Genomic DNA, 40592 nt, shown 5'->3' with positions numbered 1-40592 from the left:
CTGGGTGTCTTTAAGCTGCATGACGTTTCCTTTTCTGAATGGGGGTTGGCGAGCGTTGGCTTAAACCAGAGCGCTACGTCTTTTAAGCTCATGGTTCAGAATGAAATCGTTCTCGGAATAATCCACCGGGCAATCGATAACGTGCACACCCGGCTCACTGATGCAGCGCTGCAGTAGCGGCAAGAATTCTTCGGCGCTTTCCACCCGGTGGCCCTTGGCGCCATAGCTTTGCGCATACATGACGAAATCCGGGTTGCCGTAGTCCAGACCAAAATCAGTGAACCCCATGTTGGACTGCTTCCAACGGATCATGCCGTAGCCATCATCGCGTAGGATGATGACCGTCAGGTTCATCTTCAAACGTACGGCGGTTTCCAGCTCCTGGCTGTTCATCATGAAGCCGCCGTCACCGCACACAGCTACCACAGGACGATCCGGATAGACCAAATGTGAAGCCATCGCCGAAGGCAGGCCCGCACCCATCGTTGCCAAGGCATTGTCTAACAGTACGGTGTTGGGTTTATGTGCCTTGTAGTTGCGCGCGAACCAGATTTTGTAGATGCCGTTATCCAGAGCCACGATGCCTTCGGAGGGCATGGCACGACGCACGTCGGCGACAAAGCGCTGCGGGTAGATCGGGAAACGGTTGTCGTCCGCGCCCTCGATCACTTGGGCCTCGTTGGATTCACGGATCGTCATAAGGCGGGTGAAGTCCCAGTGTGAAGTGTCATTCAAGGATTCGCCGATCTGCCAAACAGCATTGGCGATATCGCCGATCACTTCGACCTGCGGGAAGTACACCGGATCGACCTCGGCGGAGCGGAAGTTGATGTGGATGACTTCGGTGCCGCCACGGACCATGAAAAATGGCGGTTTCTCAATCACATCGTGGCCAATGTTTACGATCAGATCAGCCGCCTCGACAGCACGGTGCACGAAGTCGTCGGAAGACAGTGCGGCATTGCCAAGGAAGCGTGGATGACGCTCATCTACCACACCTTTGCCCATCTGAGTGGTGACAAAAGGAATGCCGGTCTTGTCGATCAGTTGCTTGAGTACCTTGGCAGTCATCTTGCGATTGGCGCCGGCACCAATCACCAGGATCGGGCTACGGGCTGTCTGCAATTTCTCGACTGCGGCCTCGATGGCCTTGTGTTCGGCCAGCGGGCGACGATGCAGGCTCGGAGGAATTGGCCGGCTTTCGGTCTGCTCCGCGGCGATGTCCTCGGGAAGTTCAAGATGAACCGCTCCGGGCTTCTCTTCCTCAGCAAGGCGGAAGGCTTCACGCACACGCGAGGGAATGTTGTCAGCGGACGCCAACTGGTGGGTGTACTTGGTCAGCGGTTGCATCATCCCAACAACATCAAGAATCTGGAAACGGCCCTGCTTGGACTTTTTGATTGGCTTCTGCCCGGTAATCATGAGCATTGGCATTCCACCCAAGTAGGCATAGGCGCCAGCAGTGACCAGGTTCGTAGCGCCAGGGCCAAGGGTCGATAAGCTGACTCCCGTTTTGCCGGTTAACCGGCCATAGGTTGCCGCCATGAAACCAGCCGATTGCTCATGTCGAGTGAGAACGAGCCGGATGTTGGAGCGCCTGAGTGATTCAAGTAAATCCAGGTTCTCTTCACCAGGAATCCCGAACACGAACTCTACGCCCTCATTTTCGAGGCACTGCACTACGACGTCTGAAGCCTTGAGCATTTCACTCTCCTCTAAAATCATGTATCCGCGCTTGAGGTGCAACCTTGGACAATTCGCTTACGATGGCGGGGAACCTAACGACTTCGCCAACGTTTCGGACCAAACACCGGCATTTGGCTTCCAGCCTCCCTGACCATCGCAAGGGAGGCCAACAGTCGCGGCGCGATGTGGACACAAAACGGTGTGGTTTCCATTCGGCGACCTACCAGAGTAAACAACCTGTCACCTTAGTCGTTTCGTAACCGCTTGGGCGCCCCGCTGACGGCTGCCTGCGTAACACCCAGATTCTGCGCCGCTATTGAAGCGGAGTGGTCTCGCCACAACGCTTCAAAGGTATAGAGCAGATTTAGATCTTTCATCACAGCGCCCTGACTGACATTCAGAAACCAAAACACTGCACTTGCCAGCAAAGCGTCGTGGGCTTCGACCGGCAAGTGCAGTAAAGCTGGAGTTCTTGAGTGTTATGCGGACGCGTGGATAACTCAACGTCGTGTCAGGTCCAGCGCCACATCGACGATCATGTCCTCTTGCCCACCGACCATTTTTCGCCGTCCCAATTCGACCAGGATGTCGACGGTACGCAAGCCATAGCGCTGGGCCGCCGCTTCGGCATGACGAAGGAAGCTTGAGTAAACGCCTGCATAACCCAGCGCCAGCGTCTCGCGATCTACCCGCACCGGACGGTCCTGCAGCGGACGGATGATGTCATCGGCGGCATCCATCAAGGTGTAGAGGTCGGTGCCATGATTCCAGCCCAGTCGCTCGGCGGCAGCGATGAACACCTCCAATGGCGCGTTGCCCGCCCCCGCCCCCATGCCAGCCAGGCTGGCGTCAATGCGGTCACAGCCCTCTTCCACCGCGACGATGGAGTTAGCCACGCCCAGGCTTAAGTTGTGGTGGGCGTGCATGCCGGTTTCGGTTTCCGGCTTGAGCACCGCCTTGAACGCACGGAAACGCTCGCGGACGTCCTGCATGTTCATCGCCCCACCGGAGTCGGCCATGTACACGCAGGTCGCGCCGTAGCTCTCCATCAACTTGGCTTGGGCGGCCAACTGCTCGGCCGGAATCATGTGGCTCATCATCAGGAAACCGACGGTGTCCATACCCAGCTCGCGGGCATATTCGATGTGCTGTTTCGACACATCGGCCTCGGTGCAATGAGTGGCGATGCGCACCACCCGGGCACCGGCGTTGTAGGCTGCTTTCAGGTCATGCACGGTGCCGATGCCGGGCAACAACAAGGTAGTGATCTTGGCGTGGTTGATCACGTCGGCGGCGGCTTCGATCCATTCCAGGTCGGTGTGGGCGGCGAAGCCGTAGTTGAAGCTCGACCCTTGCAGGCCATCACCGTGCGCCACTTCGATCGAGTCGACCTTGGCTTTGTCCAAGGCGCGGGCGATGTCCTGCACGTTTTGCAGCGAATACTGGTGACGAATCGCGTGGCTGCCGTCGCGCAGGGTTACGTCGGAGATATAAATTTTTTTGCCGGGATTGAAAGTCATGACGGTCTCCTCAGGCGTTGAGCATCGACTGCGCCATGCGCTCGGCGGTGGCCAAGGCAGCGGAAGTCATGATGTCGAGGTTGCCGGCATAGGCTGGCAGGTAGTGGGCGGCGCCTTCGACTTCAAGGAACACTGAGGTCTTAAGGCCGGAGAACTTGCCAAGACCCGGTATGTTCAGTGGTGCGTCTTCAGGGATGACGTCGAACTGGACTTTTTGCTTGAGGCGATAGCCCGGCACATAGGCCTGTACGGCGGCCGCCATCTCTTCGATGGAGGCCTCGACCAGTGTCTGATCAGCGGCTTCGGACAGCACAAACACCGTGTCACGCATCATCAGCGGCGGTTCGGCCGGGTTCATTACGATGATCGCTTTGCCCTTGGCTGCGCCGCCGATCGCTTCGATAGCCTTGGAGGTGGTTTCGGTGAATTCGTCGATGTTGGCACGAGTGCCGGGACCCGCGGACTTGCTGGCGATCGAGGCGACGATTTCGGCGTAGTGCACCTTGGCCACGCGTGATACCGCTGCGACCATGGGGATGGTCGCCTGGCCACCGCAGGTGACCATGTTGACGTTGAGTTGGCCGAGATTCTGTTCCAGATTGACCACCGGCACGCAATACGGGCCGATGGCTGCTGGTGTCAGGTCGATCAGACGGATTCCGGGTTTGATCGAGCGCAGGAAGGCGTCGTTCTTCACGTGGGCGCCGGCTGAGGTGGCATCGAAGACGAAATCGATGTCCTTGAATTCGTCCATGCGGGTCAGGCCTTCAACACCTTCATGGGTCACCGCCACGCCCAAGCGTTGGGCGCGGGCCAAACCATCAGAGGTCGGGTCGATGCCGACCATGGCGGCCATTTTCAGGTGCTTGCCGTGACGCAAAATCTTGATCATCAGGTCAGTGCCGATGTTGCCCGAGCCGATGATTGCGACGCTGATTGGATTGCTCATTGTTATTGTGTCCTGTCGTTGCATACAGCCTGGGATCAGGCGTTACCACGCCGGCGTTCGGCAAGGGTCTTGCCACCCGCAGCCCACTGGGTTTCGGGAATCTCTTGAAGCAGCACGCGTACGCTATCTACGGGCACATCGAGGCTTTGCGCGATGGCCTGGGTGACATTGAGCAACAGCGCATGCTTCTTCTCTTCACTGCGTCCTTCGGCGAGGTGGATCATGGCGATAGGCATGGTCGATAGCTCCGGATCAACGCTGGCTGGACGAAGTGAAGCGCATGGAGACGCTGCCCAGATGCTGGTAGCGGACGGTGATGTTGTCCCCGGCAGCAACGGCAATGGCCTCGGTGATGCCGCCGGTCATGATGAAGCAGCCCGCCGGCAGTTCACGCCCCTTGGCACCGAGCATGTTGGCCAGCATGGCGACGCTCTGCGCCGGGTGCCCGAGCACCGCGGCGCCGGCACCGGTGGCGACTACTTCGCCGTTCTTTTCCAGCACCACACCCAGGCATTTAAGGTCAATGCCCTGCACGCCACTCATTTGTCCGCCGGTGACGAAGCGTGCCGAAGAGGTGTTGTCGGCAATGACGCTCTTGAGATCGAAGCGGAAGTTCTCGTAGCGCGAGTCGATCACTTCAACTGCCGGCAAAATAAAATCGGTAGCCGCCAATACATCGCCAACATGCACGCCCGGTCCCTTGAGCGGATGCTTGAGGACAAAGGCGATCTCGGCCTCGACCTTGGGATGGATCAACCCGTCAACATCGATAGCCGCGCCGTCCAGGCAAGAGCCGTAGTCCGTAAGGAAGCCGTGGATCGGGTCAGTGACCCCCATTTGCTTCATTTTTGCGAAAGAGGTCAGGCCCATTTTCAGGCCAGCGATACGTACACCGCGGGACTCCTTGCGTTGGCGAATGGTGTCCTGGATGGCGTAGGCGTCTTCCCAGTCCATGTCGGGGTGAGCGTCGGTAATCTTGGCCACCGCCTCTCGGTTGAGCTCGGCATTTTCCAGGTGTTCGGCTAGTTGGGCGATAGTTGCTGCAGAGAGGTTCATAAGGATTTCCTTCAAACGAAACGAACGGAGGCCGAGCCGATGCCGCCCAAGTTGATGCGCAATTGATCACCGGCCTTGACCGGCACCATGGCCGCCAGTGAACCGGAGAGGATGACTTCGCCCTTATTCAGGCCAATGCCAAGCTGACCGAGTTTGTTGGCCAGCCAAGCCACGGCATTCGCCGGGTGGCCGAGGGCCGCAGCGCCGGCGCCAGTGGCAACCACTTCACCGTTCTTTTCCAGTGTCATGCCGACACAAGCCAGGTCCACGTCACGCGGGGCCACGCCCTGCCCGCCCAAGACGAAAGCCCCGGCGGAGGCGTTGTCGGCGACGGTGTCCTGGATGCGGATCTTCCAGTCACGGATGCGCGAATCGACGATCTCGAAGCACGGCATCACATAGGCGGTGGCGCGCAGCACATCGGCGACGGTAATGCCCGGGCCACGCAGGTCTTCCTTGAGCACGAACGCGATTTCGCCTTCGGCCTTGGGTGCGATCAAGCCGTCGATGGCGATTGCGGCGCCATCGGCGTAAAGCATGTCCGAGAGCAGATGACCGAAGTCCGGTTGATCGACGCCGAGCATGTCCATCACCACTTTGCTGGTGACCCCGATCTTTTTTCCAATGATCCTTTGGCCATCGTCAAGACGTCGCTGAATCATCGACAGCTGCACCTGATAGGCCTGCTCCAGGGTCATATCCGGATAAGTGTCAGTCAACGGTGCCAGAGCCTCGCAATTGCAGAGGGCCTGGTGCAGTTGGTGGCCGAGAACGTTAATCTCTTGCTTATTCATGAATAGCTCCTTACAGCCGCACGCAGACGTTGCGCAGCTCGGTGTAGAACTCAAGCGAATGTACGCCCCCCTCACGACCGATACCCGACTGCTTGGCACCGCCGAAAGCGGTACGCAGGTCGCGCAGAAACCACGAGTTGATCCAGCAAACACCCACGTCCAGTGCACTACCCAGACGATGGGCGACCTGCAGGTTGCTAGTCCACACACTGGCGGCCAAGCCGTAGGGAGTGTCGTTAGCCAGGCGGACGACTTCTTCTTCGGTATCAAAAGGTGCGATGTGGCAAACCGGACCGAAGATTTCCTCGCGCACCACGGCCGAGGTTTCCGCAAGGCCGGTCCAGATCGTCGGCTCGAACCAAGCGCCTTCGGCCAAATGATCCGGCACCTGGGCGATGCCGCCGCCGTGGACCACGGTGGCACCGTCGGCGACAGCCTGACGGCAGTAAGAGAGAATTTTTTCGCGGTGACCGAGCGAGATCACCGGTCCCATGGTGCTGTCGTGCTGGTTCGGGTCACCCACCTTGATGCCTTCGGCGTGGGCCTTGAACGCAGCGACAAAACGCTCGAACAGCGGACGTTGCACGTAGATGCGCTCGGTACCCAGGCAGACCTGGCCACTGTTCTCGAACACGGCGCGCCCCAGTCCTTTGACGGCTTTTTCCAGGTCCGCATCGGCAAAAACGATGCCTGCGTTCTTGCCGCCCAGTTCCAGCGATACCGGGCGGATACCCTTGGCTGCGGCCTTCATGATGATCTCGCCCGTGCCGGTTTCACCGGTGAAGGTGACACCATTGACCTCTGGGTGAGCGGTGAGGAAGGCACCGGCCGAGTCACCGCCGAAACCATGCACCACGTTGTACACACCCGGTGGCACACCGGCTTCATTCATGACTTCGGCGAGCAGCGTGGCGGTGGCCGGGGTCTCTTCGGAGGGTTTGACCACGACAGTATTGCCACAGGCCAAGGCTGGCCCGACCTTCCAGGTCATCAGCAACAGCGGCAGATTCCATGGGCAAACAACGGCGATGACTCCACGCGGTGCTCGCACGCTGTAGTTCACCGCCTTGCCACCGTCAGGGGTGTCCATCACGAAGCTTTCAGTCGGCACATTCTTGATCAGGTCGGCGAACACCTTGAAGTTGGCCGCACCACGGGGAATGTCCAGATGTCCGGCTAGCGCGCGTGGTTTACCTGTATCGGCCACTTCGGCGGCTACAAACTCTTCATGGCGACGTTCGATGCCATCCGCCACCTTGTGCAACAGGGTCGTTCTCTGGGCAACGGTCATGCTGCCCCAGGGGCCTTTCAACGCATCGCGCGCAGCTCGCACGGCGGCGTCGACCTCAGCCTTGCCGGCTTCATGCACCAAGCCGATCAGGCTGTTGTCGGCTGGGTTTCGGTTCTCGAACGTACGGGCGCTACTCACCCATTCACCATTGATAAAATGGCGGAATTCTTTCGCAGGCATACAGTGTTCCTTCTTGTTTTAGAGTGTTTGAACGCTGGCTTCAGGGTCGCCCGCTGTCAGGTATTCCCACATGCGTTCGTAAATTCGGCCGCTGGTGACAGCCCGTCGCGCGCAGGCCTGTGGGTCGAGTACCGGCCCTTGGGTGGCAAGACCTGCGCTGTGCAGTTGCAACTCAATCCGCGCGGCGTCTTCCAGATACCAGGTCAGCGTCAACGCTTCGATCAGTGACGCGCCAACGACGATGGCGCCGTTGCCACGCATGACCAGCGCATTCCCCTGCCCTAATTGATTGGCCAAGGCGCTGGCTTGCTCGTCGCTGCGCAGCAGTTGCGGGTCGTCCCACAGCGGGATTGGCTGCTGAAAGTAGCTGCCCATGCCATGGCGCGGTTGAGGTGTGAGCCTTGCGCACGACAGGGTCATGACCTGGGCAGGCATGCTTCGGATCACGGCGTGGACGTCCGGGCGACGACGGTATATTTGCTGGTGGATACGAACCTCACCCAGCACGCCGTCGGGCAACTCACCATTGACCGGTACCACGACTCCTGACTCGCCCGGCTGGATCAAACCCATCGGTTGTGCGGCGCATACCAGAAAGTGCTCCTCATCCAGGCGCAGGCTGCAGTGCCCGTAGGCATGCACTAAACCAGCGCGGGCCAAGGCCCGCGCGGCCACGCGCACTTGCGATTGCTGATCGCGGCTGGGAGTTGGAAATTGACTCACGATTTGAACTCCGGAATGTCGGGCTTCGCACCCCACGCGCAGAATCCCGCACCCTCCGCCGGAAACTGCCGAGGTTGGTGGGTTGCATCATTTTCTGGAGAGATCAGGCTGACCCCTGTCGAGTATTCGTAGGTCATGCCGTCAGGTCCCTCGAAGTAGAGGAACATCGCGCCCGAGGTGGGGTGGCGGCCCGGACCAAAGAGGATGCGTATGCCCCGCTCAACCAGGAAGTAATAGGCACGCATCAAGTCATCGACGGACTCGACCTGGTGGTTGATGTGTTGCACACCGGGGTGGGACGAAGGGAACAAGGCGATCTTGTGATGGACCTCATCGATGCGCAGCAGCGGCGCCTCGCCAATTCGGTCACTGACCCTGGCGTTTGCCAGCTGAGTCCAGAACAGTTCATCACGCCGGGCATTCATGGTGCGCAAGCCAATGTGGCTGAAACCGGTGATACCGGCATCACGACTCGGAAAATAGCGTCGCCCGCTTGCCTGGGGACGCAAGACCAGCTCAATGTTGTTGCCGCTGGGATCTTTGAAGCGAATGAAGTCGTCGACATAGCGCACTTCAGCGTCTGCACGTGAGCCATGCTGTACGTTGAATTCATTACGCTCCAGCAAGACCGCTGCGTCTTCCAGGTCCTGTGCTGTTCTGACTTCGAACGCTGTTGTGGTTTCTTGCGGATCGCCCTCGTAATAGCAGAGCGTATGGTCTCGGCTGTCCGATCGGAAGTACACCGCGCCGTTGGCTTCTCGGGCAATCTGCAACCCAAGGATCTGAGTGGCATAACGACGTGCCTCGTCCAGATTTGCGGTGCCCAGCCGTATATACCGAATGTCATGCAGGTTGATCATGAGGGATGTCCTCTTATTTATTGTTGTCTGGGACTCATCTTCCCGTCGCCATATAAATAAAAGAAGCAAATATTAGTTATTCGCACTATCTGAAAAATTTATAGGCGTATAACCCTCTGCAGACAGTTTTTTGGGGCAAAAAAAATGCCCCGTATCCGTGGATACGAGGCATTGGAACCAACGAATCAGATCAACCGATGGCCTGCTTTCCAATGTCTGCAGTGCCTGCCTGCGTACTCACCTCGCAAACTGTTTTATTCCTTGGCATGGAGATCACAAACAATGCGGAGATGACGTAGAACCCGGCGCACACCATCAGTCCCGCCGCCAGACTATAAAAGCTGGCAATGCCACTGAGCAGCACGGGGGCAAAAGCCGCCAACCCTCGGCCCATGTTGAAACAGAAGCCCGCCCCCAGCGTTCGCACCCGAATGGGATACATCTCGCTGAAGTAAGAACCGAACAACCCTGCGAACACCATGAAAAATGCGTACCCCGCCCCTATCCAGATCAGCGATTGGGTCTGGGTGGTATAGACATAGACCAGCGCCATCATGGATGTCAGCAACAGCGATATGACAATCGTAAGCCGCTTGCCAATGCGATCGGCGATGAAGCCGAATACGTTCAGGCCAAAGAAATTCCCGAGATGGAGTACCGCCATAAAGCTGGTCATCGACGCCAGACTCAAGCCACGGTCTTGTATCAGGTAGGTGGGCAGCCACGTGCTGACGCCCCAGGAACCAAGCAACGCAAAGCTGGCTGCAAGAGACCCCAGCAGGGTGTAACGAAGTAGCTCAGGCGAAAAAATCTCGCTGACGGATATCCGCTGCGCAGTGGTGCCATGAGTATCGCGTTGAGCCTTCCAGGCCGGAGATTCCGGAATCAGGAAATACACATAAATAATCGGCAGTATCACCGAGGCGCCGGACACGAAAAACATCAAACGCCATTCCGGCAGCATGAACTTTGCCGCCAGGGCCGCGGCGATGGCGCCAACCGGGAAGGCACTGATCACGAAGGATATGGCTCTGGCGCGCTGCTTGGGCGGCCACGTTTCAACGATATAAGCCGAGAGGATCGTCCATACCCCGCCAAGCCCAAGGCCAGAGAGAAACCTCAGGCCCGCCATTACGTAGAGGTCATGAGCGAATGCAAATACACAGGTCAGCGCACCGAAGATCGCCAGCGATGCAATCAGTGCGTTGCGCCGGCCAAAGTTGTCGGAGTACCAGCCTGTGGCAACACCGCTCACACCAATCCCCAGCAATGTAGCGCTAGCCAGCGCCCCCACCTCATGGAGGCTGAAACCCAGATCCTGGCGGATAACGGGCAGCGCAAGCGTTAACAGAATGATCTCCATTGCATCAAAAAGGTAGGCGATAAATCCACCGATCAGTACGTGCCACTTGGATATTCCAGTCACGATTTCACCTGTTTCTATTTATTGGATAGTGATGTTCGTTCCAGGGACGCCACGTTGTTTATGGCTCCCCATGAAGGACGCAACGTTCAGAATCGGTAAACGGCCTGCAGCCAGATGCGATCACCTTCGGCTCGGTTCTCGACCAGCGTTTCGTGCTGCCATTTCATGACAAACCCGATTGCCGGGGTCTGGTATTTGATCGCGGGGCCGATTGCGGCGACTTGGCCACGGTTACCGTCCAGGTAGGTCTGGCCATTTTTCTCATCATCGGTGAGCTGCTTGTACAGGTAGCCGTTCACGCCCACTTGCCATTCGCGAGTGATGTTGTAGCCGATGTTGTAGTCGGCGTTGAACTCACGGCCGGAGCGATAGTGAGTATCGGAGTTCTCGCCATTGATCATGTAGATGAGCTTGGCGCTCACCTCAAGGTTCTCCAGCGGATAGGCGGTAAAGGAATACCAAGGCCCGTAGGCCCATGTGTTTCGACCCGGGTTGAAAAGATGATCCTTGTCGTAGTCCCCGACGGGCACAAACACATCCAGACCGAGTAGCTGGTGGTACCGTGGCGAACTCCACCCCAATACAAAAGGAACCACCGTCAGATCGCCGATGCCTTCTTGGTGGTCGCTGCGATGAACGCGCCCTGCTGGTGTATCGACATCAAAGCTGATGTCGCCCTTGACCAAGGGCAACGCAATGCGACTGGCCAGCTTGGCACCCAGTATCGAGAAGTCCTGATAGACGTAATCCACCCGGATCGACAGTGCCTGTATATCAAGGTCAAAGTTGTGAATACCTGGTTTTTTATCGCCATCGCCGTCCAGCGTCTTGTTCGCACTGTAGTCGGACAAGTAGAAGAACTCGGTAAAGCCTGGCGGTGGCATCTTTCCCGCGCCGACCGTATTCACACCGAGTGGGTATGAACTGCCGCCGCCCTCAGTTGCCTGGGCAAGCGGAACGCACAGAAGGCCGATACAGAGGGTACTGATCCAGGCGCTTGTCGCGCACTGGCTATGTGATCTTGGTGTGCTCATCTCATGTTCCATTGTTATTTTTGTATGACGGAGGAGAGTTTTTTTGCAGCTTTCAGTGCTGGCGTTAGTTAAAAGCGACTGGCAAATTTCAGGCGCAACGATGCACACCGTCATTTGTCCGGACGCTGCAAACAGTTGAGTTATTCAACGGCCGGACATTGATTGCCCGGCCTTCAGCAAGGTGTTACCGAATAGTGGTTTCCAGCTCGCCGAGCCCTTCGATGCAGACTTTCAATACATCGCCGCGGTCCAGGAATGTGTGGCTTTCCATGCCCACGCCTGCCGGTGTTCCCGTCAACAGAACATCACCGGGAAACAGATCAATGGTCTGGCTCAGATAGGAAATCTGCTCTGCAACGCCGTACATATGGTTGCGGGTATTGGAATCCTGTACCCACGCGCCGTTCCTCGACAGCTTGATATCCAGGTTCTCGGGATCTTTGACAAATTGTGCCGGCGTCAGGTACGGGCCCAGCGGGCAAGAACCCGTGAAGCATTTGTGGCCAATCCAGTCGAAGCGAAACGGCGAGCTGGGATCGACTTGCTCGCGACGCAGTCGATCACGCGCCGACAGGTCATTGGCGCAGGTGTAACCCGCCACGTAGTCGAGCGCCTCTTCAATGGAGACACGCGACGCTCGCTTGCCAATCACCACCGCCAACTCGGCTTCCCAATCGAGCATGCGGACACCTTCCGGAAAGTCCACCGCTTGCTTGTGGGCGACCAGACTGCCGCGGCCGGGCTTGATGAAATGCCAGGGAGCAATGCCCTCGCTGCGCGGATCCAGCGACAGTTTCATGTTGAACGCACGGGCCATGGCTTCGACATGGTCACGATAGTTTGCTCCCGCGCAATAGATCGTGCCTGGACGTTCCAGGAACGGAGCAAAGTGCAAAGTGGCAAGATCAAGCCGCTGCGACTCATAGAGCGCTGGCGCTTCAAACACTGCCACTGCAAGCTTTTGAAGCTGCGGATTGGTCGTCTCCCAACTCTCGAGCAATGTATCGATGGAAGCTGTCGGCAACTCAAGGCCGGCCTTGGCCACAAGCTGACCAAGGTCATAGGCGTATTCGCCAACCAGGAGGCCGGTAGTGTTTGACTGGACATCCGTCCGATAGGTGAAAAGCTGATACTTCATGGGACCACCATCACAGGAGCGAAAAGCGTTGGTTGGAAAAACTGACGTGAAGCGTGAGGCCGCCTTCCATGAGCAGCCACTTGCGTACGTCTACGTCATAAACACCGTGGGCAATAAAAGGATCTGACTGGACGATACGCAGCGCTTCGGCCTGATCCGCCGCCCGCAGAATGCTCATGCCCCCTAGCTCACCAGGGAAAGTCTGATCCGAGACAAAGGGCCCGGAAGCGAATAACTCGCCGCGTTGTTGCGCCAGAATCGCCCACTTCAAGTGGGCGTCCAGCAGCTCTGGTACGCGGGTCAGATCCCGTGGCGTACGCATGACCACGAACAGCGGCTTGTTCAACATCCCTGCCAGCAGTTCCTTGGTCGTAGAGCTATCACTCATCACGTGCCGCCTCGAAGTTTTGAATGAAAGCCTCAGGCGGCGGATTGGTTGCCCACACGGCGATCAGGTCTGGTGGTGCCCCGTCGATAGCCAGCCATTCGCTGTCATCTTCGGGAATGACATCGATGTCCCAGAAGTATTCGACCATGCTGTCCCAAGGGTCGCGGATGTAATGAAAGTAATTGGAGCCGGCCACATGTCGTCCAAGGCCAAAAGCGCTTTCGTAGCCCAGGCTCATCAGGTGTTGAGCGCCCAATTCGATCTCATCAATACCCATCACCTCAAAACTGAGATGATGCAGACCGCTATGGCTGCTCTTGGCCAGGCCCAATACATGGTGATCACCGCCACAGCCACACCGTAGGAAGGCAATCTTGTCCCCCGCGCGATCAGAGACTTTCATCCCTAGCACCTGGGTATAGAAATCAATCGAACGATCCACATCGGGGGTGAATTTGATTAAGTGACCCAAGCGCAACGGTGTCACTCGACGCAACTTCGAGGACGGTGTGCATCCGCGCTGACCGATGCGGCGGTAACGACCCGGGGTGTTCGACTCTGGTGTCGGCAAAGGAGCTAACGGCATGGAGTCGGCGTCGGTTACGTGAATCCAATCGCCGGACGGATCACGAAACCACAATCCGTCTTGCCCGATATCAAACGGTGCCGGATGGATGACCACACCGTGGTAGCTCAGGTTTTCTCGAATAGTCTGCAGGCCCTCTGCATCGGTACCAAACGAGATATAACTCAGGCGCTTAGTGGTGCCGGGCATCAGTCGCACTTGATCCTGGGCGCGCCCCTTACAGCGCAACACCAAATGATCACCGGCCATGCGGGCTTCGAGCCCGACAGCTTCGTAGAAGGAGCGACCCACTTCCAGATCCGGAACAGTCACGCCTACGTGTTGTAGAGAACGAATCATCTTGGATGCTCCTACTTAACGAATAGGGGAAAAGGGTGCGGCGCTCAACAGCTCAACCTGCTGGGCAACCACCAGATGACCGTTCTTACCAAGGAACGTACGCCATCTTGGATCGCTGGACAGCGCCGCGCGGCGTTGGGCTCGGTCCTCGTAGCTGGAATATCCCCACAACTGAATGACCCGATTGATGTCCCCCGTTTCCGGCTTGAAATACCCGATCAAATTGCCCAGTGCCTCGCCCTGAAGTGGCAGCCCCTCCTCCTCGTAAGCACGCAGGAATTCGTGCAGCGCGCCAGGCTTGAGTTGATAGGTACGTTGTTCAATCAGCATGTTGTTTTCTCTTTTTTGGAAGGTGCCTGGGAGTCGGCCTGGGAGTCGGCTTCGATCAACTTGATCACTGCCGAGATATCTTCTTCACCAATGCCTTCTTCGATAGCCCTTAGAAAGTAGGGCTTGGCGGCATTGAACAAAGGCGCGGCGCTACCGAGTTCCTCGGACAGCTCACTGGCCATGTCGATGTACTTTTCCAGCGTGGCGAAAGGTCCTGGCGCCGGTAGGAAATGACGATCAGCCATAATCGGTGCTCTTGCGCTGAACATCGTTGAGCCACCCGCACTTTGGCGTATCACCTCAACCACCTGCTGTGCGCTGAACCCTGCTTTAACACCAAGGTTCAGCGCCTCGGCTGCGGCCAGGGTGTGAATAGTCACCAGATAGTTGGCGATCAATTTCATCGCGACCGCGCACCCAAACCCACCGATGTGGAACTGGATGTCGGCGATCGCATCGAGCACAGGCTTGCAGTGCTCCACCAGGTCAGGGTCACCGCCCAGAAACAAGGAAGCCTTGCGTAGGGAAACCATGGATGGAGTACCACTGACCTCCGCTTCCAACACCCGTGCACCACGTTGTTCGATACGCTGAGCCATTCGTTGCTTGAAGGCTTTGTGATAGGTGCCGATCTCGATGAGCGTGTGCTGCGGCCCTATGGACTGAAGCAGGCCATCAGGCCCCTCCATGATTTCCATGTGGGCCACTTCGCTGGGCAGGCAAGTGAGGATGAAGTTTGATTGCGCCGCTACGGCGGCTGGGCTTTCGAGCGCGATGCCACCCTGACGGATGAAGGCCTCGCGATCTCGACGTCGGTAACCGACAACGGGAAATCCGGCCGCAAGCAGGTTGGTTGCGATAGGAAGGCCAAGCTGGCCGATTCCCACCATACCGATGGTTATCACAGGCATTATTCGCCTCTCTTGTTGTTGTTCTTTTACGCAAAGCTTGAAGCTCGGCTAGGCGCTAACCTAGGCGCAGCCGGGTTTGGGAGCAAACAGCCCAGGTTATGAATAAGTAGAAGCAAGCGTTATACAAAGGGGGGGATGAAGTGGACTCGATGCCTCAGCCAGGAGACTGGAAAGCAATGACGCACATGAGGAGGCAGCAATCGACCAAGAGCGACCGGTTAGGACGCGTGGTTTTGTTGGCGAGCGTGGTTGCTGTGCAGCTCACGCTGGTTCAGGTTTTACGTCCAGCGCAAGATCGGTTATGGCGCCCCTATAGCAGCCGCGAACCGCGGTATTCAGGGCAAATTCATCCAGGTCAATGCCTTCCTCATGAACAGTTAATCGTGAACTTGCAAAAACCTAGCATCTTGAAAAAACTTTATCTTTCAATGATCTAAATTGATCGTGAACATCTGACATGGCCCACTTGTTAAATCAGATGTTATTTTGAAATGGTCAACGTAGACCTTACATTTCACCACATCACAAGAGCCGACACCCGGCGGCATAAATTGACGTGGATCAACCGTGACACTTCGATGTGCTGTATGTTGAAAAATCAAACCCGCTAATCAGTACCGGAGATTCTCCATGTTCTGGTTTCGCCATCGTCAACCAACGTTCATATGCCTCGCCATCGTGCTGTGGTTGTTAGCGTTTGGTGTGGCAGCGACCCAGGGATGTCTGGCACAGCCAAGCCATAATCCGGCTACAACACATATCTCGCTGAACACTGCGCAAGATCACGAGAGCCACGACGCCCATGCCCTGGGCTGCCTTCAGCACTGCGCCGATGCGGCGATAGCTGTAAGTCCTTCGCTCCATCTTCAAACATTTGATCTGTTCAGTTGGACGTTTCTGTTACTGATCCCTGCGTTGCTGATTTTGTTTCCCGCCAATCCCTCCGCTTTTGCCTTTCTTGCATTACGGCGCCCTGTACCGGCCAGACCACCTGCCCGCCTGATTTTCATCCGTTTCAACGATTAATCCGACCTTCTGCGCGCCGATCTTCGGCGCATTGTCTGACTGCGCCAACCTGGTGCGGCCTGGTGTTACCTGAGTTGTCCTCACCCTTTGGAGATTGCCATGCATGCCTCACTGAAAATTATCCTCGCCACCCTGCTGATCAGCAGCCCACTCATCGCCTCGGCAGTCGACGAGCATCACCCTGAGCAAGGGCAGACCGCGCCCGGCCAGACGAGCGAAACAGCTACGCCGATGCCAAACAATGTCATGACCGAGCAAATGCAAAAAATGCAGGCTGCACACGACAAGGCAGCCGCAGCCAAGACCCCTGCCGAGCGACACGCCGCCATGCAGGAAAGCATGAAGACGATGAAGGACAGCATGGCCATGATGCATAAGAACTGTCATGGCATGGGCATGGCCGGCAATAAAGACGGCATGGAGATGGGAATGATGAACATGATGATGAAAATGATGGATCAGCAAACGAGCATGATGAACATGCCGATGAGCAAGTGATGCGCACAAGTCTGTAGACAATGTAGCGACGGTTTACGATAGGTGGTCGCCATGATCGATCTGAACCATTTCACACCGCTGAGCGCTCTGATTGGCGGCCTGTTGATAGGCACTGCCGCTACCCTGTTCGTGCTGTTTAATGGGCGCATCGCCGGCATCAGTGGCATTGTCGGCGGTTTACTGCGCCCGTTGGCTGGTGATGTCGCGTGGCGCATAGCTTTTGTACTGGGGCTGCTCATGGCTCCGCTGCTTTACCGCCTGAATGCACCACTGCCTACGTTGCAGATCGATGCCGGTTATCCGCTATTGATCGTCGCCGGCATATTGGTCGGCATTGGCACACGCTATGGGGCTGGCTGCACCAGCGGTCACGGCGTCTGCGGCCTGTCGCGCTTGTCGCCGCGTTCAGGGGTGGCGACTGCAGTGTTCATGAGTGCCGGGTTTGCCACCGTCTTTGTGGTTCGCCACCTTCTGGGATGGAATTGATCATGGCACTCTTCTTCGCCTGGATTTGCGGGCTCATATTTGGGGTCGGCTTGCTGGTTTCAGGCATGACAAATCCCGCCAAAGTGCTGGGGTTCCTGGATTTGACCGGGGCGTGGGACCCCTCGCTGGCATTCGTCATGGCCGGTGCCATTGCCGTGGCTACCCTGGGCTTTTGGGTGGCAAGAAAGCGAACGCGATCACTGCTTGGCTTGCCGATGAATCTGCCAACAGCTCGACACTTCGACCGACGCCTGATCATCGGCAGCCTGCTATTTGGGGTCGGTTGGGGATTGGCCGGGATTTGCCCGGGCCCCGCTCTGGTGCTGTTGGGCTCGGGCATTTTCAAGGGCGCGGTGTTTGTCGTGGCCATGCTGGCCGGCATGGCGCTATTCGAATGGTTTGAGCGACAAAACCGTCGTGGGTCGTCGGCTCTAATTTCCGTGGGTAAAGCCACCTGAATTTTACCTGGGAGGACGCACTGACCACGGCGAGAGTCAAAATAAAGTTGTTTCCATAAAAGATCGTTCAGACCACTGATCAGTAATATCTGTTTTTTGACGTGCTTCCGATATTCGGTCACAACTTTCGCGCGCCTCCGAGTCCTAACAAGCTGTTCGTCGATGGAATATTGGCGTGCGCCGCGATTTAGACTGATACGGAGTTAAGTTAATGATTTTCAACGTACAAAGTTTTGGCGCTAAAGGCGATGGGGTTACTGACGACACGGCCGCAATACAGAGTGCGATTGATGCCGCGGCTGTCGCTGGCGGTGGCCAGGTGTACATGCCGACCGGGACCTATATCGTTTCCGCAGGCGCGGAACCCTCTGACGGATGCCTGATGCTCAAGAGCAACGTCTACCTGTACGGCGACGGCATGGGCGTCACCAACGTCAAAGTGGCTGACGGTTCGGATACCAAGATCACGGGGGTTATTCGCTCCGCTTATGGCGAAGAAACCCACGACTTTGGTGTCAGCAACCTCACCATTGATGGCAATCGTGACAACACAACGGGCAAGATCGACGGTTGGTTCAACGGCTTCATTCCCGGCGTAGAAGGCTACGACTCCAACGTCACCCTCGACAGTGTCGAAATCAAGGATTGCTCCGGGTACGGTTTCGACCCCCACGAGCAGACCGTCAACATGGTCATCAAGAACAGCGTGTCCCACGGCAATGGCCTGGACGGCTTCGTCGCTGATTTTCTGAGCGACAGTACCTTTGAAAACAACATCGCCTACGACAACGACCGGCACGGTTTCAACGTCGTTACCAGTACCCACGACTTCACCCTGACCAATAACATTGCCTACAACAACGGTGGTAATGGCATCGTGGTGCAGCGCGGCAGCGAGGACATCCCCTCCCCCAGCAACATAACCATCACCGGTGGCGAGGTGTACGGCAACGGCGCCGAAGGGGTGCTGATCAAGATGTCCAGCGAGGTGACTGTCAGCGGCGTCGATATTCACGACAATGCCAGCGCCGGGGTTCGCATCTACGGCAGTAACCACGTTGAAATCATCGACAACACGCTCCATAACAATTCACTGGGCAGCCCCGTAGCGGAAATCATCATCCAGTCCTACGACGACACCCTGGGCGTATCAGGCAAGTACTTCAACGGCAGCGACAACACCCTCCAGGGCAACATCATCAGCGGCAGCAATCTCTCGACCTACGGTGTTGCAGAACGCAATGAAGACGGCACGGATCGCAATGCCATCATCGGCAATACCATCAGTCACACCAGCAAGGGTGCCACGTTGATCTACGGTGAAGGCAGCTACGTCAGCGACACGGTGCCGATGACCACTGTGCAAGGTACGGCTGGCAACGACACCCTTTTGGGCAGCGCCGAAAGCGAGATTTTCTACGGCGGGGCCGGCAACGATACGATCAATGGCGGGGCCGGTGGCGACATTCTGGTGGGCGGTGCGGGCATCGACAAACTCACCGGTGGTACCGGCGCCGATACGTTCCGTTTCGCCGCTCAGTCCGACAGCTACCGCAATGCAAGCGCAAGCTTCGATGACACCGTGACCGACTTCGACGTCACCCAGGACAAGATCGACCTGGCCGGCCTGGGCTTCACCGGCCTGGGTAATGGCCGTGGTGGCACCCTGCAGGTCAGCTACAGCGCCAGCAACGACCGCACCTACATCAAGGACTACGATGCCGACGCCAGCGGCAATCGCTTCGAGTTGATTCTCTCGGGCAACCTTGCCAGCACCCTGACCGCCAGCAACTTCATTTTCAATCGGGTGGTCACCGGCACCAGCGCCAGCGACGCATTGCTGGGCAGCGATTCGGCCGACACTCTGCTCGGCCTCGCAGGAAACGACAATCTCAGTGGCGGCGCGGGCGACGACAAGCTCGACGGCGGCGCCGGGATGGACAGCCTCACCGGTGGCGCCGGGGCGGACACTTTTGTGTTCTCCAATCGCCTGGACAGTTACCGCAACTACAACACCGGCGGAGCCAACCTTAGCGACCTGATCACCGACTTCGATGTCAGCAACGACAAGATCGACCTGTCGGCCATCGGATTTACCGGCCTGGGGGATGGCAAGAACAACACCGTGTACCTTGTGCTCAACAGCACCGGCACCAAGACTTACATCAAGTCCTTGACCGCCGACGCCAATGGCAATCGTTTTGAGGTGACGCTGGCCGGCAACTACCTCGACAAACTGACCAGCGCCAACTTCGTCTTCGCCACGTCGTCACCAACCAACCAGGCGCCGGTGCTGGCCACACCGCTGCCGGATCAGAACGCGACCGAAAGTACAGCGTTCAGTTACGTGGTCCCGGCCACCAGCTTCACCGATCCGGATAACGACAGCCTCAGCTACACCGCCAAGCTGGCCAATGGCAGCGCCCTGCCCGGTTGGCTGACATTCGATGCCGCCACTCGTACGTTCAGTGGCACACCCAGCGACACCGCGTCGGGCACCTACTCCATCCAGGTCACCGCCACCGATGGCAGCAACGCCACCGTCAGCGACAGCTTCACCCTCGCCGTGCAGGACGTACCCGCGGGCCCCACGGTGATCAATGGCACCCCGAACAACGACACGCTCACTGGCACCGCTGCCAACGAGCAACTGCAAGGTGGCGCAGGTAACGACACGCTCAATGGTGGCGCGGGCAACGACATCCTGATCGGAGGCACCGGGGTGGACAAGCTCACCGGCGGCGCGGGTGCCGATGTGTTCCGCTATACCTCGAAACTCGACAGTTACCGAACCAGTTCCACGAGCGTCAGCGACCAAATCCTCGATTTCGACGTGACCGCCGACAAGATCGATGTCTCGGCACTCGGCTACACGGCGCTGGGCAATGGTTTGAACGGTACGCTGCAACTGACCTACAGTGCGTCGACCAACCGTACTTACCTCAAGGATCTCACCGTCGACGCCAACGGCAATCGCTTTGAGTTGTCGATCGCAGGCAATCTGGTGAGCAGTCTGACGGCGAGTCATTTTGTCTTCGCCGACCAGAACACCCCAAGCAATGCGGCGCCAGTGGTGGCCATTCCCCTGCTCGACCAGAACGCCACCGAAAGCACGCCGTTCAATTACACCGTGACCCAGGACAGTTTCACCGATGCCGACCAGGATGCGTTGGTCTATACCGCGACCCTCGCCGACGGAAGCGCTCTGCCCACATGGCTGAGCTTCAATGCCACCAGCCTGACGTTCAGCGGCACGCCGATCAGCACTGCGGCCGGAAACTACAGCGTACTGGTCAAGGCCACCGATCCTTCAGGTGCCTCGGTCAGCGACAGCTTCGCCCTGACGGTGGCTGATGCGCCAGCCAGTACCCTCGCCGGCACCGATAATGCCGATACGCTCAACGGCACGGCAGGTGCTGACCTGATCCTGGGCAAAGGTGGCAATGACACGATCAAGGCTGGCACCGGAGCAGACATCATCGACGGTGGTGCCGGACGCGACTCGCTGTATGGCGGCGATGGGGCGGACACCTTCCGCTACACCAACGCGCTCGACAGTTACCGCGATTACGACGTCGGCGGCATCACTGCCACCGACACGATTTATGACTTCACTGCTGGCGTCGACAAGATCGATGTGTCGGGCCTGGGCTTTCTCGGTCTCGGCGATGGCAGCAATCACACGCTGTACATGACCCTCAACGCGGCCGGCGACAAGACCTACATCAAATCCGCCGACGCGGATGCCAATGGCAACCGTTTTGAAATCGCTCTCAACGGCAACTACCTCAACACCCTCACCGCCAGCGACTTCGTGTTTGGCGAGCGCGCCCAACAGGACATTCTCTACCTGCCCACGCTCGGTCAATCCAATGCGCGCCTGCTGCGCATGACAGAGGATGACGATCAGTCTGGCACCTCGATGCTGGTCAAAGACCTGGACCGCTACACCCCCTATGACGTACGCAGCCAGTTCACCGATGCCGACGGCAACGGCATCGACATCGCGGTGGGAGGTAGCACGGTCAACGGCCTGTCGACCCTGAGCGCCGAAGAGCTCAAGTTGTGCTGGTGGTTGACTGACACCAACCAACCAGGACCTGCACTGTTGCGTGCCGTCGCGTTGCTGGGGGACCAGCTCGCCGAACTGCAATCGGTCGATAACGTCACCATGGGCATTATTTGGGGCCAGGGCGAGGAAGCTGCCCAGGAGATCGCGCGTGCCACGGACAAAACCGCGGCGGCCGCTGCCTACAAGGACGCCACCCTGAAGGTGTTCGATTACCTGCATGCCCAGTTCGGCAATTTCAACGTGTACATCATGGAAACCGGCCACTATCAGGAGGATGCGGCACGTGCCCGGGGCTATTCCGAAGAAAAGATAGCCTCCATCGTCGAGGGCGTAGGCTATGTTCGCGCCGTCCAGGAAGCCATCGCCACCGAACGCGCCGACGTCAAGCTGGCGGTGGACTACACCGACCTGCCCTTGCGCTACGAAGTCGATTCGCTGGTGTATCCCGATGACGTCTGGCACCTGCACGAGGAATCGGCGGAAATCGTCGGCCAGCGCCTGGCCGACTACATCGCCACAGACCTTGGCTTTCAAGGCAACCCGGACGACAACAATAGTGTTCAGGACATTTTCGACAACGCTCAGAACCAGGGCGGCATGATCTCCGGCACTGACCAGGCCGATACCCTGGTGGGCAGTTCGGGCAATGACACACTGGATGGCGACTTGGGCGCCGACTCCATGACCGGTGGCGATGGCAACGACATCTATCTGGTCGACAACGCGTCCGACAGCGTGGTGGAAACCAACCCCTCGGCCTCGCAGATCGATACGGTGCAGGCCTCAGTCAGCTGGACCCTGGGCGCCAATCTCGAGAACCTCGTGCTCACCGGTGTCTCGGATATCGACGGCAGCGGTAACGCGCTGCGCAACTTCATCACCGGCAATGCCGCCGCCAACGTGCTCAATGGTGGCGCAGAGGCCGACAGCATGAGTGGTGGTGATGGCAACGACACTTACTATGTCGACAACGCCAACGACAGCGTGATCGAGACCCAGGGCAACGTGTTGCCTGGAGGGATCGACAGTGTGCGCAGCAGTCTGGGGACCTATACCCTGGGCACGAATGTCGAGAATCTGTACATCGAGAGTCCGGGCGCCGCCAATGGCACGGGCAACGCGTTGGACAACACGCTGTTCGCCGCAGCCGGTAACAATGTGCTGGACGGGCGCGAGGGAAATGACACCGTGTCTTTTGAACGCGCTCTGTCCGGTGTCACCGCCAACCTCTCGACCTCAGTGCAACAAAACACCGGGGGATCGGGGCTCGACACCTTGAAATTCTTCGAAAACCTGACGGGAAGTGCCTACGCAGACAGTCTGTCGGGCAACAGCGCCGCGAACGTCCTGAACGGTGGTGCGGACAATGACACGCTCGTGGGCGGTTCCGGCGATGATCGGTTGATCGGCGGTGCAGGCACCGACAATCTCACCGGTGGCACTGGCGCGGATACCTACGCATTTGGTGCGCTGTCGGACATGGGCGTCGGTGCTTCGCGTGATGTGCTCAACGGTTTCAAGAGCATCGAAGGCGATCATCTGGACTTCTCCGGCCTGGACGCCAACCCGTTGACCGGCACTGTCGATGCCTTCACCTTCATCGGCAGCAACGCTTTCGACCCTGCCAACGCCACCGGCCAAGTGCGCTTTGCCGAAGGCATTCTCTACGGCAGTGTCGACGCCGACGCCACCCCCGAGTTCGAATTCGCACTGCTGGGCGTCAAGGAGTTACACGCCAGCGATTTCACCGCCTGAGTCCAGGCCATAATTGGTAATAGCAAGCCTGCCCGCTCCTAACGTTTAAGGATTCTGTAGGAGCGAGCCTTGCTCGCGATGGACTCAAGAGCGCCGCGTTTAGTCAGTAAACACGCGGCATCGTTAACGACCATCGCGAGCAAGCTCGCTCCTACAGTGGAGCATTCTCGCTTTACTGAACAGCATTACGCTCCTACCGGAATGTGTGGCGTACTAAAAGACGAGGATAGCCGCTCATTCCTCTTTGAAGGCTGCGAGCAAGCGTTCGCGCAAAGGTTTCATCAGGTAGTTCATCAAGGTACGCTCGCCCGTGACCACCGTGACATCGGCAAGCATGCCCGGCCGCACCGGCAGGCCGGCGGCCTGTAGCGACACAACGGTATCTGCGGGAATTTCGACCTTGGCGGAAAAATATGGCTGGTGAGTCTGCTCATCGATCAACTGGTCCGCCGACACCGTAGTCACCGTCCCGGTGACAGTCGGGGTATCCACCCGTTGCAGCGCCGTGAAGTGCACGTGTACCGGCAACCCCGGACGCAACTTGTTGGCCATCAACGGCTCGAAACGCGCGGTGATCGCCATCGGCGCATCCAACGGCACCACCTGCATCAGGATTTGTCCCGCCTGGGCAACGCCGCCAATCGTATGAATGTTCACGTCCATGACCTGTCCGGACACCGGCGCGCGGATCGTACCGTTTTCGACTTCAAACTCAAAGGCACTGATCTGATCGGCAAAAGCTGACGCCTCGGCGGAGACTTCACTGAGCTGGATTTCGGCATCACGGCGAAATTCCTGCTGCGCCTGCAAGGCCTTGACCCGACCTTCATTGATCGACTGGCGAGTCCTGCCGGCATCACCTATCACGGAGGCAATCTGCCCGGCCAATTGGGCGGCGTTGCGCTCGGCCTCGAAGAGCTTGTTGCGCGGGACATAGCCCTCATGTGCCAAAACACGCAGGCCTTCCAGCTCCTGCTGCTGGAAGCGCATCTGCGTTTCGTAGTTGCGCTTGACGCCTGCATATCCGATCAGTTGCTGCTGCAATGCGGCGGTTTCGTGTTCGATGATCTGCAAGCGACTGGCCAATTCTGCACGCCGGGTCGCAAATAACTGGCTCTGCAAGGCCATGGCTGCCTTGAGCCGCGGCTCTTCAGCGTGTTCCAGCAAGTCAGGGGGCCATTGGATCTCGGCGGTGCCCAGGCGCTCGGCAATCAAGCGAGCCTCGACGCTGCGATCATTAAGCAATTTGCCCCGGGTCACGTCCAGTTGTGACTGCGCTTGCACCGTGTTGAGTTGCACCAGCAACTGGCCTTGGGTGACGCGGTCGCCATCACTGACCAGCAGTTTTTCCACCACGCCACCGACCAACGACTGCACCGCTTTGCGTTCGCCCGCCACTACCACGGTGCCACTGCCCACGACACCCTGATCGAGCGGCGCCAGGCAGGCCCAGAGCAGGAAGCCACCCAGTGCCAGGGCCAGGAAGCCCACGCCATATCTTGCCGCGCTGCCCGCGTCGGTATTGGCACCTGGCAGCGTGGGTTTATCACGTACGCTCGGTCGTTGTTCGCTGTACATCTGTGTGCCTGGGGTCAGATCATGCATCTTCGCCAGCCTCCTTGATCGCTACCGGTCTCGGCCCCGCAAGCAATGCCTTGAGCACCCGGTCCCGTGGACCGAATGCTTGTTGGGTGCCGTCCTTGAGCACGAGGATGTGGTCAACCACCGCCAGTACACTAGGCCGATGTGTAATCAGCACCACGGTGCTACCAGCAGTCTTGAGCGCACCGATCGCCTGGACCAGCGCTAGCTCTCCGGCTTCATCCAGATTGGAGTTCGGCTCATCGAGCACGATCAGCGAAGGGAGCCCATAGAGTGCACGGGCCAGGCCGAGGCGCTGTTTCTGCCCCCCGGACAATCCCAGCCCGCCGGGGCCCAACGGCGTGTCGTAACCTTTGGGGAGCCTCAGGATGATCTCGTGTATGCCAGCATGACGCCCCGCCACGATGATCTTGTGAGCGTCCTGCTCACCGAAGCGGGCAATATTGTCGGCCACCGTGCCGTCGAACAGCTCTATGTCCTGCGGCAAGTAGCCCAGGTGCGGGCCCAAGGCGTCGTGAGACCATTGGCTGATCTCGGCGTCATCGAGGCGCACCGACCCGCCCATGGCTGGCCAGACCCCGACCAGCGCCCTGGCCAGCGTTGACTTTCCACTGGCGCTGGGCCCGACAACGCCGAGCACGTCACCTTTGACCAAATTGAAATTGATCCCCCGCAGGATCGGTTGCGAGGCACCGGGCGGGCCGACATACAACTGCTCCACATGCACCGCGCCGGTGGGCGGCGGCAACGGCATGCGCAGGCGCTCGCCTGGATGCCGGACAAGGAGTTGGCTGAGGCGCTGGTAACTCTGGCGGCCGGAGTTGAATTGCTTCCACGAGCCGATGGCGATTTCCACGGGGGCCAGGGCGCGCCCCAATAGCAGCGACATGGCGATCATCATGCCCGCCGACAATTGGCCTTCGAGCACCAACAGCGCGCCGAGCCCCAGGGCCAGCGATTGCCCGCAAATGCGTACGAAACGAGTCATCGACGTGATACGCGCGCTACGGTCACTGGCATGGGCCTGGGCCGCTACGATGCGCTGCTGCAGCAGGCTCCAGCGCTGACGCAATGGCCCGAGCATGCCCAGGGCCTGGATGACTTCGGCATTGTGGAACGTGCTGTTGAGATAAATCGACGACTGCACACCCAGTCGATTGGCTTCGTCCAGGCGTGTTCGAGTCGCCCATTCCCCCCACAGAGCCAGGCCGACCAGTATCAGGGCCAGAACCAGCGTCAGCACGCCAAACCATGGGTGAAAGATGAACGCTATCAGCAAAAAGATCGGCAACCATGGCGCATCGAGCAAGGCAATCAGGCCCTGGCCGGTGATCAACTGCCGCAGTGTCGCCAGATCGGTGAGCACCTGGGCCGGGTTGGCATCGTGCTCGCGAAGGCTGCGGGCGAAAGCGGCGTCGAAAAGCCGCTCGCCCAAGGCTTCGTCGAGCCCCGCGCTCATGCGAATCATCACCGCGCCACGCACCCACTCGATCAAGGCGCTGAACATGAACAACCCCAGCGCAATCAAAGTAAGCATGAACAAAGTGGTTTCGTTACGACTGGTAAGGACCCGGTCGTACACCTGCATCATGTAGAGCGACGGCACCAGCACCAACAGGTTAATCACGCCACTGAACAGTGCCAACGACCAAAACACCCGGCGGTAGCTTAATAACGCGGCGTCAATGTCATGACGCGGATCGAGAAAAAAACCCATAGAAAGTTGCTCGCTTAAGAAAGAGTCGGTCCAGGACGCAATCCATCGCGAGCGTTTGCCCAAGGGGAGAAACACTAAATGCAGTCTGACGTGCCGCTATCAGAGACGGTCCTCGTCGCTACAGGCGCCAATAACTGACAACGCGGCCTCGGGTTAGTGCCAGTTATGCAGATCGGGCTTTCAAGTGGGTGACGGGCGGGTATGTTGCACAACGGCAAGTTGGCATTGCGCGCCGCCATGGCAAGGGTAACCGGGCTGCCAGGCAATGCCTTCCCGCGCCAGGGCAATACAGTTCTTCGCGGGTCGCGGACAAAACGTGCAAGCTCACACTCTAAAGCGCGCTACCGTCTCGTTCAGTGCTCCTGCCATCTGCGCCAACTCCAAACTTGCTACCTGGGTTTGCTGGCCCCCCACTGAGACCTGGTCGGACACGTTACGAATTCCTACTAGATTTCGATCTACCTCACGCGCCACCAGGGCCTGCTCCTCTGTGGCACTGGCGATCAGCAGGTTGCGCTCATTGATCTGCGAGATCGAACGGGCAATTTCTTCCAGTGCCTCGCCGGAGCGTTGCGCGACTTCGAGGGTCGACTGCACCAGGTGACGGCTGCTTTGCATGGCGTTAACAGCCTGCACGGTATCGAGCCGAATATTGCCGATCATCTGTTCGATTTCCTGAGTCGACAGCTGAGTGCGATGGGCCAGTGCTCGCACCTCATCGGCGACCACCGCGAATCCACGACCAGCATCTCCGGCGCGAGCTGCTTCAATCGCCGCGTTGAGGGCCAACAAATTGGTTTGCTCTGCGATGCTGCGAATCACGTCAAGCACCGAGCTGATCTCTTGCACGCCCTTGGCCAATTGCTGGATACGCTCTGAGGTATCGGTCATGCCGTCCGCCAGCGCTCCTATCGAGGAAACTGTTTCTTGAACTTGCTCACGGCCGCGTTGCGCGGATTGCTCAGACACCCGCGACGCCTCGCTTGTGCTGACTGCATTGCGTGCGACCTCGTCGACGGCCGCCGTCATCTGATTGACCGCTGCCGCAGCCTGCGCAATCTCCAGACCCTGCTGCTGCAAGCTGCTGCTGGTCTGGCTACTGACCGCGCTCAGCTCTTCGGACGAACTGGACACCCGTTCGACCGCCGCCGCGATGTGCTTCACCATCGCATTCAAGCTTTGCTGCATCTGGTGCATGTTCATCATTACGCTATCGTCAGCACTCGCATTCAAGGGCACTTGAATCGTCAGATCGCCTTGGGCGATTTGACTCAAGACCTGCGCAGCAACTATGGGCTCTCCACCCAAAGGTCGAGTGACACTACGCGTCACGATGACTGCAACGACGATTACTGAGAGCAGACAGAACACAAGCAAACCCAACATGTTCAGTCGCGCATCGTTGTACAGTGCCTGTGCCGACTTTTCGCGATCGGCAAAGATCTGCCCTTGCAGCACCATCAAGGAATCAAGGCTTTTGTAAACCTGCTGTTCTGCGGGGACGACGTGCTGCTTCAGCTGCGCCATCGCGGCATCAAATGCGCCTTGCCTGATCAACACCTGCACTTGGGTAAACGCAGAGACGTAGGCTTCCCGGTTCTGTTTCAGGGCAGCATAGGCGGCCTTGCCATCCGCTGAATCGAGCAACGGCTCCAGGGTTTCAAGTGCCTGGCTGATGCGTTTTTTAGTGGCATCGATGGCCTGTTGCGCTTGCTGAATGTCCTTGTCGATCAGCAAATCCCTGGTGTTCCTGGCGTTGTCCCGTACACCTGTGGCAATGACCAGGATCGGGTCAATTTTCGGCCAGTCCTGTTTGACGATCACCATTGCCTGTTCCTTGAGCGTTGCCAGATCGTGCAGCGCGTAGAACGTCAGACCGATCAATACCAACGGCGCAATTGCAAATCCAATAGCAATACGTCGTGCCGTGCTTAACTTGGCCATATCAAATGCTCCCTGATTAATACCCGCCCGACGGGCAGCACATTGGAATACTGCATGTGCCTATGCGCCCTGCATCCACCTTGCCTTGGTCGTTTCAGTGTCCACGGATATAGTGTTCCAGTTGCCGGATCAGGTCGGCCTGCTCGACGATGGCCTCTTTCACCAGATCACCAATCGACAGGAGGCCAATCAGTTGATCACCTTCCACCACCGGTAAATGACGCAGATGACTGTCGGTCATAACCATCATGCAACGCTCGATGCTCTGTTGACTGTCTGCCGTAACGACGGGCGCGCTCATGATGACCCGGACTGGAGTACCGACCGAAGATCGCCCCTGTAGGACGACCTTGCGCGCATAATCACGCTCGCTGATAACGCCAACCACCTGCCCATCCTCTATCACGGGTAGAGCACCTACATTCTTTTCAGCCATCATCTTCAGCGCTTCATACACCATCTGATCTGGCGCGATGCTATGTACCTGCTGGTTTTGCGTGACCTTCAGTTTCAGCAATTGTGCGGCTGTTTTCATGAACGGCTCCGAAGATAATTACGGATAAAAAACGCAAAAAAAACGCCTGAAACCCTTCGGTTCCAGGCGCCTTTGCCTGTTCTTTTGCAGTGTTAAAGCCTGAGATTCCTGTCTGAGGTACCAACCATATTCATGACCTGTTCAGTACATCGATCATCGTTGACCGAGGAGGAGTCCAGAGGAATATGCAGTAGGTAACCTGATGCAGGTCTTGCAGCCTTTGTGCCAGCCGGCAGCACAGACACTTCATCCTATGCGCAAGTGCAGGCTCCCGAGCTATAGGTGGTTATCACGGTAACCGCGATCCAGGCGAGTTTCTGTGGCTTGAGCAGGCATCCCGAGAAAGCGGATTGCCAAGGTCAGCAAATCGATGAGCTGGGCTAAAGGAGGCGAAAGCCCACCGCGTCGCTTCCGACTGGTGCACTTTGTTAAGCGCAGCGCTTTACAACAGTGCATGTCCTGCTGACTCCACAATGCTAGTGCTCATGAGTTCAAAGTCAGGACGGAGGCAGAGGACTGGTTTATCGCCAACTGGATGTACCCACGGTGGGTGCCTGGCAGCCTGCTACACCTGCAATTAGTTTCACCCCTTTGCCGGCGGCCGCCATGTGCAAGTGGAAAAGGCACTGCAACGACATCGCAGGCCACCACCTCAATGCTCTTTGACTTTCCTGATACGCAGCACAATCAACGCAAGAATACCGATCGCGAGCGGTGCCATGACCAGCATGGCCTCTCGCGGGGACACCTCAACGCCAAGCAGGTGCACCCCTGAGTAACCCAGCTTGAGCAAACTGAGCAGGTAGTAGGTAATGGCAATAATCGACAGCCCCTCCACTGCGCGCTGGATCTTGATCTGGGCATCGGCGCGAGCATTCAGGCTTTTCAGGATTTCCGAGTTCTGTTCCTCCATTTCGACCTGGACTCGTGCTTGTAACAGATCGCCCAGGTTGGCCACGCTTTCGGCCAGGTGCTCCAGGCGCTGTTCGGTGGCGGTGCAGTACCTGACGGTAGGTTTGAAGCGGCGTTCGATAAATACGCCCAGGCGTTGGCAATCACCTACGTGACTTTCCCGCAGCTCACCCAGACGTTCGAACACCAATTGCGCATAGGCTTGCGTGGCACTGAAACGGTGCCGGGTTTTCGCCGCGCTGCTCACCACTTGCGCAGAAAGGTTGGAAATATCCGCAAGCAGGGCTTTTGCATTACTGCCGTCCGGGTCGGCGTTGCGTTCGGAAAGGGTGACCAGGGTCTTGTCGAAAGCATCGAGCTGCGCGCTCAAGTCCTTGGCCATGGTCAAGGATAGCGAGGCCATCATCCTGTAGGTCTCGATTTCCAGCAGGCGACGTATCATCCGGCCTTGCCGGTAGGCATTCAGGCGCCGGTTGACGAACAGCATGTGGTTGTTGCCCTCCTCGCTCAAGCGAAAATCACTCCAGACCATGGCATCGCCACCGCCCACGCACGAACCGCTCGGATCCTTGAAGCCGTACCGGGACAGATCCAGGCCGGTTTCACCACGCACGACAATCTGCACCGAGTTGATCAGGGCCGGCAAATGCACTTCAACCTTTGACGCCAGCACCTCCGGCAGCGTTGTCCAGGACAAGTCATCACAAGATGAAGTGACCACCAGCGTCAGGGTGAAAAACTCGGCATGGCGCTCCCATTTCAGTGCATGGCCATCGAGTTGGGTAATGCCTTGGGCGGCATTCAGGTCGAGGGTGCCAAGGCAGCATTGTTCAAGGAATGCATTGCACGCCTGATCGCTGCCGAGGAAGGCCAGATGAAACACATGGGCCGGCTCATCGAAATACAGTGACGGGCGCGCGTGCAGTTCGTTGTGCAGGCTTTGTCGTAACGGGTGCATGTTGTATGGCCATATTGGAGTTGTTTTTGCCGCTTGCGATGAATGCCCACCCGAGCCAGGTGCCGAATCTTTCGGGGCATTATCGATTGCTGTTGTTGGTGGGACAGTTTGGCGAACTCATGAGTCACGGCCAGGTGACAAACCCTGGATCAACAGTAGCGAACCAGGGACAGACACCGTCCGAAGCGTGTTTGTCGACCTGCCATCGCTGCAGCCGGCAAACGAAACCATCGTCCGGGTTTCATCTACCCTGGGCGAGAAAGTCGCGCCAGATCTGGTGGCCGACATCGTCATATCGCTTGACCAGCTCGCGGAAGGAACGACGGTGCGCGGAGTCCACCAAAGGCTCAGGAAGCATCGGATCGAACACGATCTGGCGCATGGCCTGGTCCCCCAGCACATACGACTCACGGGCAGCGTCCTCAATCGGCATGCCGGCCAAGCGCGCCATCGACGCCTGCAGTGTGCGTTGACCGTCGCTGTAGGTTTTCTGCAACTCACTGGCGTCCCACAGCAAACGGGCCCGGGCGTCTCGCTGCGGATCGAACTGCTGCGCCTGGAACACCGCCGTCGAGTTCTCCACGCCCAGTGACAGCAGGCGTTCGCGTGTGTGCGCCACTCCACCGAGCAGGTTATCAGGACGGATGAACAATCCGTCATCCAGTTCGCGCAAGCCCACCAATCCGAATGCGCGCTCTCGGGCACGCAATGCTTTGCGATCGCTGCGGCCCAGGGCCGCCGTAAGCGCCACCACCCAGCTGCCATCCCACTCACGCAGACGCGTTTCGGCCTGACGCCAGGCGCCTATCTCTTCGCCCAACGCTCTGCCGGCCTGGCCAAGACGGTAGGCGCCGCGCACGACAGTTTCGATCAGTTCGGCGCTCTGCAACCGGGCAAGGGCAACGCGTGTGTTGTTCGCAGACAGACCGAACAAAGCGCAGGCGCGCACGGCGCTGGTGACATCCAGCTCACCACCTTCGACAACCAGGAGCAATTTGAGGATCAACTGACGCGGCGTTGGCGTCGGGTTTTCGAGCTCGTCTGAAGCGGGTTCCAACAAGAAACAGTCCTCCCTTCCCGGCACGATTCGGCACGCACCTGATGAATGATCGTAAATTACAGTGATTGACATAAAAAATACATTGCGTGTAATTTTCTCCGAACCTATCACGGAGAAACCCGCTCATGTCTGCCGCAACCCAGCCAAAGATCGACACCCCGTTTTCAACCCACGAAGTTTTCAATCAGCCGCAGCCATTGCCAGCTTACAACGCCTGGGACAGTGATGTCCCATTGCGCGAGGCGGTGCGAGCGAACGGCGGCGACTGGGCACAGGCACAGTTATCGGCCCATGGCGCCATGAGTGGCGGCGAGCAAATGGAGCTGGGCGAGCTGGCCAATCGCAACAAGCCCGTGCTTCACGCCTTCGATCGCTATGGCCGGCGCATTGACGAAGTGCAGTTCCATCCCGCCTATCACCAGCTGATGCTCAACGCGATGCGCGGCGAGGTACACAGTTTTTCGTGGAACCACTCGGGGCAACCCGGAGCCCATGTGGTGCGCGCTGCCTTGTTGTATCTCAATGGCCAGGCAGATGCAGGCACCTGCTGCCCGTTGACCATGACCCACGCCGCCATTCCGGCGCTGTTGAACACCCCTGAGCTGGCAAAAATCTGGATACCCAAACTGACCGCCCGGGACTACGATCCACGTCCGCTACCCGTCGAGCAAAAACGCGCCTGCACCATAGGCATGGGCATGACCGAAAAACAGGGTGGCTCGGATGTACGCAGCAATACCACCCAGGCCCACCCTCAGGCCGATGGCAGCTTCAAACTGATCGGTCACAAGTTCTTCTTCTCTGCCCCCATGTGCGATGCGCACCTGGTACTTGCCCAGCTCGATGGGCGCGTGAGCTGTTTTCTGATGCCGCGAATCCTGCCTGATGGCTCGCTCAATGCCGTGCGCATCCAGCGTCTGAAAGACAAGTTGGGCGACTGGAGCAATGCCTCCTCTGAAGTGGAGTTCCAGGGCGCAACGGCCTATCTGGTCGGTGCTGAAGGTCGCGGGGTGGCGACCATTCTGGAGATGGTCGCTCTGACCCGTCTGGACTGCGTGATCGCCTCTTCGGCATTGATGCGCCAGGCCCTGGTGCAAGCACTTAACCACGTCAGCCAACGACATGCCTTCGGCCATGTGCTGATCGAACAACCGCTGATGCGTAACGTGCTGGCCGATCTGGCGCTGGAGAGTGAGGCCGCCGTGGCCTTCACGATGCGCATCGCCCGCGCCGTGGATGCCTCGCCGAACGATCCGCAGGAAGCGGCCTTCGCTCGTATCGCCACGGCCATCGGCAAGTACTGGATTTGCAAACGCACCCCGGCGTTCGTCAACGAGGCCCAGGAATGTCTGGGCGGGATTGGCTTTGTCGAAGAAAACATCCTGCCGCGCCTGTACCGCCAGGCACCTTTGAATTCCATCTGGGAAGGCAGCGGTAACGTGCAGTGCCTGGATGTGCTGCGCTCGTTGCACAAAGACCCGGCGATAAGTGAAGCCTTGTTTGCCGAACTGCAGAGCGCCGCAGGCCTGCACCCGCTGTACGACAGCCACCTGCAGTGGCTGCACAACGCATTCCAGGACATTGGCAACCTCGAGGCCCGCAGCCGTCTGGTGGTGGAGCGTACCGCGCTGGCAATCCAGGCCGGGCTGCTGCTCAAGTCAGGCAACAACGAGATTGCCGACATCTTCTGCCGGGCACGCCTGGGCAGCGAGTGTGGATTCGCCTTTGGCAGCCTTGATTCCAATGCACCGCTGAGTACCTTGATCGAGCGCGCCATGCCCCGTCTCTGAGCTAGCCATAACAATAAAAAAGGAGAACGCCATGAGTGTACATTTAGGGCGGTTGCTGGCACAGCGCGCCGACTTGACGCCAGACCGAGAAGCGCTGGTTTCACCCACGGGAAGATGGACCTTCACCCAGTTCGACGCACGCTGTAATCGCCTGGCCAATTACATGCTTGCACAGGGCGTGGCCGAAGGCGATCGCGTAGCGGTCTATTCAAAGAACAGCGAATTTCTCGCCTGCGCGCTGTTTGCCGTAGCGAAGGCCGGCGCCACGTTGGTGGTACTCAACTGGCGTCTTCAGGCGCCCGAGCTGAGCTACATCCTGGCCGACAGCGAACCGGCAGCACTGCTGTTCGAGGACGCGTTCGCACCCACCGTCCGGCAATTGGTAGCTGACCGACCAGGTCTGATCCTGATCAACAAAGGTACCGAACAAGCGCCAGGCGCCTACGAGCGCATCACTGCCGATACCGGCCTGGACGCGCCGCTGTTGCTGGGCCGCGGCGGCGATGCCCCTGCGGTGATCATGTACACCTCGGGCACTACCGGAAAACCCAAGGGCGCTCTGCTCTCCCACGCTGCTTTGATCTGGACCGCGCAAAGCAACAGCGCCACGCTGGAGTGGAATCAGGACCACCGTTTTCTGTTGATCGCCCCGATGTTCCATATCGGCGGTCTTTCACCCATGCTGACCAACGTGTTCAAAGGTTGCACCACGGTGCTGCTGCCTGACTTCGACCCGACACAGGTCTGGGAGGTGATCGCCCGCGAGCGCATCACCAGCTTGATGACGGTGCCGGTGATGCTTCAGGCATTGTTGGCCCTGGCAAAAAAACAGGAAGTCGATAGCAGCAGCCTGGTTTCCGTGACCTGCGGCGCCTCGGCAGTTCCCCTCAGGCTGATCGAAGACTGTCTGGCCATCGGCGTGAAAGTGCAGCAGGTGTACGGCATTACCGAGTTTTGTGGCGCGGTGACCTTTTGGACCCACGAAATGGGCCTCGCCCATGCCCACTCCCACGGCAAGGTGCTGATGTTTGGTGAGGTCAGAATCGTCGATCCGTCCAGCCTGGAGCCACTGGCCCCCGGCCTGGACGGCGAAGTCTGGTGTCGTGGGCCGATGATGTTTTCCGGCTACTGGCGTAATCCGCAAGCCACCCAGGCAGCTATTCAAAAAGGTTGGTACAGAACCGGTGACATCGGTCGCATTGACGAGCATGGATTTCTCCACGTTGTGGATCGCCTGAAGGACATGATCATCAGCGGTGGCGAGAACATCTACCCGGCAGAATTGGAGGCGGTGATTGCCTCGTTGCCAGGTGTCGCCGAGGTCGCCGTCATCGGCCAGCCTGATGAGCGATGGGGCGAGGTGCCGGTTGCCTTCGTCGTGGCCGCGTCGCCAGGAGCTACCAGTGAGGCCGCGATCATCGAGGCCTGCCGCCTGCGTCTGGCTGGTTTCAAGTGCGTGAAGTCGGTGCAGATGATTGACACCTTGCCCCGCAGTTCGGTGGGCAAGGTTCTGAAGCGGCAGCTGTTTGCATGAGCCCGAGCAAGTGCCGCTGAACATCAGCGGCACTTGCGCACGCGGCAATCACGTTGGCGACGCTTGGCTTAACGATCAGCGAAAACGTTCAGCGAGCCGCTTGTGCGATATCCCCGCAAAAAAGATCGACGCTGCCATCCTCAGGTGTCGTGCGCACGACAACGGAATATTGACCGGACAACAGATCCGACACAGAAATCGGAGCAACTCGCTCAAACCTCCAACCTGTCTGAGCAGTACGCTGAGTGGTAATCCTGTCGTTCATCTCGTAAGCAACCGGGCCTGGCTGGTGGCAGTTGCCTCTGTTGACGAACGTGTAAATGCGCAACGGCATGGTGGTTCCTGTCGGGACGCCAGAGATATAGAAGTTGAAATTACTTTCGTTGTCCACGTCGGTCAGCGTCGTATTGGCGATCTGGCCGGTATTCTGCTCGGTGGCTTTCAGGGGAAGCGTCACCGACTGGGTGGATGAACGGGTACAGCCCGAGAGACTTACTGTGACCAGTAGCGCTGTCAGTGGGAGGGTGTAATTCATTGACAACCTCGATCGGTTGAAGAAGTGCTGGGTGGAATATTGTGTATAGCTGATTAGCTCATGTTGCACTCCTCCGGAATGTACTTCTCAGACATGCCCCATCCCGTGCCGCTCCTGCATTGAGCAATGTCTCGATCCGAGTGCAGAAACAACAATTATTCCCAAACCCACTACACTGGTTTGCGAACTGACTGCTGTAGTCATCGCCAGAGTGAGCAGCCATGTAACCGCCAATGATTAATCCATCCACCGTAGGTGAACTTCATGAACCTCATGATCCTGGCGCAGCGTACCTGGAACTCCGCAGTCACTACGACCCGCCTTTGCTCGCACGTTGAACGCCACCATGGCGCGCCCCTCGTCGTACTCGGGCTGAGCCTGATCGCGTCGACGGCGGTGTTCGCGGCTGACCCTTTGGCATCCTGGAATGACGGGCCGGCCAAGCAAGCCATCGTGGAATTCGTCAAGGCGACCACCCAGCAAGGGGGTAGCCAGTTCGTTTCGCCAGCCGAACGCATCGCGACCTTCGACCAGGACGGCACGTTATGGGTCGAACATCCTGCGTATAGCCAACTGTTTTATTGCCTGAGCCGCGTTCCTGAGGTGGTCAAGGCAAAACCGGAGTTGGCCAGCGCCGAACCCTTCAAGACGGTACTGTCGGGCGACCGCGCCGCCATGGCAAAACTGACCCTCGATGACTACCTGAAAATCGCCATGGTGACCCTCAGCGGCATGCCTACGGATGAGTTCAAGCAGCAAGTTCGTGCATGGCTGGCCGAAGCCCGCGACCCTCGCTGGAAGCGTCCTTTCACCGAACTGACGTATCAGCCGATGAAAGAAGTCATGCAGTACCTGCGTGACAATGGCTACAAGACCTACATTGTCACCGGGGGTGGTCAGGACTTCGTTCGCGCCTATTCCGAGGAGATCTATGGCGTGCCTGCGGAACAGGTCGTCGGGAGTGCTGGCGCAACCGAGTATGTCTACGACAAGAGCGGTAAACCGCAGTTGATCAAGCAACCCAAAGTAGTGCTCAACGACAACGATGCCGGCAAGCCAGAGAACATTTATCTGATGACGGGCCGTCAGCCAAACGCGGCCTTCGGCAACTCCACCGGTGACAAGCAGATGCTGGAGTACACCAAGGCCGGCCAAGGCGCGCGACTGGTGATGCTGGTGCTGCATGACGATGCCGAGCGCGAATATGCCTATGGCCCGGCTCAAGCATTGCCCGAGACCAAGGTAGGCACCTTTACCCAACCCCTTTATGACCAGGCAAAGCGAGATGGCTGGACGGTCATCAGCATGAAAAAGGATTGGAAGAAGGTGTTTGCGTTCGAGTGAAACACCGCAGCAAGTGAATGTAACGCATGAGCAAATACCCCGCTGAGCAGTAAAAGCCGCACTAGACTCCTTCGTGCGTCTTGCTCCTTACAGGGGCATGCAACAACAGCAGTCGTGATCTGTATGCAGTACCTGGGCTAATTACTCGGTGGTCAACGCACGTGGGTCAATGCAGTTGTGCACTCATCACCGGCCAACATTATGAAACAACGAGGTTGCTGGCATGGATAAGCTATCGGATCGTTTCAAGTTGTCTGTCGTGTTTGCTGCACTGTTGTCATTGAACGGGCTTGCCCACGCCGCTCAAACAGAAAAAACCAATATCCTGTTCATCGTTTCCGATGACACTGGCTACGGCGATCTGGGGCCGTACGGAGGCGGGATCGGGCGCGGCATGCCCACGCCCAAGATCGATGAGTTGGCGGCAGAAGGTGTCACTTTCTACTCCTTCTATGCACAGCCGAGCTGTACGCCTGGCCGGGCGGCCATGCAAACCGGGCGTATCCCCAATCGCAGCGGCATGACCACCGTGGCGTTTCAAGGCCAGGGCGGTGGTTTGCCAGCTGCCGAATGGACGCTGGCATCCGTGTTGAAGACCGGCGGCTATGACACCTACTTCACCGGCAAATGGCATTTGGGCGAAGCCGACTATGCGCTGCCCAATGCCCAGGGTTATGACGTGATGAAGTACGTCGGCCTGTATCACCTCAATGCCTATACCTACGCGGACCCAACGTGGTTCCCCGACATGGATCCGGAAACCCGCGAGATGTTCCAGAAGGTGACCAAAGGCGCGTTGTCCGGCAAGGCCGGCGAAAAACCGGTTGAAGAGTTCAAGGTCAATGGCCAGTACGTGGACACGCCCGTCGTGGATGGTAAACCTGGCGTGGTCGGCATTCCGTTCTTTGATAACTATGTCGAAAAAGCTGCCCTCGAGTTTCTCGACACGGCAGCCAAATCCGACAAGCCGTTTTTCATCAACGTCAACTTCATGAAAGTCCACCAGCCGAACATGCCGGCTCCGGAGTTCATTCATAAGTCCATGTCCAAATCCAAATACGCCGACTCCATCGTCGAACTCGATACCCACATCGGCCGCATCATGGACAAGCTCAAGGCGCTGGGCCTGGATAAGAACACCTTGGTGGTTTACACCACAGACAACGGGGCCTGGCAGGACGTTTATCCGGACGCCGGTTATACCCCGTTCCGTGGCACCAAGGGCACAGTGCGTGAGGGCGGTAACCGGGTGCCGGCCATTGCCGTCTGGCCAGACAAGATCAAGCCGGACACGAAAAACCACGAGATTCTCGGTGGCCTGGATTTGATGGCGACGTTCGCCGCCGTGGCTGGCGTGAAGCTGCCCGAGAAAGACCGTGAAGGTCAGCCGATCATCTTCGACAGCTACGACATGACGCCAGTACTCACCGGTAGCGCCCCTTCTCCGCGCAAGGAGTGGTTCTACTTTACCGAGAATGAATTGTCCCCGGGTGCGGCCCGTGTAGGGAACTATAAAGCGGTATTCAACCTGCGCGGCGACGATGGCGCCCAAACGGGCGGTCTCGCCGTGGACTCGAACCTGGGTTGGAAAGGCGCACAAAAATACGTGGCCACCGTGCCGCAGGTCTTTGACTTGTGGCAAGACCCGCAAGAGCGCTATGACCTCTTCATGAACAACTTTACCGAGCGTACCTGGACCATGGTGCCGATCTCGGCAGCGATCATGAAACTGATGAAAACGTACATTGATTACCCGCCTCGCAAGATGCAAAGCATGACCTATGACGGACCGATGGAGCTGTCGCAGTACCAGAAATTCCAATATGTGCGTGATGCCCTGAAGAAGGAAGGCATCAACCTGTCGTTGCCAAACGGTAACTGATCAATTCACCTGAAAAATGGCGGCCTCGGCAGAGGTCGCCACGGTTCGAGCCGCAGTGGCCAACGCTCCAGCTTTCGTGGACCACGGCGGCCTCGCCTACACCGAATCCGGCTGGACCTCTGGCTCACTAGTTAACGCGCCTTGCCCTCTCGCCCGGCGGCCGTTGCCGGGCGGACAATCATCGCACCTGCTGCCGAGTGGACAATTGCCTTGGCAGGAACACCTCGGCCAGCATGCAGCGCGCGCTGCCGCCACCGATGCGCTCGATGGTGTCGATGTAAACCGGCAACGGCGTGGTGTGAGTTTCGATCAAGCGACGCTGATCGGCGTCCAGCGATTGCCAGGCGGTGCGTGACATCACCAGTAGCGGCTCGCCTGCTGCGTTGTGCACCTCCAGCATGTTGCCGGCGAAAGATTCCAGTTGCGCCCAATCCAGGGCGATCACCTGCTTGCCGCTGTCTTCCAGGCGCGCACGCAATACCTGGCGTTCGGCGGGATCAGCAACCGATGACAGGCACACCACGGCCAGGCGCGTGCCCACGCTCATCATCACATTGGTGTGATAAATCGCCACGCCTTGGCGGTCCACCGCGTTGAACGCGCAGAGTTCGTAGCCCAGATGGGTGACCAACTGATCCAGTGCCCGGGCGTGGGTGCGCGTGGAATACCCGGCGTAGCAGATCCGCTGTTGCCGATCCAGGACCATGCTGCCGGTGCCTTCCAGGAAAACCTCCTGCTCTTCAAGGCTGGACAGGTCCAGCACCTGTTCGACCCGGTATTCGCCCAGCAACCCGTCGAGTACACCCTTGTCCCGTTCCAGACGCCGGTTGTGGCCCTGCATCGGGTACAGCACCAGGGTGCCGTCCGGGTGGCTGCTCCACCAGTTGTTGGGGAAGATCGAATCCGGGGTATGCGGCGCTTCGCGATCGTTGTGCACCAGGACTTCGACGCCGTGCCGACGCAACGCGTCGACATAGCCATCGAACTCGGCAAGGGCCTTGAGTTGTACGTCTTCAGCAATGGTTGCCGGACGCTGGAAGCGGTTGTTCGCCGCCGTGTCGTGATTGAAGGAGAAACGTGTCGGACGAATCATTAAAACCGTATTGGTGGTTTGCATGGGCACAGGCTCAATGAGGGACGAGAGAGGCTCATTGTCTGTTTCAAAGCGGGAAAAACCCGGTTGATAACGGCTGTTGCGCTGATGGAAACGGCTGAAGATTCCGGGTTGCCCAGCCGATTTGGTGAGGACCGGAAAGCAAAAGATCGCAGCCTT

Annotated in this window: 33 protein-coding genes and 2 pseudogenes; 9 read left to right on the top strand and 26 right to left on the bottom strand. The window is 58.3% G+C overall.

The genetic code is table 11. From position 1 onward, the window contains the following. Positions 1-60: 60 nt before the first annotated feature. The 17 genes and pseudogenes from PMI26_RS23530 to PMI26_RS23605 all read right to left on the bottom strand — a co-directional run bounded on the left by PMI26_RS23530 (position 61) and on the right by PMI26_RS23605 (position 15211). The gene (locus tag PMI26_RS23530) at positions 61-1704 is read right to left on the bottom strand and encodes an acetolactate synthase large subunit (protein WP_007971598.1); all 1644 of its coding nucleotides are present in this window, start codon (positions 1702-1704) and stop codon (positions 61-63) included. 7 nt (positions 1705-1711) lie between these two features. Continuing rightward, positions 1712-2063 (bottom strand): annotated as a pseudogene (locus PMI26_RS30390) (LysR family transcriptional regulator); the annotation flags it as partial. Between the two features lie 123 nt (positions 2064-2186). Further along, positions 2187-3206, bottom strand: coding sequence for a 4-hydroxy-2-oxovalerate aldolase (dmpG, locus tag PMI26_RS23535; protein ID WP_007971597.1), 1020 nt, complete (start codon positions 3204-3206; stop codon positions 2187-2189). A gap of 10 nt (positions 3207-3216) precedes the next feature. Next, complete coding sequence (locus PMI26_RS23540; protein WP_007971595.1) at positions 3217-4155, bottom strand: acetaldehyde dehydrogenase (acetylating); 939 nt, start codon at positions 4153-4155, stop codon at positions 3217-3219. Between the two features lie 35 nt (positions 4156-4190). Further along, complete coding sequence (locus PMI26_RS23545) at positions 4191-4391, bottom strand: 2-hydroxymuconate tautomerase family protein (protein WP_007971593.1); 201 nt, start codon at positions 4389-4391, stop codon at positions 4191-4193. A gap of 16 nt (positions 4392-4407) precedes the next feature. Further along, positions 4408-5211: a 2-oxo-3-hexenedioate decarboxylase gene (gene dmpH, locus PMI26_RS23550; protein WP_007971591.1), complete on the bottom strand. Its 804-nt coding sequence runs from the start codon at positions 5209-5211 to the stop codon at positions 4408-4410. A gap of 11 nt (positions 5212-5222) precedes the next feature. Continuing rightward, the gene (dmpE, locus tag PMI26_RS23555) at positions 5223-6005 is read right to left on the bottom strand and encodes a 2-oxopent-4-enoate hydratase (protein ID WP_007971588.1); all 783 of its coding nucleotides are present in this window, start codon (positions 6003-6005) and stop codon (positions 5223-5225) included. Positions 6006-6015: 10 nt separating this feature from the next. Continuing rightward, positions 6016-7476, bottom strand: a complete 1461-nt coding sequence (locus PMI26_RS23560) for a 2-hydroxymuconic semialdehyde dehydrogenase (RefSeq protein ID WP_007971587.1) — start codon at positions 7474-7476, stop codon at positions 6016-6018. Positions 7477-7494: 18 nt separating this feature from the next. Next, on the bottom strand, positions 7495-8199 hold the full coding sequence (locus PMI26_RS23565) for a class II aldolase/adducin family protein (protein WP_007971586.1): 705 nt from the start codon (positions 8197-8199) through the stop codon (positions 7495-7497). Next, complete coding sequence (locus PMI26_RS23570) at positions 8196-9059, bottom strand: VOC family protein (protein WP_007971585.1); 864 nt, start codon at positions 9057-9059, stop codon at positions 8196-8198. The genes PMI26_RS23565 and PMI26_RS23570 overlap by 4 nt, the downstream gene beginning before the upstream one ends. Before the next feature lie 190 nt (positions 9060-9249). Continuing rightward, positions 9250-10485, bottom strand: coding sequence for an MFS transporter (locus PMI26_RS23575; protein ID WP_007971583.1), 1236 nt, complete (start codon positions 10483-10485; stop codon positions 9250-9252). 86 nt (positions 10486-10571) lie between these two features. Further along, entirely contained in the window at positions 10572-11519 is a 948-nt protein-coding gene (locus PMI26_RS23580; protein WP_007971582.1) for a SphA family protein, read from the bottom strand. Positions 11520-11703: 184 nt separating this feature from the next. Next, complete coding sequence (locus tag PMI26_RS23585) at positions 11704-12657, bottom strand: fumarylacetoacetate hydrolase family protein (protein WP_007971580.1); 954 nt, start codon at positions 12655-12657, stop codon at positions 11704-11706. A 10-nt stretch (positions 12658-12667) separates the two neighbouring features. Beyond that, positions 12668-13045, bottom strand: a complete 378-nt coding sequence (locus tag PMI26_RS23590) for a YciI family protein (RefSeq protein ID WP_007971577.1) — start codon at positions 13043-13045, stop codon at positions 12668-12670. Next, complete coding sequence (locus PMI26_RS23595; protein WP_007971576.1) at positions 13038-13970, bottom strand: VOC family protein; 933 nt, start codon at positions 13968-13970, stop codon at positions 13038-13040. Before PMI26_RS23595 ends, PMI26_RS23590 begins: the two co-directional genes overlap by 8 nt. A gap of 15 nt (positions 13971-13985) precedes the next feature. Continuing rightward, on the bottom strand, positions 13986-14300 hold the full coding sequence (locus PMI26_RS23600) for an NIPSNAP family protein (RefSeq protein ID WP_007938251.1): 315 nt from the start codon (positions 14298-14300) through the stop codon (positions 13986-13988). Then, positions 14294-15211, bottom strand: coding sequence for an NAD(P)-dependent oxidoreductase (locus PMI26_RS23605; protein WP_007971574.1), 918 nt, complete (start codon positions 15209-15211; stop codon positions 14294-14296). Before PMI26_RS23605 ends, PMI26_RS23600 begins: the two co-directional genes overlap by 7 nt. A gap of 630 nt (positions 15212-15841) precedes the next feature. On the opposite strand from PMI26_RS23605, the gene PMI26_RS23610 reads away from it, so the two are divergent. From PMI26_RS23610 to PMI26_RS23630, 5 genes are all read left to right on the top strand, one after another. Continuing rightward, positions 15842-16237, top strand: coding sequence for a hypothetical protein (locus PMI26_RS23610; protein ID WP_007971573.1), 396 nt, complete (start codon positions 15842-15844; stop codon positions 16235-16237). A 99-nt stretch (positions 16238-16336) separates the two neighbouring features. After that, the gene (locus PMI26_RS23615) at positions 16337-16735 is read left to right on the top strand and encodes a hypothetical protein (protein WP_007971571.1); all 399 of its coding nucleotides are present in this window, start codon (positions 16337-16339) and stop codon (positions 16733-16735) included. Between the two features lie 51 nt (positions 16736-16786). After that, complete coding sequence (locus PMI26_RS23620; RefSeq protein WP_007971569.1) at positions 16787-17221, top strand: YeeE/YedE family protein; 435 nt, start codon at positions 16787-16789, stop codon at positions 17219-17221. Positions 17222-17223: 2 nt separating this feature from the next. After that, complete coding sequence (locus tag PMI26_RS23625) at positions 17224-17679, top strand: YeeE/YedE family protein (protein WP_007971567.1); 456 nt, start codon at positions 17224-17226, stop codon at positions 17677-17679. Between the two features lie 211 nt (positions 17680-17890). Next, positions 17891-23506 carry a putative Ig domain-containing protein gene (locus PMI26_RS23630; protein WP_007971566.1) on the top strand — a complete coding sequence of 1872 codons (5616 nt, stop codon included), beginning with the start codon at positions 17891-17893 and terminating at the stop codon, positions 23504-23506. A gap of 234 nt (positions 23507-23740) precedes the next feature. Here PMI26_RS23630 and PMI26_RS23635 read toward each other — a convergent pair whose 3' ends face one another. From PMI26_RS23635 to PMI26_RS23660, 7 genes and pseudogenes are all read right to left on the bottom strand, one after another. After that, positions 23741-25111 (bottom strand): HlyD family type I secretion periplasmic adaptor subunit, encoded by a 1371-nt coding sequence (locus PMI26_RS23635; protein WP_007971564.1) that lies wholly within the window; start codon positions 25109-25111, stop codon positions 23741-23743. Beyond that, the gene (locus PMI26_RS23640; RefSeq protein WP_007971563.1) at positions 25104-26825 is read right to left on the bottom strand and encodes a type I secretion system permease/ATPase; all 1722 of its coding nucleotides are present in this window, start codon (positions 26823-26825) and stop codon (positions 25104-25106) included. The genes PMI26_RS23635 and PMI26_RS23640 overlap by 8 nt, the downstream gene beginning before the upstream one ends. A 324-nt stretch (positions 26826-27149) precedes the next feature. After that, a complete protein-coding gene (locus tag PMI26_RS23645; protein WP_443200836.1) occupies positions 27150-28211 on the bottom strand; it encodes a methyl-accepting chemotaxis protein in 1062 nt (353 codons plus the stop codon). Between the two features lie 30 nt (positions 28212-28241). Further along, positions 28242-28769, bottom strand: a pseudogene (locus PMI26_RS32225) (MCP four helix bundle domain-containing protein); the annotation flags it as partial. A gap of 94 nt (positions 28770-28863) precedes the next feature. Further along, positions 28864-29304, bottom strand: a complete 441-nt coding sequence (locus PMI26_RS23650) for a CBS domain-containing protein (protein WP_007971558.1) — start codon at positions 29302-29304, stop codon at positions 28864-28866. 652 nt (positions 29305-29956) lie between these two features. Continuing rightward, on the bottom strand, positions 29957-31174 hold the full coding sequence (locus tag PMI26_RS23655) for a DUF3422 domain-containing protein (protein ID WP_007971556.1): 1218 nt from the start codon (positions 31172-31174) through the stop codon (positions 29957-29959). A 241-nt stretch (positions 31175-31415) separates the two neighbouring features. Further along, positions 31416-32231 (bottom strand): PaaX family transcriptional regulator C-terminal domain-containing protein, encoded by an 816-nt coding sequence (locus tag PMI26_RS23660; RefSeq protein ID WP_238540795.1) that lies wholly within the window; start codon positions 32229-32231, stop codon positions 31416-31418. Between the two features lie 128 nt (positions 32232-32359). Here PMI26_RS23660 and PMI26_RS23665 point away from each other — a divergent pair, with 128 nt between their 5' ends. Beyond that, positions 32360-34024 carry an isovaleryl-CoA dehydrogenase gene (locus tag PMI26_RS23665; protein WP_007971552.1) on the top strand — a complete coding sequence of 555 codons (1665 nt, stop codon included), beginning with the start codon at positions 32360-32362 and terminating at the stop codon, positions 34022-34024. Positions 34025-34055: 31 nt separating this feature from the next. Next, complete coding sequence (menE, locus tag PMI26_RS23670; protein WP_007971551.1) at positions 34056-35558, top strand: o-succinylbenzoate--CoA ligase; 1503 nt, start codon at positions 34056-34058, stop codon at positions 35556-35558. An 88-nt stretch (positions 35559-35646) separates the two neighbouring features. On the opposite strand, the gene PMI26_RS23675 is transcribed toward menE, so the two are convergent. Beyond that, positions 35647-36093 carry a hypothetical protein gene (locus PMI26_RS23675; protein ID WP_007971550.1) on the bottom strand — a complete coding sequence of 149 codons (447 nt, stop codon included), beginning with the start codon at positions 36091-36093 and terminating at the stop codon, positions 35647-35649. Positions 36094-36357: 264 nt separating this feature from the next. Here PMI26_RS23675 and PMI26_RS23680 point away from each other — a divergent pair, with 264 nt between their 5' ends. Both PMI26_RS23680 and PMI26_RS23685 read left to right on the top strand, forming a co-directional pair. Continuing rightward, positions 36358-37437 (top strand): HAD family hydrolase, encoded by a 1080-nt coding sequence (locus PMI26_RS23680; protein ID WP_007971549.1) that lies wholly within the window; start codon positions 36358-36360, stop codon positions 37435-37437. 223 nt (positions 37438-37660) lie between these two features. Then, positions 37661-39319, top strand: a complete 1659-nt coding sequence (locus PMI26_RS23685; protein WP_007971548.1) for an arylsulfatase — start codon at positions 37661-37663, stop codon at positions 39317-39319. A gap of 178 nt (positions 39320-39497) precedes the next feature. On the opposite strand, the gene ctlX is transcribed toward PMI26_RS23685, so the two are convergent. Beyond that, the gene (gene ctlX, locus PMI26_RS23690; protein WP_033047516.1) at positions 39498-40436 is read right to left on the bottom strand and encodes a citrulline utilization hydrolase CtlX; all 939 of its coding nucleotides are present in this window, start codon (positions 40434-40436) and stop codon (positions 39498-39500) included. Between the last annotated feature and the right edge of the window lie 156 nt (positions 40437-40592).

Origin of the sequence: Pseudomonas sp. GM33, assembly GCF_000282295.1 — a bacterium.
Taxonomy (GTDB): domain Bacteria; phylum Pseudomonadota; class Gammaproteobacteria; order Pseudomonadales; family Pseudomonadaceae; genus Aquipseudomonas; species Aquipseudomonas laurylsulfatiphila.
This window is presented reverse-complemented; position numbering and strand designations above follow the sequence as displayed.

Excerpts from the sequence above, each read along its gene's own strand:
- PMI26_RS23530 (WP_007971598.1), bottom strand. The coding sequence starts at position 1,704 with ATGCTCAAGGCTTCAGACGTCGTAGTGCAGTGCCTCGAAAATGAGGGC.
- dmpG (WP_007971597.1), bottom strand. The coding sequence starts at position 3,206 with ATGACTTTCAATCCCGGCAAAAAAATTTATATCTCCGACGTAACCCTG.
- PMI26_RS23540 (WP_007971595.1), bottom strand. The coding sequence starts at position 4,155 with ATGAGCAATCCAATCAGCGTCGCAATCATCGGCTCGGGCAACATCGGC.
- PMI26_RS23545 (WP_007971593.1), bottom strand. The coding sequence starts at position 4,391 with ATGCCTATCGCCATGATCCACCTCGCCGAAGGACGCAGTGAAGAGAAG.
- dmpH (WP_007971591.1), bottom strand. The coding sequence starts at position 5,211 with ATGAACCTCTCTGCAGCAACTATCGCCCAACTAGCCGAACACCTGGAA.
- dmpE (WP_007971588.1), bottom strand. The coding sequence starts at position 6,005 with ATGAATAAGCAAGAGATTAACGTTCTCGGCCACCAACTGCACCAGGCC.
- PMI26_RS23560 (WP_007971587.1), bottom strand. The coding sequence starts at position 7,476 with ATGCCTGCGAAAGAATTCCGCCATTTTATCAATGGTGAATGGGTGAGT.
- PMI26_RS23570 (WP_007971585.1), bottom strand. The coding sequence starts at position 9,059 with ATGATCAACCTGCATGACATTCGGTATATACGGCTGGGCACCGCAAAT.
- PMI26_RS23580 (WP_007971582.1), bottom strand. The coding sequence starts at position 11,519 with ATGAGCACACCAAGATCACATAGCCAGTGCGCGACAAGCGCCTGGATC.
- PMI26_RS23585 (WP_007971580.1), bottom strand. The coding sequence starts at position 12,657 with ATGAAGTATCAGCTTTTCACCTATCGGACGGATGTCCAGTCAAACACT.
- PMI26_RS23590 (WP_007971577.1), bottom strand. The coding sequence starts at position 13,045 with ATGAGTGATAGCTCTACGACCAAGGAACTGCTGGCAGGGATGTTGAAC.
- PMI26_RS23595 (WP_007971576.1), bottom strand. The coding sequence starts at position 13,970 with ATGATTCGTTCTCTACAACACGTAGGCGTGACTGTTCCGGATCTGGAA.
- PMI26_RS23600 (WP_007938251.1), bottom strand. The coding sequence starts at position 14,300 with ATGCTGATTGAACAACGTACCTATCAACTCAAGCCTGGCGCGCTGCAC.
- PMI26_RS23605 (WP_007971574.1), bottom strand. The coding sequence starts at position 15,211 with ATGCCTGTGATAACCATCGGTATGGTGGGAATCGGCCAGCTTGGCCTT.
- PMI26_RS23610 (WP_007971573.1), top strand. The coding sequence starts at position 15,842 with ATGTTCTGGTTTCGCCATCGTCAACCAACGTTCATATGCCTCGCCATC.
- PMI26_RS23615 (WP_007971571.1), top strand. The coding sequence starts at position 16,337 with ATGCATGCCTCACTGAAAATTATCCTCGCCACCCTGCTGATCAGCAGC.
- PMI26_RS23620 (WP_007971569.1), top strand. The coding sequence starts at position 16,787 with ATGATCGATCTGAACCATTTCACACCGCTGAGCGCTCTGATTGGCGGC.
- PMI26_RS23625 (WP_007971567.1), top strand. The coding sequence starts at position 17,224 with ATGGCACTCTTCTTCGCCTGGATTTGCGGGCTCATATTTGGGGTCGGC.
- PMI26_RS23630 (WP_007971566.1), top strand. The coding sequence starts at position 17,891 with ATGATTTTCAACGTACAAAGTTTTGGCGCTAAAGGCGATGGGGTTACT.
- PMI26_RS23635 (WP_007971564.1), bottom strand. The coding sequence starts at position 25,111 with ATGCATGATCTGACCCCAGGCACACAGATGTACAGCGAACAACGACCG.
- PMI26_RS23640 (WP_007971563.1), bottom strand. The coding sequence starts at position 26,825 with ATGGGTTTTTTTCTCGATCCGCGTCATGACATTGACGCCGCGTTATTA.
- PMI26_RS23645 (WP_443200836.1), bottom strand. The coding sequence starts at position 28,211 with ATGTTGGGTTTGCTTGTGTTCTGTCTGCTCTCAGTAATCGTCGTTGCA.
- PMI26_RS23650 (WP_007971558.1), bottom strand. The coding sequence starts at position 29,304 with ATGAAAACAGCCGCACAATTGCTGAAACTGAAGGTCACGCAAAACCAG.
- PMI26_RS23655 (WP_007971556.1), bottom strand. The coding sequence starts at position 31,174 with ATGCACCCGTTACGACAAAGCCTGCACAACGAACTGCACGCGCGCCCG.
- PMI26_RS23665 (WP_007971552.1), top strand. The coding sequence starts at position 32,360 with ATGTCTGCCGCAACCCAGCCAAAGATCGACACCCCGTTTTCAACCCAC.
- menE (WP_007971551.1), top strand. The coding sequence starts at position 34,056 with ATGAGTGTACATTTAGGGCGGTTGCTGGCACAGCGCGCCGACTTGACG.
- PMI26_RS23675 (WP_007971550.1), bottom strand. The coding sequence starts at position 36,093 with ATGAATTACACCCTCCCACTGACAGCGCTACTGGTCACAGTAAGTCTC.
- PMI26_RS23680 (WP_007971549.1), top strand. The coding sequence starts at position 36,358 with ATGAACCTCATGATCCTGGCGCAGCGTACCTGGAACTCCGCAGTCACT.
- PMI26_RS23685 (WP_007971548.1), top strand. The coding sequence starts at position 37,661 with ATGGATAAGCTATCGGATCGTTTCAAGTTGTCTGTCGTGTTTGCTGCA.
- ctlX (WP_033047516.1), bottom strand. The coding sequence starts at position 40,436 with ATGCAAACCACCAATACGGTTTTAATGATTCGTCCGACACGTTTCTCC.